At 35.6% G+C, this 40,733-nt stretch carries 30 protein-coding genes and 6 tRNA genes; 20 read left to right on the forward strand and 16 right to left on the reverse strand.

Annotation, left to right across the window (positions count from 1 at the left end):
* Positions 1-310: 310 nt before the first annotated feature.
* Positions 311-1,588 (reverse strand): NAD(P)-binding domain-containing protein, encoded by a 1,278-nt coding sequence (locus CF599_RS15735; protein WP_121966940.1) that lies wholly within the window; start codon positions 1,586-1,588, stop codon positions 311-313.
* A 94-nt stretch (positions 1,589-1,682) separates the two neighbouring features.
* Between CF599_RS15735 and CF599_RS15740 the strand changes: the two genes are divergently transcribed.
* Positions 1,683-2,642 carry a helix-turn-helix transcriptional regulator gene (locus tag CF599_RS15740; protein ID WP_121966941.1) on the forward strand — a complete coding sequence of 320 codons (960 nt, stop codon included), beginning with the start codon at positions 1,683-1,685 and terminating at the stop codon, positions 2,640-2,642.
* On the opposite strand, the gene CF599_RS15745 is transcribed toward CF599_RS15740, so the two are convergent.
* Both CF599_RS15745 and CF599_RS15750 read right to left on the reverse strand, forming a co-directional pair.
* Complete coding sequence (locus CF599_RS15745) at positions 2,628-3,305, reverse strand: response regulator transcription factor (RefSeq protein WP_121966942.1); 678 nt, start codon at positions 3,303-3,305, stop codon at positions 2,628-2,630. The two genes, CF599_RS15740 and CF599_RS15745, sit on opposite strands and share 15 nt — an antisense overlap.
* The gene (locus tag CF599_RS15750) at positions 3,298-4,617 is read right to left on the reverse strand and encodes an ATP-binding protein (protein ID WP_121966943.1); all 1,320 of its coding nucleotides are present in this window, start codon (positions 4,615-4,617) and stop codon (positions 3,298-3,300) included. The genes CF599_RS15745 and CF599_RS15750 overlap by 8 nt, the downstream gene beginning before the upstream one ends.
* Before the next feature lie 125 nt (positions 4,618-4,742).
* On the opposite strand from CF599_RS15750, the gene CF599_RS15755 reads away from it, so the two are divergent.
* The 3 genes from CF599_RS15755 (at position 4,743) to CF599_RS15765 (ending at position 12,170) form a co-directional block, all read left to right on the forward strand.
* Positions 4,743-7,103 (forward strand): TonB-dependent receptor, encoded by a 2,361-nt coding sequence (locus tag CF599_RS15755; RefSeq protein ID WP_121966944.1) that lies wholly within the window; start codon positions 4,743-4,745, stop codon positions 7,101-7,103.
* Positions 7,104-7,248: 145 nt separating this feature from the next.
* A complete protein-coding gene (locus tag CF599_RS15760) occupies positions 7,249-10,449 on the forward strand; it encodes a TonB-dependent receptor (protein ID WP_121966945.1) in 3,201 nt (1,066 codons plus the stop codon).
* A gap of 251 nt (positions 10,450-10,700) precedes the next feature.
* A complete protein-coding gene (locus CF599_RS15765; RefSeq protein ID WP_121966946.1) occupies positions 10,701-12,170 on the forward strand; it encodes a DASS family sodium-coupled anion symporter in 1,470 nt (489 codons plus the stop codon).
* Between the two features lie 73 nt (positions 12,171-12,243).
* Here the strand turns inward: CF599_RS15765 and CF599_RS15770 are convergent, their stop codons facing one another.
* From CF599_RS15770 to CF599_RS19955, 5 genes are all read right to left on the reverse strand, one after another.
* A complete protein-coding gene (locus tag CF599_RS15770) occupies positions 12,244-12,990 on the reverse strand; it encodes a glycerophosphodiester phosphodiesterase family protein (protein WP_121966947.1) in 747 nt (248 codons plus the stop codon).
* 198 nt (positions 12,991-13,188) lie between these two features.
* Positions 13,189-14,502, reverse strand: a complete 1,314-nt coding sequence (rimO, locus tag CF599_RS15775; protein WP_121966948.1) for a 30S ribosomal protein S12 methylthiotransferase RimO — start codon at positions 14,500-14,502, stop codon at positions 13,189-13,191.
* A 779-nt stretch (positions 14,503-15,281) separates the two neighbouring features.
* A complete protein-coding gene (locus CF599_RS15780) occupies positions 15,282-16,133 on the reverse strand; it encodes a hypothetical protein (protein ID WP_121966949.1) in 852 nt (283 codons plus the stop codon).
* Between the two features lie 110 nt (positions 16,134-16,243).
* On the reverse strand, positions 16,244-17,779 hold the full coding sequence (locus tag CF599_RS15785) for an OmpP1/FadL family transporter (protein WP_121966950.1): 1,536 nt from the start codon (positions 17,777-17,779) through the stop codon (positions 16,244-16,246).
* A 586-nt stretch (positions 17,780-18,365) separates the two neighbouring features.
* The gene (locus CF599_RS19955) at positions 18,366-18,842 is read right to left on the reverse strand and encodes a hypothetical protein (protein WP_254050334.1); all 477 of its coding nucleotides are present in this window, start codon (positions 18,840-18,842) and stop codon (positions 18,366-18,368) included.
* A 103-nt stretch (positions 18,843-18,945) separates the two neighbouring features.
* Here CF599_RS19955 and proS point away from each other — a divergent pair, with 103 nt between their 5' ends.
* From proS to CF599_RS15845, 11 genes are all read left to right on the forward strand, one after another.
* Complete coding sequence (proS, locus tag CF599_RS15795; RefSeq protein WP_121966951.1) at positions 18,946-20,421, forward strand: proline--tRNA ligase; 1,476 nt, start codon at positions 18,946-18,948, stop codon at positions 20,419-20,421.
* 75 nt (positions 20,422-20,496) lie between these two features.
* Positions 20,497-20,568: transfer RNA gene (locus CF599_RS15800), tRNA-Glu, on the forward strand.
* Between the two features lie 37 nt (positions 20,569-20,605).
* Positions 20,606-20,677 (forward strand) — tRNA-Glu (locus CF599_RS15805).
* A gap of 34 nt (positions 20,678-20,711) precedes the next feature.
* Positions 20,712-20,783, forward strand: a tRNA-Glu gene (locus tag CF599_RS15810).
* Between the two features lie 37 nt (positions 20,784-20,820).
* Positions 20,821-20,892: transfer RNA gene (locus CF599_RS15815), tRNA-Glu, on the forward strand.
* 39 nt (positions 20,893-20,931) lie between these two features.
* Positions 20,932-21,003 (forward strand) — tRNA-Glu (locus CF599_RS15820).
* A gap of 39 nt (positions 21,004-21,042) precedes the next feature.
* Positions 21,043-21,114 (forward strand) — tRNA-Glu (locus CF599_RS15825).
* 40 nt (positions 21,115-21,154) lie between these two features.
* Positions 21,155-21,406 carry a 30S ribosomal protein S20 gene (rpsT, locus tag CF599_RS15830; RefSeq protein ID WP_121966952.1) on the forward strand — a complete coding sequence of 84 codons (252 nt, stop codon included), beginning with the start codon at positions 21,155-21,157 and terminating at the stop codon, positions 21,404-21,406.
* Positions 21,407-21,547: 141 nt separating this feature from the next.
* Entirely contained in the window at positions 21,548-23,347 is a 1,800-nt protein-coding gene (gene typA, locus CF599_RS15835) for a translational GTPase TypA (RefSeq protein WP_121966953.1), read from the forward strand.
* 367 nt (positions 23,348-23,714) lie between these two features.
* On the forward strand, positions 23,715-25,022 hold the full coding sequence (locus CF599_RS15840) for a dihydrolipoamide acetyltransferase family protein (RefSeq protein ID WP_121966954.1): 1,308 nt from the start codon (positions 23,715-23,717) through the stop codon (positions 25,020-25,022).
* Positions 25,023-25,104: 82 nt separating this feature from the next.
* On the forward strand, positions 25,105-25,806 hold the full coding sequence (locus CF599_RS15845; protein ID WP_121966955.1) for a diphthine--ammonia ligase: 702 nt from the start codon (positions 25,105-25,107) through the stop codon (positions 25,804-25,806).
* Here the strand turns inward: CF599_RS15845 and CF599_RS15850 are convergent.
* From CF599_RS15850 to CF599_RS15875, 6 genes are all read right to left on the reverse strand, one after another.
* On the reverse strand, positions 25,801-26,220 hold the full coding sequence (locus CF599_RS15850) for a thioesterase family protein (protein ID WP_121966956.1): 420 nt from the start codon (positions 26,218-26,220) through the stop codon (positions 25,801-25,803). The two genes, CF599_RS15845 and CF599_RS15850, sit on opposite strands and share 6 nt — an antisense overlap.
* Positions 26,221-26,304: 84 nt before the next feature.
* Entirely contained in the window at positions 26,305-28,308 is a 2,004-nt protein-coding gene (locus CF599_RS15855; protein WP_121966957.1) for a TonB-dependent receptor, read from the reverse strand.
* Positions 28,309-28,350: 42 nt separating this feature from the next.
* Positions 28,351-29,298: a hypothetical protein gene (locus CF599_RS15860; RefSeq protein ID WP_121966958.1), complete on the reverse strand. Its 948-nt coding sequence runs from the start codon at positions 29,296-29,298 to the stop codon at positions 28,351-28,353.
* Between the two features lie 125 nt (positions 29,299-29,423).
* On the reverse strand, positions 29,424-29,786 hold the full coding sequence (locus CF599_RS15865) for a hypothetical protein (protein ID WP_121966959.1): 363 nt from the start codon (positions 29,784-29,786) through the stop codon (positions 29,424-29,426).
* A 126-nt stretch (positions 29,787-29,912) separates the two neighbouring features.
* On the reverse strand, positions 29,913-30,485 hold the full coding sequence (locus CF599_RS15870; protein ID WP_121966960.1) for a DUF2004 domain-containing protein: 573 nt from the start codon (positions 30,483-30,485) through the stop codon (positions 29,913-29,915).
* Positions 30,486-30,502: 17 nt separating this feature from the next.
* On the reverse strand, positions 30,503-31,024 hold the full coding sequence (locus CF599_RS15875; protein WP_121966961.1) for a DUF2004 domain-containing protein: 522 nt from the start codon (positions 31,022-31,024) through the stop codon (positions 30,503-30,505).
* Positions 31,025-31,118: 94 nt separating this feature from the next.
* On the opposite strand from CF599_RS15875, the gene CF599_RS15880 reads away from it, so the two are divergent.
* Positions 31,119-32,063, forward strand: a complete 945-nt coding sequence (locus CF599_RS15880; protein WP_121966962.1) for a hypothetical protein — start codon at positions 31,119-31,121, stop codon at positions 32,061-32,063.
* 271 nt (positions 32,064-32,334) lie between these two features.
* On the opposite strand, the gene CF599_RS15885 is transcribed toward CF599_RS15880, so the two are convergent.
* Together CF599_RS15885 and CF599_RS15890 are read right to left on the reverse strand one after the other, a co-directional pair.
* Positions 32,335-32,856, reverse strand: a complete 522-nt coding sequence (locus tag CF599_RS15885; RefSeq protein ID WP_121966963.1) for a hypothetical protein — start codon at positions 32,854-32,856, stop codon at positions 32,335-32,337.
* A gap of 58 nt (positions 32,857-32,914) precedes the next feature.
* Positions 32,915-33,943: a YafY family protein gene (locus CF599_RS15890; protein ID WP_121966964.1), complete on the reverse strand. Its 1,029-nt coding sequence runs from the start codon at positions 33,941-33,943 to the stop codon at positions 32,915-32,917.
* A 742-nt stretch (positions 33,944-34,685) separates the two neighbouring features.
* On the opposite strand from CF599_RS15890, the gene CF599_RS15895 reads away from it, so the two are divergent.
* From CF599_RS15895 to CF599_RS15910, 4 genes are all read left to right on the forward strand, one after another.
* Positions 34,686-35,780 (forward strand): slipin family protein, encoded by a 1,095-nt coding sequence (locus CF599_RS15895; RefSeq protein ID WP_121966965.1) that lies wholly within the window; start codon positions 34,686-34,688, stop codon positions 35,778-35,780.
* Positions 35,781-36,024: 244 nt separating this feature from the next.
* Complete coding sequence (locus CF599_RS15900) at positions 36,025-37,287, forward strand: PQQ-binding-like beta-propeller repeat protein (protein ID WP_121966966.1); 1,263 nt, start codon at positions 36,025-36,027, stop codon at positions 37,285-37,287.
* A 67-nt stretch (positions 37,288-37,354) separates the two neighbouring features.
* Positions 37,355-38,785 (forward strand): RtcB family protein, encoded by a 1,431-nt coding sequence (locus CF599_RS15905; protein WP_121966967.1) that lies wholly within the window; start codon positions 37,355-37,357, stop codon positions 38,783-38,785.
* Between the two features lie 629 nt (positions 38,786-39,414).
* Positions 39,415-40,733 (forward strand): MBG domain-containing protein (locus CF599_RS15910; RefSeq protein ID WP_143824824.1); only part of this gene is annotated, 1,319 nt, incomplete at its 3' end.

Raw genomic sequence — 40,733 nt, forward strand, 5'->3', positions numbered from 1 at the left:
TATACCAATAAAAACAAACAAGAAGTACTTGTATAGTTATCTTAGGATTATAAAAACAAGTGTACAGTTAAAAGTAGGATTATAAACAATAACTGTACAGCTATATTAGGACGAGACAAAGTGAGTCCATAGTGAGTCCATAATGAGTCCATAATGAGTCCATAGTGACTCCATTAAAACAAACTTTTTAATGGAGTCACTATGGATGCATAATGTTATTACTATAGATTAAATAGAATGAAGAGTGAAAGAGAATAAGATTTAAGGATATATATAAAGCTCAGTTAAGCTATAGTAATTACTTCGTTGATTATCTATTCTCTTTAATCAATTGACTAATCACCTCAGCATCTTCCGCAACCCCAAAGATTATTCCTGATTTGCGTTTGATCAACCAAGGGAAACCGAGGTAATACAGCCCCTTTTGAGGAGATACCCCATTGGTATGAATAGGAGTCCCTTTGTCTGATAATGCATTTGGGATCTGTAGATAATTAAACTTTGCTTGGTATCCAATAGCCCATAGTACCGTATCGATTTGAGAAAAGTCTAATGCTGTAATGTCACTTGCAGCAGTGAAGTTAAGATCAGCGATATCAGCTTCGTCTATTTCAATATTAGGGTACATATCTTCTTGATTAGTTTTGGCTAAATAAGTATCAACGATTGTTTTTAGTTTCTCAGAACCCTTATCTGCGAAGGCAATATGTTGCTTAATTTCATCGCTAAACTCAAAACCAACTTCTGAGGTAGTAAGCATTTTTCCTAAATGCGTTACGCCCATACGGTGTAGAGATTGTAGACTGACTGTATGCCCATAATGACCTACACCTGATACCTGAGGTTGCGTCTGTCTGCTGATCATTATATCTTCTAACTCATCTGTGCGGATATCCATTACCCTCATCATATTTAGCCATTCCATTACATCTTTACCTCTATATCTACGTGGCGAACGCGCTACATTACTTGTCGCCAGGTAGATGTGCCCTTTGTTGGTATAGTTGGTTTTGGCAAGCTCTTCTGCTATCTGTACACCCGATTGTCCGCTACCCACTATTAACACATTACCTGTTACTTGTGTAGGATTTTTATAATCTGCTATATTGATTTGTTTAATATGAGCAGGGATAGGATAATCAAATAAAGGATTTGTAGAATCACTCATTTGTCCTGAAGCAACTACTATTTGGTTAGCGGTTAGTTTAGTGTTTTTACTTTCTTGGCTAATAGTGATATCATACGTGTTGTTAGAGAAATGCACTGCTGTTACCTCCGTTTGTTCTATTATAGGCAATTCGTTTTCTTTCGCATAGTTTACTAAAGTAGCGATGTACTCTGCGTTGGTTTTAAACGCTTCTCTATCTTCATTAGGTGAGAGTGCCATACCAGGTAATAAATTCATCCAGTTTGGCGTGTTTAAAGTAAACGAATCCCAACGTTGGTTTACCCACGAGTTCGCTATTTGGTTTCTTTCTATGACGATATGATTGATGTTGCTTTGTTTTAATAAGTAGCTAATGGCTAATCCTGCTTGCCCTCCACCGATCACAATAACGTCATAATGTTGTTGATCTATCTGTCTCATTTGCTTTTGTTTTACTAATTTTGTGTAAAGGTATTCACAACAAGAAGCTTTGGATTAACGCAATCCATACTCTGTATAACGCAATGCAGACTTTATGAATAAACAACTGATAATAGAGAGAGATTTAATCGGACAACAATCCAATAGTATTCTTACTGAAGAAGTGAGAGAATTATCGGTGCCTGATAGTGAATCTAACTTTCTATTTGCCGAGAAGTCTTTCGATGGTGTGCAGGTTATCTCATGTGATTATGCTTTAGAGCGAAGTCAAGATTTATTAATCGATGTTCGCAACGATGCCTTGAAGATGCACTTCCGATTAGCAGGAGAGTCTAACTGCTACTGTGATGAACAGGGAGGTTTTGGGCTAAAGACAGGAGAGCACAGCCTGATGTTTCACAGTAACTGTGAGACTAAAGTTGTGATGAATCCTACTGTAGATAAAGGGAAGTTTATAGAAGTAATGATTACGAGAAGCTTATTTGAGCAGTTCTTCGAACAGGGAAATGACTTCCAAAAGCGTTTCTTAGACTTGGCTACTTCTAAGTCACACGTATGGACGGACCAAAGCTTAAAGATTACGCCTGAGATGTTCGCTATTCTTACTGATTTACAAAAAGATACTTATACAGGACATCTAAAGAAGTTGTATTTAGAAGCTAAGATGACGGAGCTAATGTTGCTACAAGTAGATGCTTTTGATAGGGTTAAAGCAAATGATACCTCTAAGTTTACTACCCAAGAGTTAGATAAAATACAATATGCCAAAGCCTTAATAGAACAACATATCCAAGAACCACTTACAGTACAACAGCTCAGTAGAGAAGTCGGTCTAAATATGAAAAAACTGACTACAGGGTTTAAAGCAGTGTTCCAAACAACTATCTTCGAATATGCTAAGAGCTACCGTATGCTTGAAGCAAAGAGATTATTACTTGACCACAAATGGTACGTAGGGGAAGTATCAGAGCACTTAGGATATAAGAATCCACAGCACTTTACGGTAGCGTTTAAGAAATACTACGGTGTGCTACCCAGCTTATTTAAGGGATAGATTAATCTCAAAGCCAATACCTCTAAGACTTGTGATACTGATAGCATCATCGTGTTGGAAGTACTTTCTAAGGCGAGTAACAAATACATCTAAGCTACGCCCATTAAAGTAATCTGCCGATGGCCATAACTTCTGTAGTATATCTTCACGTGAGATAATCATGCCATTAGAATCGATCAGTAGTAATAACAAATCTCTTTCTCGCTCTGTCAGTCTGATTGTCTCATTAGGATGAGTCAGTTTTAGTTGTACAGGATTAAAGGTATAACTACCTAATAGATATTGCTCTGTCTTTGGCTTTGCAGTTCGCTTGAGGATATTCTCTATGCGAAGCTTTAGTTCTTCAGGATCACACGTCTTAGAGATATAATCATCTGCTCCGAGCTTTAACCCCATTAGGCGATCTATATTTTGGTTCTTAGCCGTTAGGAATAAGAAAGGCAAAGTAGGCAATACCGTATTTATCTCTTTCGATAAGGTAAAGCCATCTTTAACAGGAAGCATAATATCTAATATTGCCAAGTCAAAGTGTTCTTCTATTACCGCATTAACTACCTTATCAGGGGTGCTAAACCACTTTACTTCAAAACCGCAGATACCTAAGTATTGCTGTATCACAGTGCCGTAGTCTATATCGTCTTCTACTAATAACAGTTTATACATAAGGGATCGTGATTTTAAAAGTAGTGCCTACTTGAGGAGTACTTATTATATTAATATTTCCGTTTAATGACTCTACGAGTTGCTGTACTTGGTATAGTCCGATGCCTAGCCCTGTCGTATTGTGTACATTACCTTCTCGGATTCTATAGAATTTCTTGAAGATATCTTTCTGTTTATCTTTCGCTATTCCCATTCCATTGTCTTTTATAGCGATATGGTATCTGTTGTTTGTAGATGTTATGGCGCATTCTACTTCAGTACCTCCATATTTAGCGCTATTCTCTATTATGTTTAGGAGTATGGTCTCTAACTTTGTTTTAGCGATAGATATCTCATCTGTAGTCTCCCACTTTAGAATAAATTGAACATCAGGATATAACGCACCTAAGTCTTCTATCATTTGTGTAGCATCTTCTTTTTTATAATTGCTTTCAGTACCTGATGGCACAGGGTTTAGGCTGTTCTGTAGTCGGTCTAATCGATCTACTTGACGAAGTAATAGCAGTACAGTAGGAGAGTCATATTCTTTTGATAGATTATTACATCCGTATTTAAGAGTTGCTATCGGCAGTTTAAATTCGTGAGATACGTTATCTACCATATTGTATAGATTAGTGACTTCTTTTTCTTTCTGTTTAATCGTGCGATAGGTGATGTAATACACTATAAGTAGCGATATGGCTACTACAGCAGTCAAAACAAGTAAAGGTAATAGTGATAGAAGAGCTATGCTTATGATATTTTTGATATCAATATATTGATTTTGATAGAGAGAGAAGTGATGTTTATACTCTTTTTGTTCCTCTCTTACATCAGTTCGTTCACTACTTTCTTGTACTTCCCAATTAGAAGTATTGGTTTTATATGATTTATCTACTTTACGAGAAGTTTGAAGTAAAGTTATTGGACTATCTAATAAATCTTTTTTTGGGTTATGTAACTTTAATTGAGACATATCGTACCTTACCGCTACCTCATATTTTTCATCAACAAATAAACTGTCAATCAAATGACTAAAATAAACTTCTCTAGATTTGAGTATTTCTTTGTTGAATTTCTTAAAACTATCTAACGTTCTATCCCCATGTACTACTTCAAGAAGCATTAAATATTGTTCGTTTTCTTTCTTGATGGTGAATTTATCTAATACACCTGACTCTTCGAGATTGTCTATTCGCGTATGTACTGTAGTTACTATCTCTTTACACTTTAATTGAAAAGCGTGATATATATAAGCTCCCATTATACCGATTAACAGTAGATAAGATACACAGAAGGCAAGTAGATAATATTTAAAGTTAAGCTTTTTCATATAAACAAAGATACTTTAAAACGGTTTTTATTCTATATTTAGGTTTGCTGTTAACCCTTCATTAACCGTTCGTTAACCACATTCGGAAGGCTGATGATACACCTTTGCTTAAAATTAAACAAATTATGGTACGTATACTTATTTTATGGAGCTTATTATTGTTGGGTGTTATCGCAAACGCTCAAACAATCGATACTACAATTAAAGGAAAAGTAGTGGATAGTAAGCAAGAACTCTTAGCTTTTGTAACAGTGGTAGCAAAGGATGCAGATGGCAAGGTGATTCAATCTGTTTATACTGATGAAGAGGGTAATTATGTAATAGAACCTAATGTATTGATTAGCCAAGTAGAGTTTAGTTATGTTGGTTTTCAATCCAAAGTAATAGGTATAGGTGGTGATTCATCTAAAGTAGAACTAACAGAAGATAATGCGGTATTAGATGAAGTGGTTATCACTGCTAAACGCCCAACGATAAAGAGAGAGATAGACCGATTAGTATTTAATGTACAAGATACACCACTGGCAACTACGAATGCTTGGGATATTCTAAAGCAGACACCCGGTGTGAATGCGATAGGAGATAATCTTAGTATAAGAGGTAGTCAGAGTATATTAGTTACCATTAATGACAAGAAAGTAATGCTTACAGGAGAACAGTTAAAAGAGATGCTTGAGGCAACCGATGGTACACAGGTAGAGGCAGTGGAGGTTATCACTAATCCACCAGCTAAGTATGAGGCTCAGGGAAATGCTGTACTAAATATTAAGCTTAAAAAGAATGTCAGTTTAGGGTACAAAGGGAGTATTACAGATCGCTTTAAACAAACTACTTATGCGTATAACACACTGAGTACACAACATATGTATTCAGGCGAGAAGATAAATCTATCGGGGAGTTATTCTTTTGGGAAGGGAGAGACAGTAAGATATAATGAGGACAATGTAATCTATGAGAATGGGGATAGATGGAGTAGTGTGATGACTCGTAAAAATAAAATGAGAGGTCGTCATAACTTTCAGGCAGAGATGGACGTGAAGGTCGATAGTACATTGACTTTAACAGTGGGTGGTAATGGGTATATCAATACAAAAACTAAAGGAGATTATGTTATCCCTACATTAATCTATACTAAAGACAATATAGTAGAGTCTAACTATACGACGTTTAATCAGAAGCGTGCTAATATGGATACATACACAGGGTATTTTATGTTAGACAAGAAGTTTAGTAAAGAGAAGAAGTTATTATGGTCATCTTACTTTACGTATGACAATCAAAAAGACAACCAAGATGTACTAACTGAGCTTAACTTTAAAGATCAAGTACCTACTGAACGCTTTTTTGCAACGAAAGACAAATCGCGTACACGATTAGCGGTGTCAGGTATAGACTATTCTATAGATAAAGAAACAACCAAATGGGAGTTAGGAGGGAAGTACAGCATCGTGAAAGCCTTGTATTCATTAGACTTCTTTGAAAACAAAGACGGAGGATATAACAAGGACAAGAGCAATAACTATGAATATCAAGAGATTAATTGGGCAGGGTACACGTCATTTACTAAACAGTGGGATAAATGGCAAGTAAAAGCAGGGCTGAGAGGCGAGTATACAGGTATACAGACTAATAGTAGTGGAGTAGGAAGTAATACACAGTCTTACTTTAAGTTGTTTCCTACAGCTTATTTGAAGTATGATCTAACAGAACAAGAACAATTGAGTTTTTCATATGGAAAGCGTATTGACAGACCATCATATTCATGGATGAACCCTGCGAAGAGCTACTATAATCTATTCTCATACTTCCAAGGAGACCCAGATTTAAAACCAACTATCAGTCATAATTTTAGTTTAAGTTATAATTGGAATCAGTTAAACATTGAACTGTTCTATAATCGTGAGAGCAATCCATCTATGGAAATCTCTTATCAAGAACCTGAAAATAATATGTTAATCTATCACTATACGAATATAGATAAACGACAGTTAGCAGGGATGATCGTAAACTATTCTCATCAGATTTTACCTATATGGTCAGTAAGTCCATTTCTTTATTTACAACAGCAGGAAGATTATTATTTCGGAGTAGATAAGAAGTTATATAAGAATGATGCTTTAATATTTGGAGGGCGACTAAGTACTTCTGTTGATATTGATAAGAAGAGTAATTGGAAAGCAATGTTAACTTATAACTTTTATACCCCTACTGTACAAGGAACTTTTAGAATAAGTGGCTATCAGCGTACGGACTTTATCATGAGTAGAGAGTTCTTAAAGAATAAACTATCTGCTAACCTATATGTATATAACATATTCGGTAGCGATAGACAGATTATCAGTACGAATTATGCAAATCAAAATAACTACTTTAAAGATTATAGCGATACACAAGGTTTTGCTGTTTCTCTGAAGTATAATTTAGGAAATCAAAAGGTGAAATACAGTAGCAAAGAGATAGATATGCAGGAAAAAAATAGGCTTTAGTATAAGATTACTATTAGTTAACGGTTTGTTAATAATCCTTTGAATTCTTAAATCTAATAATGACAATTTCTTTACGTGTTCAAAATCAACAGGTAATAATGAAGGAATAGTTTTGACTTCATCAATCAACCTAGTTAATAACGTAATGAAGAAAAAATTACACTTAGCAGGACTTGTATGCGCTACATTATTTAGCGCACAAGTTTTCGCTCAAACTACACAAGCTTCTATTCAAGGAATTGTATTACAAGATAATGCTATCCAACAAGGTAAAGAAGTCTTAATCAAGAACACATCGACGGGGTTTACTACTCGTACGAAAACAAATGCAAATGGAGAGTTTGTATTTAAAGAAATACCATTAGGTGGACCTTATATCGTTATCACACAAGATGAAGCAGGTGTAGAGTTTAAAAAAACCGGATACTATGTCAACCAAGGGGACAATGTATTTGTTGACCTTGTAATAGGGGTAGAAGATCAGCACTTAGAAGAAATTGTGATTGATGGTAAGAGCTTAATGAATAAAAGAGAGTCATTAGGAGCAGCGACTACATTCACAGCAAGTACAATTAAAAACTTACCGATTAATGGGCGTAACTTCTCTAATCTTACAGACTTATCACCGTTATCTAATGGTGGATCAGTAGGAGGGCAGTTAGGTTCTTCAGTTAACTTCACGATAGATGGTACTACAGCTAAGAACCCTACATCAGCTGGGGCGACTACAAGTAGAAGTGGTGCACCATATTCTGTATCGATGGAAGCGGTACGCGAGTTTCAAGTAGTGACTAATCAATATGATGTGACATTAGGACGTAGTGGAGGAGGTACAGTAAGTGCTGTGACTAAGTCTGGTACTAATGAGTTCACAGGTTCGATGTTCTCTTATATGCGTGCTGATTGGTTATCTAGTCCATATGATATCAATGGAAATAAAAAGGGAAATGCGGATTATTCTACTTATCAGTATGGTCTATCTTTAGGAGGGCCTATTATTAAGGATAAATTACACTACTTCGTAGCGTGGGATCATCAGTTAGATACACGATCTCTTATTATCGCTGATATTAAAGGACCTGAGGATGAAGATAGATATGGTATTACTAATCAGACTTTAGATAAGTTCGTTGGTATCGCACGTGATAAGTATGGGGTGTCTAATAACCCCCAATATGGAACGTTCAACAAACGTAGAAACTCTGATGCTGCATTCTTGCGTTTAGATTGGCAGATTAATGAGAACAACTTATTGACAGTGCGTAATAACCTTACGTATGACTATAACCCAATGGGGTTAGCTGATAATACTCAGATCAACTTATATGAGTCTTATGGTACAGATAAAAGTATTGATAACAGTGTGCTAGCAACTTTGAGAACGAATATCAGTCCTCAACTTACGAATGAACTAAAAGTACAATATCTATACACATTCCAAGATAGTCAGCAAGGTCCTGAATTAGGAGGAGAGTATATCCCACGTGCCATCGTAGAGAACGTGACTTCTAATGTAGGGGGGGGAGTACGCTCAGCGAATCTTCAGTTAGGAGGACACCGTTTTGCACAAGAGAAGTTTACAAATAACGTGTTTCAGATAGTTAATAACCTGTATTATACGACAGATAAGGTTAACTATACGTTCGGGGTAGACGTAATGCAGACGAATGCAAAATCAGTTTATGGAAGTGAAGTGAACGGACGTTTTCACTTTAATACAGATCCTACTCTAGGGTATTCTTCTATGGATAGCTTTGAGAATCTTAGACCTTATAGATACTATAGAGAAGTACCTCTAGTAGATGACTTGACAGTAGACGGTAATATCTTAAACGCAGGTCTTTATGGACAAATGAAGACTACGCTTGCTGCTGGATTTGATATGACACTAGGGCTTCGTTTAGATTATGCGAAGTATCCTACAGCTAAGTTTAACCAGTTAGTATATGATGAACTAGGGTTAAATACAAATAATAAACTTAACTCATTAATTGTTCAGCCGCGTATTCAGTTTGATTGGAATATCAACGAGAATAATACAGATTATATCCGTTTAGGTGGAGGTATCTTTGGATCGGATATTAATAATTATGCAATGATTAACAACCTAACATTTGACGGTAGTAAGTTAGCTACTGTTGATGTTATGGGAGCTGATGTACCTACGCCAGACTTTAATGCATATAGAAAAGATCAGAATGCTATACCTAGTTTAACTCAACATCAGTTAAGCACAATTAACTTTACAGGGAAAGATGCTAAAGTACCGATGGTGTATAAAGCGAATATCTCTTATACACACTTCTTTAGCAGTAAGTTTAAGGTGAGTGCTACGGGGTATATGAACTTAGCTCGTAATAACTACTTCTATAAAGATAGAAATATGGTAGATAATCCATTCTTTACTTTAGATAATGAAGGAGGAAGAGGTGTATTCGTTCCTGCTGAGACGATGTTAGCAAATGGAGCATCAGATTGGAAACAAGGTAGAAAGACAGATAAGTTAGGACGTGTACTAGAACTAGTGAGTGAAGGGAAAGTGAATAACTACGCTTTAGTATTTGATACGAATTATAACTATTATAAAGATGGACAGATAGCAGTAAGTTACACTTGGAACTCTACTAAGGACAATACTTCTTATAATGGTAACGTGGCTAACTCTGCTACATTAGGTCTACCTGTAGCAAGTGATCCGAGAGATTTGAGCAAGATGAGTTACTCAGATAATCACTTTAGACATAAGTTAGTGGTTTATGGTAATGCACCTAGTTTCTACGGAGTGAATGTAGGTGTTCGTTTTTCAGGAATAGGGGGTACTAGATATAGTTTATTATCAGGAGGTAATACTAATGGTGACTTCGTGAGCGGTAGTAATGACTTAGCGTATGTTTTTGATATCAATGACGCTAAGACACCACAACATATTAAGGATGGACTACAAGCTATCTTAGATAACCCAGAAGTAAGCAAGAGCTTAAAGAATTATATTGAAGATAGCTATGGTAAAGTAGCTGAGCGCAATGGTGGTAAGAATGGTTTCTTTGGAGTATTTGACTTACGTGTTGCGAAGACATTTACAGTGAAAGGGAAACATAGATTCGAAGTGTCGGCAGATATCTTTAACGTTGCAAACTTATTGAGTAAAGATTGGGGAGTGAATAAATCTATGAGAACGCAGTCACTTTATGCTTTAGGAGTTCCTAAGAAAGGTGATGTAGCAGCACTACCAGGTTTTGATAAGAATAAACAAGAGTTTAACTATAGAGTGAATACTAAAGGTACTCCTGTCAATAGAGGTACGCCATACCAAATACAGTTAGGAGTTAAGTATAGCTTTAATTAAGAACATTATTACAATTTTATAAGGTTAATTATTTTGTGTAGAAAGATAGCTCGAGAGGGCTATCTTTTTTTATGACTATTAATCTACCTCATTTTTAAACCAACTACAGTCTGCTTTAATGACTAATTTCATTCTGTTTAGGATATATTATTCTCGTTTAAATGTTTTCTGCTGATTTGAGGTATGATACTTTCCGTAATAGTGGCATAATGCGCTTAAATGTTGTAATTTTAACAGTTAAATGTTTGAATATGGAATTTGATTACTTTGACAAGATTAGGAAGATTAGAACTGGTATTCGTTTTTACAGTGAGCTATTAATAGAGGCTTCGTGGAATATGTGGAATATCAAGACTAGGGTTGGTATCTTTTTCTTTTCATTGCTTGCAGCTTTAGCAGGGACTTATTTTTTGTCCCCCGATGTTTTTACAGAGGCACAACGCTATACGATGTTTATTTTGATATTCTCTATATTGCTATGGGCGACAGAAGCTATACCTCCCTTTGCAGTAGGGATTATGATTATAGGATTTCTAGTCTATACGATGGGGAATATGCAAGGAGCAACTATTTCTCCACAGGAAATATCCGCCACTTGGTCAGATAGTGTTATCTGGATATTCTTAGGAGGATTCTTTTTAAGTGAGGGAATGCGAAAGACCAATCTCGACTTGTCGTTGTTTAAGAAGACAATCTCTATTTTTGGCTCTAATCCAAATACATTAGTGTTGGGAATTATTATCGTTACCTCTATATTATCCTTGATTATTTCTAATACCGCTACGGCAGCGATGGTATTAGCGTCTGTGATGCCACTTATAGATAGAGAGGGGAAAGACTCATTGATGTCAAAAGCTATACTGATAAGTATCCCTGCGGCAGCTACCTTTGCGGGTATGATGAGTATGGTATCAAGCCCACCTAACTTGATCGTGGTAAACGTGTTAAAGTCAAAAGGATTTGACGTAACCTTTACACAATGGTTATTACTAGGTTTTGTACCTGCAGTAGTATTGCTAGCAGCCTTTTGGTATGCAGTAGTACGCAAGTATACTTCTAAAGTAAAAGGATTAGATGTATCATTTGCTAATAAGGCATTAGATATGACTAATAATATGCGATTACAGCGTCTAGCTGTTATTGTGATTTTAACAGTGACAGTATTAATGTGGATGTTAGGTAGTAGATATCACATCCCTACAGCAGGGGCAGCGATGGTTCCTATCGTGTTCTTGCCGATGTTAGGAATTATTACAGCAGAAGATGTGCGTAGATTACCGTGGGATACGTTAATGTTAGTAGCAGGAGGTTTATCTCTAGGGATGGCTATTAAAGAATTATTAGCACCCTATTACTCACAGTTTTTAGCAGGGATGGAGTTTAATATGATAGTGATGATGATTATATTCGCAGTAGTTACTGTCTTGTTCTCTAATATTATGAGTAGTACCGCTACAGCCACTATTGTGATAAATATAGCAGCTATCGTATTGCCTTCTGAGCAGTTATTACCTGTTGGTCTAGTAGTAGGTTTATGTTCTTCTTGTGGATTATTCTTACCTGTTTCTACACCGCCTAATGCTATTGTGTTCGGTACGGGAATGCTGAAACAGAAAGACTTTACCCTCGGGGGGATGTTCGGTGCTGTATTAGGAACAACAATTATTATTCTATGGGTACTGTTCTTACAATACTTCACAGGATTCTTCGAAAGTATATAAACATTGATAAATAATAAAAGGCGTGTTCAATCAGAACACGCCTTTTTGCTTAAAATAATCTATTTGTATGAAATTAGATCCTCTCAGGAAAGTTGGTAATGATACCGTCTACTTTCAATTCTTTTAGCGCTTTGATGTCACTAGGCTCATTTACAGTCCAAGGGTAAATCTTTAGATTAGCTTGTTTGATTTTGCTAACGTTCTCTGTATTTAGCTTTTTGAAGTAAGGGTTGATAGCTACAGCTTTTACTTTATGTGCAAACTCGATAGCATCAGCAGGTTCTTTCTCTGTTAATACAGCGATGTCTATAGCCTTATTTGCTTTGCGCATTAATTCTAACTCATCCCATCTAAAACTAGAGATAATGAAGTTAGCATCTGTCCATCCTTTTTTCTTAAATGCTTCTATTACTTTAGCTGTAGGTTCTGCTGTCTTAGTACCTTTTAGCTCTATATTTAATACAGCCTTTTTATCTATTGCTTCGATGATTTCTTCTAATGTAGGGATAAGGTATTTCTCATCTACTAGTAGCTTCTTTAATTCAGCCTTAGTATAGTCTTCTATTTTACCTTTACCATTCGTTTTGCGTTCTAAGTTGTCATCGTGGAACACCATAAGAGCACCTTCTTTCACTGTGAATACATCTATCTCGATTACATCACATTTCATCTCTACAGCTTTCTTGATAGACTCTACTGTATTCTCAGTTATATGTCCCATAGCACCTCTGTGTCCTATGCGTAGAACGTTATTATCTTGTGCAAATGTTATTGAGCTCATTGCTAAACATAGTATTAAGAGCCTTTTTTGAAATTTCATAATCTTGTGTTTTAATATTGAAACAAATATGGTTGTTTTATATTATTTCATCTTTACCTTAAGATTATGGTAATGTAAAGATTAGTTGATCACATGATTACAGACCTCATTATAAAGGTGAAATTTCCAAAACTATTCGGCTAGTTATAAAAATAAAGATATAAAAAAAGCTGCTCATTTCTGAACAGCTTTATTCTATTATTTTACTGGTGTACCGAATAAGTCAAACTCATAAGCACTATCAATGTGAATATCTGCAAACTCACCTATCTTAAGGTAGTGTTGTGTAGCATCTATTCTCACTTCGTTATCTACATCCGGGCTATCAAACTCTGTACGTCCGATAAACTCAGTTCCTTCTTTTCTATCAATCACACAACGCAATGTTTGTCCAACTTTCTCTTGGTTTAAGTCAAAAGATATTTGCGCTTGGATCTCCATGATTTCGTTAGCACGTTGTTGTTTTACTTCTTCAGGAACATTGTCTTCTAAAGAATAAGCGTGTGTGTTCTCTTCGTGAGAGTAAGCAAAACATCCAAGACGTTCGAACTTCATCTCCTGCACCCAATCTTTCATGATTTGGAAATCCTCTTCAGTCTCTCCTGGGTAACCTACGATTAGTGTAGTACGGATAGTCATTCCTGGTACAGCTTCTCTAAATTCTTTTAATAACTTAGTAGTCTTCGCTTGTGTAGTACCACGACGCATAGACTTTAAGATATTATCAGAGATATGCTGTAGTGGAATATCTAAGTAATTACAGATCTTAGGTTCTTTCTTCATTAACTCTAATACATCCATAGGGAATCCTGTAGGGAATGCATAGTGAAGACGGATCCATTCGATACCTTCTACTTTAGCAAGGTTCTCTAGTAACTCTGCTAAGTTTCTTTTTTTGTATAAATCTAATCCGTAGTAAGTCAAATCTTGAGCAATCAAGATTAGTTCCTTCACTCCGTTTTTAGCTAATCCTTCTGCTTCTTTTACTAACTTCTCGATAGGTTGAGATACGTGAGCACCTCTCATTAATGGAATAGCACAGAAACTACAAGGACGGTCACATCCTTCAGCGATCTTAAGGTAAGCGTAGTTCTTAGGAGTAGTTGTCAGACGTTCTCCTAATAATTCGTGTTTATAGTCAGCACCTAATGCTTTTAATAATAAAGGCAAATCAGTAGTACCGAAATATTGGTCTACATTAGGGATTTCAGCTTCTAAATCAGGTCTATAACGTTCAGATAAACATCCAGTAACGAAGACTTTGTCAACAATACCTTCCTCTTTTTTCTCTACGTACTCAAGGATCGTGTTTACAGACTCTGCTTTTGCATTATTGATAAAACCACAAGTATTGATAACTACAATATTCGCTTCATCAGTAGCAGCTTCGTGTGTTACATCTTTTCCGCTCGCTTTTAATTGTCCCATTAACACTTCACTATCGTAAACGTTCTTAGAACAACCTAAAGTAATTACGTTGATTTTATTCTTTTTTAAAGTTTTGGTTCTCATTGATTTAAAAAAATTGGACTGCAAAATTACATCTTTTTTAGCTAGAAAGCATATGCTTTAGTATAATTATGTGAATCACAGCATTTAATTATAAGCATTCTGTTTTAACGAATACCTAAAAGAATCACCTGCAAGCAAAAAAGAAGGCCTCTTTTTTTATTTTAGGAATATAAAGGAGCCTCTTTGAGCTCAAAATAAGTATTTAGGATAGTCTTTTTTTTATAAAAACCTCCTTTTAAGGTGTATATAGAAAGATATTCGAAAAATGGAATACATTTTTTTTGATGTAATTAATGTGTAATGTGTTTGTAATTAATGTTTTAAGTGTTTTTTATTAAATCACCACTATTTCTATAACGTCTCTCAATCCCAGTGAGAGTCAGTACCCATACTAAGTTACTCGACAATTCCTCGAGTATTAGCCGTAAATGCTCGGTCTGAGAAAGATTATGCGAGCAAAGGTTCTCGTATTGATAGGTGACTTTCGAATAGGTGAACATCGTGATTAAATAGTAGATGAATTTTAGCTAGAAGAAGAGAGATGAACTATTATTTATGTGTAATGATTATGATCGTGTGAAATGTGGTATATTTATTTGTAATATGTTAAAGAGGTGGTGTTATGTTGAGGTAGGGGATGGTTGAATAATGACCATAGGGACTAAGGGGTAAGTGACTTTTATACTTAATAGAACAGTAAAAACACAAAAAAAGGTTGCCAAATAAATGACAACCTCTTGATATGGGTAGTATATATTGTTCTTAGAACAATACTCTTATTATAATCTAAAGATACCTCCGAATGCGATAACTGTCTGACCGAACCAGAAGTTGTGCATCGCTTTATCTGCTTTATCTGAAGTAGTACGTACATCATACATATCTATGTATCCACCTTTAAGTTCTGCTTGAACGAAGAAGTGCTTAAAGAATGTAACGTTAAGACCTGCTTTAGCAGAGAAACCTAATCCTGCTACGTGGAACTCATCATATCTTTCTTTACCTAATAACTTTGTATTCGTTTTTGGGAAAACTAAACCAAAACCTACACCTTCAGTAAGGTTAATTTGTACTTTATCTGTATTCCATAATCCGAATAATTTAGAGATATCGTCTACACGGTTGATCTCTGTGTTGATGTAGTTTAATCCATCTGTGTGCTCGAATGTAAGGAATTCTTCAGTTAAGTTAACTTTACCTGGTTCGCCTGGTATTGTCTCTCCATAGCTTCCTTGACCTGGGTAGTATCCTGAAATATTTACAGTTTTATTTTGGTCCATTACATATTTCATGTGATCTACTCCGATAGAGATATTATATTTATCACTGATGAAATAACCTACTCTCAAGTTAGTCTGAGGAATAGTCATACGTCCTGGATTAATATAATCTACGTGCCATCCTTTAGGTTTATCAGATGCCTGTACATCTTTTATAGTGAAGTCATAATCGTCTCCTCTAAATCTGATGTCAGAATTAGTAAAGTAACCACGGTTACCACCCCAGTAAATATAGAATTTACCTTTATTAGAATCTGTGTAACGCAAAGGCGTAGTAACAGCTTCTTGAGCAAAACTTGTAGCTGTCGCAAACAAGCACAATGCTGAGAATAGTTTAAAAATACTCTTCATTTATATCTGTTTTATTATGTATTGTTAATTGAACTGCAAATGTATAATAAAAAAATCTCTTTACTGGTTTATCCAATAAAGAGATTAAGTACTAAAACTTCTAATAAAACTTAGAAGTTGATATTGTATGTTAAACTGACAAAGTTGTCTGTTGTTTTGATATTAGCAGCTTGATAAGGATTAGGTCCAGTAGTGTCTACTAGATAAGTTTTATACGACTGATGTGCTCTGTTATAAGATAAATCTAAACGAGAACTACCAAATGTATATCCTATACCAGCAGAGAAACTGTTAAGATCCCCATACATTTTGAACTCATCTTTATAAGGACTCTGTTCGAAACGATATCCAGCTCTTAAACTCACTTGTTTGATTAAGTATTCTCCACCGATACGCACAGAACTTGAACCTTGCATCATTACATTTATGCCATCGTTCATTAAATTGTATGTACCATCACTTGTAGGTCTAAACTCATTATTACTATAGTCTTTATAAGTATAGTCCACACTGATCAATCCTTTGTCCTTAAATATGTAGGCTAAACTTCCGGTATATTTAGAAGGTGTTCTAAGTCTATAACTGTCAAATACATTCACTACTCTAGGGAATAGTACTGTATTAGTATCATCTACACGTGAAGTACTTATACCTTGTGTCGATTCATCTTTAAGTGAATACCATGTTGGTGATTCGTAAGAAAGACCAGCTCTTAATGATTCCGTTACTTTAGCAATAGCTCCTAGGTTAAATGAGAATCCAGTACCATAGGTATATACTTCATTAAAGTATCCCATGCTACTGATCGATCCTTTAGCACCTGGGTTAACTATACTTTCAGCAGCAGAACTAGTCTGTGTGTAATCGACTACATGCACATTAAGATTAGCTCCTACATAAAAACGATCTCCTAACTGAGCAGCGAAGTTACCAGAGAATTTACTAGTAAAACCACTATTGCTTAAATATCTAGCTTGTTGATATTGGCTATTTCTATTATAGTTAGCTTCATAAGTTCCTTCTTTAGCTCCCGTGTTTATCAAATAAGATTCATGTGCTAGATAAGCCTGTTGTCCTGCAAAGCCTGCATTATAACCTGCGTCTATATAATCTTGTTCTGCTGAAGGACCTTTAGGATATGCAACATTATGTGGTATAGCTGCACCATTTGCCATGTCTAGAAAGTAATCTCCTAAACTTTTGTCTCTATTTAATCCACCGAATTTGATGTCGTTTCTTAGGTTCTTAGTGCTTTCATAATTCAGTCCGATAGTGAACTTCTTCATTGTAGCACTTTCTTGATAATTATTAAACACAAAAACAGCTCCCATCTGACCTAAGTCAAGACCGTTATAGTTCTTAGAAGTTTCATTGCCATAATAGTTAGCTTTATTACTCTTGGCTAAATAAGATGCACTAAATGCTGCTGTATTATAGGTAAAGATAGCACCACCAGCAGGGTTAATACTCAATGCTGATAAGTCACCACCCACAGCCCCGAAGGCCCCGCTCATACCTCTAAATCTAGCCGTACCGTTTAGATCTGATTGATTATATCTCATCACATCTGTTGGTGTAGCTTCCTGAGCATAAGCTCCTGCAGATAGTAAGATAGCACTTACTAATGTATAAAAATGTCTATTCATCGTTTACTGTCTTGTTTACTTATATATATTATCTACTATAGCTACTGCGTGAACTTCCTCCTGATGAACTACTTCTAGATCCTCCACTGTAACTAGATCCACTACTACCACGTGAGTATGAAGAAGATGATGATGGAGTAGAGTAAGAACTTCTACTATACGAACTTCTAGAGCTGTTATTCGAACTATTGTTCGAAGAATTATTATAACGAGAACTATTGTTATAAGAATTGTTACTGCTATTGTTGTTATAAGAAGAACGTGAATAAGAACTTCTAGAGCTATTATTCGAAGAATTGTTACCAGAGTAATTATTATTACCAGAGTAACTACTTCTAGAGTATGCTGATCTACCTCCAGTAGAATAGTTATCTCCTCTACCAGAGTAGCTACTTCTAGAGTAAGAGTTACCTCTATATCCGTTGTTGTTATTATTATATGATGATCTAGAGTATCCAGATCTACCACCATTATGATATACTACATTATTATAGTGATTGTTTCGGTAAGGGTAGTATCCGCCATAATATGGATATCCGTATCCATATCCGTAGTAACCTCCCCAAGGGCGGCCATAGTATCCACCTCACCAGCCCCAGCCTACGCTGATGCCAAAGCCACCTCCCCAGTAGAATGGATCATAGTAACTACCATAATATCCTCCATAGTAAGGATAGCCATAACCGTAACCATAATAAGAAGAACCGTAGTATCCATTATTATAAAAGTTGACATTAATACTACTCGGTTCACTTCCCCAAGAGCCATATGAAACAGCTTGTTTAGGTTTGTGTTGTATAACGCTATCGTTGACAGGTGAAGTATACTGATTTACGTCTGTGAAGTATTCCATGTCATTACTTTTCGACTTGAAGTACTCCTCATAGTAATTTCTATCAGGATTTTGATCGTTGCGATTAGGTTGTGTGTTTCCACTTTGACTATACACACCGTCATTATAAGAGGTATTATAGTACGAACCACAAGAAACAGTTAGTCCTCCTATAAGTAAAAACATTCCGATTTTACTTAGTATTTTCGAAGTTTGGATAATTGTTTTCATTTCGTTGTTTTTTTAATTGTCGGTCAAAACAAATTTAGTTAGTTTTGTGGAATTATTATAGTTAATTAAGAGTTAAACAATTTTAACTGCTAATGTATTAAAAATGAGCAAGAATATTACTAAAAGAAGTGAGGATTACTCTAAATGGTACAATGAATTAGTTGTCAAAGCAGATTTGGCAGAGAATTCAGGTGTACGTGGATGTATGGTTATCAAACCTTACGGATATGCTATCTGGGAGAAGATGCAAGCAGAGTTAGACAAGAAATTTAAAGAAACTGGTCACCAAAATGCTTATTTCCCCTTGTTTATCCCCAAATCTTATTTTAGTAAGGAGGCAAGTCACGTAGATGGATTTGCTAAGGAGTGTGCAGTAGTGACTCATTACCGATTAAGAACAGCAGAGGATGGAAAGACTATCGAAGTAGATCCAGATGCAAGGTTAGAGGAGGAGTTAATCGTACGTCCTACATCAGAAACAATTATTTGGGATACATATAGAAAATGGATTGAGTCATACCGTGACTTACCTATCTTAGTGAATCAATGGGCGAACGTAGTTCGTTGGGAGATGAGGACTCGTTTGTTCTTAAGAACAGCTGAGTTTTTATGGCAAGAAGGACATACAGCACATGCTACTGAGAAAGAAGCTGTAGCTGAGGCAGAACAAATGTTAGACGTGTATGCAGATTTCGCTGAGAACTTTATGGCTATTCCGGTAGTTAAAGGATTCAAGACTGAGAATGAGCGTTTCGCTGGAGCGATAGAAACATACTGTATTGAAGCATTAATGCAGGATGGTAAAGCGTTACAAGCGGGTACATCACATTTCTTAGGACAGAACTTTGCTAAGGCATTTGACGTTAAGTTTACTTCTCAAGAAGGTAAACAAGAACATGTATGGGCTACTTCATGGGGAGTTAGTACACGATTAATGGGAGCATTAGTTATGACACACTCTGATGATAATGGATTGGTATTACCACCGAACTTAGCACCTATACAAGTAGTAATCGTTCCTATTCACAAAACTGACGAACAGTTAGAAGCTATTCGTGAAGAGGTGAAAAAGATTACAGATAGATTTAAGAAGTTAAATATATCGTTCAAATTTGATGATCGTACAACTTTTAAACCAGGTTGGAAATTCAATGAATATGAATTGAAGGGAGTACCTGTGCGTATAGCTGTAGGCCCTAAAGATTTAGAGAACGGTACATTTGAGGTAGCACGTCGTGATACATTTACAAAAGAAGTAGTCGCTAAAGAAGGAATCGTAGAATATGTTCAAGATTTATTAGAGACTATTCAGAAAGATCTTTTTGATAGAGCATACCAATATAGAGCTGATCATATGACAGAAGTAAATTCTTTTGAAGAATTTAAAGAAGTTTTAGATGGTAAAGGAGGATTTGTTTCTGCACATTGGGATGGTACTGTTGAGACAGAAGAAAAGATTAAAGAGCTTACTAAAGCTACAATTCGCTGTATTCCAATTGATAGAAAAGAGGAAGAGGGAATCTGTGTGTTTACAGGGAAGCCATCAAAGGGAAGAGTATTATTTGCTAAAGCATATTAATTTCGATTTTTTTTGTTTTTCTCTTGCGGGATAAAAAATTTATTGTAGTTTTGCATCCGCATTAGAGAAACAAATGGTCCGTTCGTCTAGGGGTTAGGACGCCAGGTTTTCATCCTGGTAACAGGGGTTCGATTCCCCTACGGACTACAAGGTTCTCTTTTAAGAGAATTTTCTAATGCAAGTTGGTCCGTTCGTCTAGGGGTTAGGACGCCAGGTTTTCATCCTGGTAACAGGGGTTCGATTCCCCTACGGACTACAGTTCTTTGAATAAAATATATAGATAATTTAATGGTCCGTTCGTCTAGGGGTTAGGACGCCAGGTTTTCATCCTGGTAACAGGGGTTCGATTCCCCTACGGACTACAGATTCTTTTATAGGAGTTTATACATTATAATTATTGGTCCGTTCGTCTAGGGGTTAGGACGCCAGGTTTTCATCCTGGTAACAGGGGTTCGATTCCCCTACGGACTACAGATTCTCTTTATGAGAGTTTATATATTTTAAAACAACGGTCCGTTCGTCTAGGGGTTAGGACGCCAGGTTTTCATCCTGGTAACAGGGGTTCGATTCCCCTACGGACTACAAATCTCTTTTTATTAGAGAAAAAATGATTATATTTACGGTCCGTTCGTCTAGGGGTTAGGACGCCAGGTTTTCATCCTGGTAACAGGGGTTCGATTCCCCTACGGACTACAAGAGAAAAATAGTATAGACTTAATAAAATATTTAAGAAATGGCAAATCATAAGTCAGCTTTAAAAAGAATTAGAAGTAACGAAAAGAAAAGAGTGTTAAACAGATATCAGCATAAAACAACTCGTAATGCTATCAAAGCTTTACGTTTGATCGAAGATCAAAAAGATGCTGCTGTTAAATTACCATTAGTAGTGTCAATGATTGATAAATTAGCTAAGAAAAATATCATTCATGACAACAAAGCTTCTAACTTGAAATCAAAATTAACAAAACACGTTGCTGCTTTATAGTATTATAGAGACAACGATTTGGTTTGTAAGTAAAAAAATATCAAGCTCTCAATATCTGAGAGCTTTTTTTGTTGATATTATTTGTTTTAAAATGAATATATTTGCAACGCGAAAAGAGAATTAATTTTTTAAAATCCCTATATGACACCAATTAGGAATATTGCTATTATAGCACACGTTGACCACGGTAAAACTACTATGGTTGATAAAATTTTACACCACTGTCAATTATTTCGTGAGAATGAAAGCACAGGAGAATTGATTTTAGACAACGAAGATATCGAAAGAGAAAGAGGAATTACTATTGTTTCTAAGAACGTTTCGGTAAGCTATAAAGGAACAAAAATTAATATTATCGATACCCCAGGTCACGCGGATTTTGGTGGTGAAGTAGAACGTGTATTGAACATGGCTGATGGTGTTCTTTTGATTGTAGATGCTTTCGAAGGACCTATGCCTCAAACTCGTTTCGTACTTCAAAAAGCGATTAGTTTAGGTTTAAAACCTTGTGTGGTAGTAAACAAAGTTGACAAAGAAAACTGTACTCCAGAAGAAGTACATGAGAAAGTGTTTGACTTAATGTTTGAACTTGGAGCAGAAGAATGGCAGATGGATTTCCCAGCTGTATACGGATCTGCTAAGAACAACTGGATGTCTAATGATTGGAAACAACCAACAGACTCTTTTGAACCATTATTAGATATGGTTTTAGAGCACATTCCAGCTGCTGAAATGAAAGAAGGAACTCCTCAAATGTTGATTACATCGTTAGATTTCTCTACATTCACAGGACGTATTGCTATTGGTCGTTTACATAGAGGTGTTTTAAAAGAAGGAATGAATATTTCTTTAGTTAAGAGAGACGGGAAAATCGTTAAATCTAAAATTAAAGAATTACAAACATTCGAAGGTTTAGGACGTATGAAAGTTAGTGAAGTACACGCAGGTGATATCTGTGCTGTAGTTGGTATCGAAGGATTTGAGATCGGTGACGTTATCGCTGACTTCGAAAACCCAGAAGCATTACCAACTATTACTATCGATGAGCCTACAATGAGTATGTTATTTACTATTAATGACTCTCCATTCTTCGGTAAAGAAGGTAAATACGTTACATCAAGACACATCAAGGATCGTTTAGCTAAAGAGTTAGAGAAAAACTTAGCTCTACGTGTAAACGAAACTGATAGTGCTGATAAATTTATGGTATTCGGACGTGGTGTATTGCACTTATCTGTATTGATTGAGACAATGCGTCGTGAAGGATACGAGTTACAAATCGGACAGCCACAAGTTATCATCAAAGAAATCGATGGTAAAAAATGTGAGCCTATCGAGGAGTTAACTATTGACATTCCTGAAAACTTATCTGGACGTGCTGTAGAGTATGTTTCTTTAAGAAAAGGAGAAATGTTAAGTATGGAACCTAAAGGTGAACGTATGATCATTAAATTCTTAATCCCTTCAAGAGGTATTATTGGTTTAAGAAATCAATTGTTAACAGCTACTGCTGGTGAGGCTATTATGTCACACCGTTTCTTAGAGTACCAACCGTACAAAGGTGAAATCGCTGGACGTAACAATGGTTCGTTAATCTCTATGGAGAATGGTAAAGCTATTCCTTACTCTATCGATAAATTACAAGATCGTGGTAAATTCTTCGTTAACGCGAATGATGAGATTTATGAAGGTCAAGTTATCGGTGAGAACTCTCGTAGTGATGATATGTGTATTAACGTAACTAAGGCTAAAAAACAGTCTAACGTTCGTTCTTCTGGAAATGATGAAAAAGCGAGAATCATCCCTCCAATCATTTTCTCATTAGAGGAAGCTTTAGAGTACATCCAAAAAGATGAGTACGTTGAGGTAACTCCAAAATCTTTACGTTTAAGAAAAATCTTCTTAAAAGAGACAGATCGTAAACGTAATACTATCAAATAATAATTGTATTATTTTATATATTAAAGAAAGCCGACCATTCGTGGTCGGCTTTTTTTGTTTGTGAAAGGACTTATAAGATTGTTGGTTTAGATACTATCTTTTTGTATATTTCAAGCAATTATCACATGTAGAAGTCTTTTTTTGACTTAAATAGGCAATTCTCTGTAAGTAGTAGAATTGTGTACTTTGGAATAAAATTCAAAAGAAAATAGGTAAAAAAACAGAAATTAAATAGATGTGATGAGAGTAATTAGGCAATAGAAGTATAGTTTTTGAGAGAATGATAATTTTATTTTTGTCTATTAAAAGTCTGAAATATTATTAAATTTGTAATTTGTATTAGAAAACACAACCTTAGGTTATAAATATGGCAAAGTTCGAATTGAAATTACCCAAAATGGGAGAGAGTGTTGCAGAGGCAACAATTACAAACTGGTTGAAGAATGTAGGGGATCATATTGACGCTGATGAAACAGTATTAGAAATCGCTACTGATAAAGTGGATAGTGAAGTTCCATCAGAGGTTGAAGGAACTTTGGTAGAAATATTATTTCAAGTAGATGATGTTGTTCAAGTAGGACAAACTATCGCTATTATAGAAACAGAAGGTGGTGCAGCTGCTCCAGCTCCAGCAAAGACTAGTGCTCCTGCGGAAGCTAAAGTTGTTGCAGAAGCAGTAACAGCAGCGCAAGATACAGTATCAACTCCAGTAGACTTCTCTGACTCTGAGAAATTCTTTTCTCCTTTAGTAAAGAATATCGCAAAAGAAGAAGGTGTTTCATTAGCTGAATTAGAAGCTATCGTTGGAACAGGAAAAGATGCAAGAGTTACTAAAAATGATATTTTAGAATACGTAAAAAATAGAGGTAACCAACCTCAAGCAGTTGCTGCAAAAGTAGAGGCTTCTAAAGCTGCTGCTCCTGCTGCACAGACTGCTACTAAAGTGGCACCAGTATCTGTGAACGGTGCTGACGAAATCGTAGAGATGGATCGTATGCGTAAGCTTATAGCTGGGTATATGGTTAAGTCTGTTCAGACTTCTGCTCACGTACAGTCATTCATCGAAGTAGACGTTACGAATATCGTTAACTGGAGAAATAAAGTAAAAAACTCATTCGAGAAGAGAGAAGGGGAGAAATTAACATTCACGCCTATCTTTATGGAAGCTGTTGCGAAAGCATTAAAAGACTTCCCAGGAATGAATATTTCTGTTGAAGGTGATTATATCATTAAGAAAAAGAATATTAACTTAGGTATGGCTGCTGCATTACCAAACGGAAACTTAATTGTACCAGTTATTAAAAATGCTGATCAATTAAACTTAGTAGGTATGGCTAAAGCTGTAAACGACCTAGGTAACCGTGCTAAAGCTGGTAAATTAAAACCGGACGATACACAAGGTAGTACATATACAGTAACTAACGTAGGTACATTCGGAAGTGTATTCGGTACGCCGATTATCAACCAACCAGAGGTAGGTATCCTTGCTTTAGGTGCTATTCGTAAAGTGCCTGCAGTTATCGAAACTCCTGAAGGAGACTTTATCGGTATCCGTCAGAAGATGTTCTTATCTCACAGTTATGACCACAGAGTAGTAGATGGAGCATTAGGAGGACAATTCGTTCAGAGAGTAGCTCAAATACTAGAAGCATTTGATCCAAATAGAGAAGTATAATTCTTTATTATCATAAATTAATTAAACGGTTTCACTTTAGTGAGACCGTTTTTTTTATATCTTGTTTATAAACTAAAATAGAATGAGAAAAGCTTTCTTAAATTGGAGTAGTGGTAAGGACGCCGCTTATTCATTGTATCAGATACAGCAAGCAGATGAATTAGAAGTAGTGCGTCTAATGACGACTGTCAATGAGCATTTCGGACGCGTATCTATGCACGGAATAAGAGAAGAAGTATTACAACGACAAGCAGAGTGTATAGGATTGCCTCTAGATATTGTGTATCTAACAGAGAAGCTAACGCTTGAGGAATACGAAAGTATAATCATGAGTAGATTAAATGAGTATGCTAATGATGGAATAGTGGATAGCATCTATGGAGATATTCTCTTAGAAGATTTAAAGGTATTTAGAGAAGCTCAATTAGCAAGATTAAATATCACAGGTGTATTTCCGCTGTGGAATAGAGATACTACAGAATTAGTACACGAAATGATAGACAGTGGATTAAAGACGATTGTGATTTGTGTGAATGAGCAATACTTAGATAGGAGTTTTATCGGACGTACGATAGATAGGCAGTTTATCGCAGACTTGCCTGAAGGAGTTGACCCATGTGGGGAGAATGGAGAGTTTCATACTTTTGTTTACGACGGCCCAATGTTTAAAAAGCCTGTTCCTTTTGAATTAGGCGACATTGTTTATAAAACGTATGATGCTCCTAAGCAGTGCCATCAAAAGGAGATATTACAGTATGGCTTTTGGTTCTTAGATATTTTATAAGGTGAATTTGTTTTGCATTATTTCAGGAACAGAGATTGTAGTCCTGTTTTGATAATCGAAAGTTACCATGCCTGTTTTTGCTTTAGCGATAAGTTTTGTATCTGTTTGAACAAGGTAATATAGATCAAAACTCACTCTACTAAAATCGCCAGCGACCACCTGAATAGATAAAGTATCACCATAGAAGGCTTCATTTTTATACTCAATAGCAACATCAGCCATAATAAGGCTTACACCAGCACAATCCATTTCTGTATATCCAAAATGTGATAAAAATAAAACTCGTGCTTCATGCAAGATAGATAATAGTTTATCATTGCCTAAGTGGTTGCCATAATTAAGGTCAGTTATTCGTACAGGTATTTTGGTTTCGAAGATAAATTCAGTCGGTAGGTTCAGTTTTACTCTTGCCATAATAATATTTAAAAGATAGTAATGTACAAAAAAACCAGCAACATCGTTACTGGTTTTTTCTTTATATTAATTATTGACTGTCTATTATAGTTTATACGTAAGATTGACAAAGAGGTTTCTACCTGGGTTTGGTATCTTATTCCAATCCGCATAGGTAGAATAGTAAGTGTCAAGTATATTTTCAACGCCTATACCCACATTCAATGCTTTAGACTTAATAGTAAAGTCATAATTCGCATTCCAATCTACTATAGCATAAGATGGTGTTCTAACTTCTCCATAAGCTTCAGCTGCATTGTTTTTTACAGCATTTCCTTTTAGGCTTAACTGCGTTTTAAACGCATTGTATTTATAGTCAATAGCTGTTCTATAAGCTAATGGAGCTATAAAAGGCAAGGTGTTTTTGTCACTATCTTTTCCGTAGCTATAAGTTAGTCCACCTGATACTTTCCAATTCGCATCTATGTTGTATGTGAAGTTCCAATCTAATGTACCTTGTATAGCATGATCTATATTAGCATATTTCTTTACTCCTAAACCACCATATGTCATAGCATTATACACAGGGTCTATCACACCGATAATATAATTATTCAAGTAGAATATAGAACCTGATACTTTAGTAGAGAATGCAGGTGTAGCATATTTAATAAAGAAGTTTCCTTCATACGACGACTCATTCTTTAAGTTAGGATTACCAATGTAGTCATAGCGATCCCCACTATTAAATAAATAGTATCCGTATCCCTCAGATACTGATGGAGCGCGGTTGCCATATCCAGTACCTATTCCATATAACCACTCACCATCAAAACGCTCATAGTTAACAGCGAAGTTTCCAACAGTACGTGTTTTATTTTGTTTGAAGGTGTTGTCATTTAAGAATATACTCAATTGATCAACTCCTTTTTGGCTAACGTGATTAAAGTTGATACCTAAGGTTCCAGAGACAAGTAGACTGTTCTTATCATCTATTTGCCAATGGTCTTTTACGGTTAAACCACCATAGTTAGTCTTGATATTCGGCCACGTATAAGCAAACATATTGGTTGCTCCTGGTATGGTCGATAGCATCGTCATTTCTGCCAATGACTTATTATAATAAGTATTTGCATTAACGCTTACATGATGCTTTTCTTTTATCGTAGTGGATAGCGTAGTATAAGCACCATATGTATCTGTCCATCCAGGCATAAGCATACGGATAGGAACTACAGGACGTTTGGTGTCATCCATTCGATGCGTGATAGTGTTGTAATATAACTTAGTTTCCCACTTGTCTATCCATGAGTCAGTAGGGGCGTAGGTATGTTTAAATGAAGTAATAATAGCTTCAGCCAATCCCACATCCATAGGAAGTGCAGGATATCCTACATCTATAGCCTTGTCATATATTATAGAGGCTTCTAAGCTGTTGCTTTCATTAATAGCATACCCAATAATTCCAGAAGCATTTAACTTTCTAAATTGGGAATACTGTATTTCTTTATTGCCTCCTGCTTTATAATTGTCAGCATCTCTAAACATAATAGAACCACTAGCATAAAACTTCTTAGAAGTAAAATCAAAGTTACCACCAGCTATCTTTTGTTTATTGATACTCTCAAAGCCTGTCTGTACTTGCCCTTTGAAGGTTTGTTGTTCTGTGAAAGATAATTTACGCGTACGTAAGTCTATACTTCCGCCAAGAGTAGCTCCAAACATAGATCCTTGAGATCCAGAGGTAATATCCATTCCATCTAGGTTGTTCACTTCCACATAGGATGTGATAGGATCCATCTTATCTGTGCATGCATGGAATATCTGCATACCATCGATGGTCTGTCTAGTGCGTTCGATAGCCATATTATTTATCATAGGCTCCCACGCATAGGCACCCCTACGTACTAGAGTGATGTTCTCTTGCGTAGCTAAGTAATCATCTACTGATGCTAACGGCTTTTTATCTTGTAGTTTTTTGTTTTGAGACTGATGAGTAACAACCACTTCTTGTAAAGCATTGTTACTTAGTGTATCTTTTACCTGACTAATAACTAATGTTGGCAAGGCAAGTAAGATACTAACGATATGTTTTCTTTTTAATATCATGTCAAATGGAGTAAGGTAATTGTAGATCTAAGAATGGTTTTGTTAAAAAACAATATCAAAGAATTTATCTCCATTGACAGTTTCTTTTCCGAAAGAGTCTTTCCCTACAAGTTGACCAGCTACTATTTCACCTGCTTGGTTTTTAATCACTAAGTTTAAGAACCAATATCCAGTCATACTAAAAGGAAGTTTGCCTTCATATTGTTTAGTACTAGCGTTATATTTAAGTGTTATAATTCCTTCTGCTACACCGTGATTACCCATATCAGGCATTCTTGGGTCTATCGTAACAACCAAGTTGTCTACTTCAGGAAACTCTGTAGCCATTTTCTCATTTCTATAGATAGATACAGCTATATTATTAAGACCTGTTTTTGGTTCGTACATTGGATGTAGAGCAGCATAGTGCTTTACAGCATTAATATTGAATGTCTCAAGTGTTTTTCTATCACTATTCACGATGGTATTAAGATCCTGACGATCGTAGAATTTACCACCTCTTACAGTAGTTATTAACGCAGTCTCTATCTTTTTGTCTTTATTGGTAGTAGTTACTTTTATTTCCCAGTAGTCAACCCCAAGTTCCATACCAGACATAGAGAACATAATCTCTCCTTCAAATTTGTTGGTAGTACCCGCTATAGGTTTAAGTTGACTGATAGGAGCAGAGTGAGACATTTTATGTCCATTAGACATCGTCATATACATCGTTAGAGTCATCGATGTATTCGTAAACGTCTTGTTTGTCGCATCATTTAGATCATTTATTTCTACAACTATTGGTGTTGTTGATGGAGCGTAGAACTCTTTTACGTTGCTATATACTGTGAATTGGAAGTTGTTTTCTTTTGCTTCAAGTGCTTTGATAGTTGGTTTTGTCACACCAGGATTTACACTCGGTCCTTTATCCATAGCATTATCATCAGAAGTACATGATGTAGTTAATCCTAGTGATAGTATAGTCAATGCGAAGTATATAATTTTTTTCATTTGTTTAATCTTAAAATATTTAAATAGGTGAGAGGGTACGCTTCTATTAATCAAAGGAATAATAGAGGTACACGAGTATGCCTATACTATGTTAATAGTACAGCTAATACGATAAATAAATAAGATTAAACGAGGGGTGGCTTAGTTAAGTCTAAGACAGGTAAGTAATAGTAATCAGTGTGATAACTATCGATTACCTCAGTAGAATAGTTATGCTCTACAAGTGGAGCTAGTGCCCAATCATATTGGTTAAAGAACAGAACTTCTAATTGTGTTTGAAAAGTTTTTTTAGCAGAGAATGGGTTCTCGTCCTGAGCAGTCTTCGCTAATTCGCTCTTAAGGTGACACGAACCATTACAAGTTAACTCAGGTCTGTCTTTATTAACACACAGCTCTTGTATAGCATCATAGTTTATTGCAAAGTCAAGTATAGGGAATACTGGCTTAGCAAAGAATAGTAGCACTATGAATAATATACATTGTTTCATAGTGCAAAGATACGTAAGCTAAAACTATTAATAAGATGACTTAAATCACTTTTGTAGAAATAATCAACTCTTTGGTTTAGATAATCACTCTTTTTAAAGCAGGATAAATTCAATAGTCAATTACTATTAGGTTTCCCAGCCTATATCTATATTGCTACCGTTCTCATCTGTTGTCACAGATAGATGTATATCACCCATATCAATCCCATTTATATTATAAAAGTAATTGATATAGTACTTTCCAGGGTATCCCTCTTGAGCTTGTACATCAATTAAAATAAGCTTTAGGTTACTGATAACTTTATCTATATTTTCTGAAGCCGGTTTACCTAAACCTACTTTTTTTAGTTGTTCTGCATCAGTATTGTTGATGAAGAAGTCAATATTCTCTTTTACAATGCTTGTAGGGCTTGCATAATCCTTGCGAATAGCTTCTATGTTTTGTTTATTATAGATAGCGATATTCTTACTAAAGGTCTTCTCATCAATGTTAAATCTTCCTGTATTTACTACAGCGAATATAGTATCTGTGCCTATGATTAGCTTTTTCATATCATCGATAGTTGGCTCGTCGGTATATTCTTCTCCTTGTTCATTGACAGGAATTAAGTCAATTCTAGCAGGAGAGGGCTTGCGCAGGATGAATATACCTATCAAAGCAATAAGAATTAAGGCAACGTAGATAATAGATTTTTTCATAATATTTGATACATTAATTAACTCTCCCAGTTGATGTCTATAAAGTTACCTTGTAGATCTGTTTTTATTACAATAACTGCATCGGCATATTTTTTTCCAATACTATAATCAAAAACTAAATAGTATTGATCATTTGGCCCCTTAATTGGATATAACCATATATTTATAAGTTTAAGCTTTTGATATAGTAAAACGTTATTTTCTTGAGATACGTTATCCATTCCTAAAGAGACGAATTCTTTTTCAGTAAATTCATTTAAATGGAAGCTTAGGTAGTCCTTTATTAGGCTGTTGTCCTCAGCATAATTATGATCCATATATTCTTTGTTTTTGATATCATAAGAAGGTATGTTTTTGAGGAAATCTTCTTTTGTACTATTAATTTTACTGAAGTCAATATTTAGATATATAGTATCATTCTGTATGATTTCTTTTTGAGTCAGATCAGTGCTAATTGGTATATCGTTATGTTGAATCAAAAAGAATATGCCTATTAGCACAGCAACTATTACAACTGTAAATGCAATCTTTTCTTTCATTGTATTGTGGATTCTTTTAGCAGTATAAAAGTACAGATATATTTTATAAGTTGTTTATAATCAATTATATTTATTGTTTAATAAATAAGTATAGATGAGTAAGTTCGGTTTTTTAGTATTGTTATTAACGATATTTTCTATACAAGAAAGTAATGCAACATCATATTCCCATGCATCGTTAAGTGATTTATATAAAAAGGCAGATGCAGTAGTGTATGGTAAGGTAGTTAGATTTGAAGAAATAGCAGAGAGAAATACTATTAATGATAAAGATGAATTAGCTCTACCACCGCCAATATTCTATAAAGGAAGAATCGCTATTATCATTACTGAAGTGATTAAAGGAAATATCATAGAGACAGAGATATGTATAGGTAATATGAATGATATTAATGGACTTGGCTTACCTGAAGTTGAGATTGGACAGAATTTACTATTGTTTTTGTTTAAAGGCATTAAAGAGGAGAAGTATATATGTTTTTCTATGGGGAGACAATTTACAGGTAGAGATATTCCTTCTGAAGAATATAAAATTTACAAACAAAAACTCACTTCACTTCAATCTGTCTTAAATATCAAAGATCCAAAAGTACGAGAACAACATTATATCAATTGGATGATTAGCTGTGTGAAAGAACCATTGACAAAATGGGATGGGATATTTGACTTAAAAAATAAGAAGCATGTAGGTAGAAAAGATGTAGAACTAGTTGCAAATCCTTATCAATTAAACACAACACAATATAATGAGTTGTGCGATATTGTTTATCAGGCTAAAGAACTTAGTTATGATAATATTCAGCTTATAGCTTATCTTTATGAAAGTAGGGAGAATAAGGAACTGTTAGCATTCTTAAGTCAGGAGTTTAACGAAATAAAGGTAAATAAAGACAACTTTTCTAAGCTGCGTGAATGCACTTTATTAATCGCTAAATTATCCAAGAGAAGCGATTTGACTGAATTGAGTGCATATATCAATTCGAGTGAACCAATGTCAACACGATTAAAAAAGATAAAAGAGTTTAAAAAGAAGATTTAAGCTCAGTAATAACATTTAATAAGGCATCTGTAATTCATCTCAGATGTCTTTTTTTGGCTATTATGGAAGGGGTGGTCGGCATGTGGTCGGCTGTTGATGGGCATGTGGTCGGCTTAAAAGTGCTAAAAACAGCCTATCACCTGCCTAGCACTATCCTATCAACAAGGAATCATTATGGAGATAGATGGGGTATGTAAAGACATTATATAAACAAAAAAGCCTAGATAATCGATGTTATCTAGGCTCTTCGCATATTTTAGTATATGGATTATTACATAAAGAATTCTCCTGTATCGCTCATACCGATAGGTAGAGCAGTTCGGTCTATCCACTCTTGAGCTTGTAAGCTAAGGATAGGAGCTGTGTGCACTTTAGCAGCAAACCCTTCTCGGGCTTTAGATACTATCTGTTCTTCGATATTCGAAGAGTTGGCCGTAAAGAACTCGATTGTTTCTTCAGCGATGTGAAGTAAGGTGATTTGGGTTTTGTTATCTACTTCATAGCTATCGATTACCTTAAAGTACGCACCAGACTGTAGCATCACATGGCCATATTCTTCCATCTGTGGCACTAAGGCAGAGATGTCCTTTACATGTGCAGATGCGATTAGATAACGCAAATTAGTAGTTAGACCTCCGCCTTTATATGATGCATCAGCGAAAGTACGCTCTTGTATGATCTGTCCTATTTGGTATTTATTGATAAAATCTTGACTTAGTTCGCAGTCACGGTAGAATAGTGATAATCCTGCGAATGTCTGATTAAATATTTCTTCTATTTGATGTTTATCCATTTGGTATGGGTTGTACTCCTTGTATTAATAAAAAGCAAAGGTAAGAGTTTTGCGTGTTTTACTCTGTTACCTCTTCACTAAAATAATTCTCATTCATCTTCATTACTCGTTTCATTATCTTCTTTTGGAGAAGTTTAGGAGCGATAACTTTCATCGATTCACCGAAGCCAAGTATTTCTCTTTCGAGTTCGAAGTTAAGGACTACATCTATGCGTATCTTCATACCTGTCTCATCTTCTTCTAACACCTGCTGAGAGTGGTGTATCGGTTTGGTCTTTACATAGGGAATGTTATATTTATTCACCCATAAGATAACTTTTTGAGCACGGTCTTGTGCTGTTTTGGTTACCCCAAGCGCATCTTCATAATATCGGTCGAAGTCTACTCCCTCATAATCTTTATAAGGTTCGTTCGCTAAGGCATATACATTGAGAATACGGTCAAGTGCTAAAGTCAATAAATGCTTATGGGTACTGCTACGCACGACTACGAACCACCTGTTACGATACTCTTTTAATAAGTAAGGATAGTAGATATTCTTAGTAGCTTCTTTAGATTTGAACGACTTGTATTCTATCAGTAAGGTCTGTTTATTCTTAATCGCTTCGTATAGCGGGCTGATAAACTGGATTCCTTTAAGGAGGTGATTGCCCTCCATCTGTATATAATTAGGCGCCTTCGTACTTCGGGTAAGTAGACTGTTATCTAACTTGGCGATTACTTCACTCATCTCATCTATTTGACTAAATCCGTTGAGGTGTTTTAGGATAGCCACTACTTCTTTTAGCTTCTCCATATCGGCATCGTTGATAGGAGAGTTTTTTATACTGTAGTTGGCATCTTCATATGTATAGTACTTTCTATCCACTACTACTATCGGCGCGTTATATCCTAATCCCTCACTGCGCATAGCCTGAATGTCGAGCTGTATCGTACGTTTGCTAATTCCGGTGTCGATACCCTCGTACTCATATAGCCCATCTGCTACCTTCTCGATTAGGTCGTTAAGTGTCCATTTTCTAAATCTGTTTTGCAGACATTCGTCGATAATACGGTAGCGCAGTAGTGCTAATTTATTCGTTGCCATAGCTTTTTAGTTATTTTGAGTAATCAAATATACGCATTCTCTCCTTTATGTGCGCATTGTATTTGCGTAGTCGTTTTTTGTTTTAACTTTTTTTGGTTGTAATGAATTGGTATTTAGTGTTTAATAAAATATTTTACAAATATTTATTAGTGCGCAATTTGGTTGCGTAGGTAGGCGTGCATCTTTGTACTGTTCGAAAGATACAAACCTTGGAAGCGTTTCGGTATAGCGCAGAAGTGAGGGGCAGTAGTTTACCTTATCCTGTTTGTAACCTGTAGAATAAAGAGGTTCGACTCCTCAAGCTCACGAGAGTGAGTGACTAGTGGTTTAGTAAAGAATGTTCGGGTCGTAGGTTCGACTCCTACTATTATCTCAGGATAATATAGCTCAGTTTGGTTAGAGCAGAACAATTGCCTTTTAAGCAATTTTAGGAGAAGTCGGGGAACTTCTATAAATATCCCCTCCATTAAAAAGGTTCAGTCAAATAGTGTTTCTGTTTTTCATACTTCTAAGTCTTAGGCTTGCGGTGTGAAAGACAACTTATCAAAGCCTGTAAAAACAAGCTAATCTGTGGAAGAGGAATAGGGGATGATATAGAGTGGATGACTTGCTCAGTGAGTCATTCAGGGCTATACACAAACTATTCTATTGTGCAGTTTACTTCTTTTTCCGCCTGAGGTAAGCGAGACCTATTTAGACTGTTCTTTATGATAAAGACGTAAAATATTAAAAATATACAACTATGAAAAAGTTACAAGTAAAAACAAACCACGTTGCCTTAGTGTTTAAACAAGGAGAATTACAGAGAGTATATACTGCAGGTCAATATTGGTTATGGGGTGAGAAAGACGTAGCGGAGTATAATATGTCTGAGAACTTCGGGATGCGTAGAGATATAGAAGCGTTGTTACAGAATGCAGAGTTAAGCGCGATGTTAGAAGTGATCGATGTGATGGATAACGAGGTTGTGTTAGTTTATAAAAACAAGATATTTAATACAGTCTTAGGGGCTGGAAGACATATCTATTGGAAATCAGCTAAAGAGTATTTGTTCGAAAGATTTAATACTGAAGCATTAGCTGTGGATAGCACTATCGCAAGAAATATAATGGGGAAAGGCAATATGTCAAACTTCATGAGAATGTACACTGTGGGATCTAATGAGAAAGGATTGTTATTCGTAGATGGGCAGTTCGAAGAGATATTAAAAGCAGGGGAGTACAGATATTGGAAAAACGATATCAAGGTACAAATCATTTTAGTAGATGTACGTCAGCAAGCAATAGATATGAATGGTCAGGAGATCTTGACAAAAGACAAAGTACAGTTGCGTATCAACTTTAACTTGGTGTACCAAGTGCAAGATTTGTTAAAGGCATATGTGGATAATAAAGAGGTAGAGAAGCAGATGTATAACGTAGTGCAGTTGATGTTGAGAGAGAAAGTGGGGAGAATGTCATTTGACGAATTGATGGAGAACAAGGAGAATTTGTCTTTAGAAATCTTAAATGGGGTGAAAGAGGAGATTGCATTATTAGGTATCGAAGTAAAGAACTGTGGTATCAAAGACATTATCTTACCTGGAGATATCAGAGAGATTATGAATCAGGTGTTGATCGCTGAGAAAAAAGCACAAGCCAATATGATTACTCGTAGAGAAGAAACTGCTGCTACACGTAGCTTGCTTAACACTGCCAAGTTAATGGAAGAGAACGAAATGCTAATGCGATTAAAAGAGATGGAGTACATCGAGAAGATCGCTGATAAAGTAGGTGAAATTAGCTTGTCTGGAGGAGGGAACGTGTTAAAGCAGTTGAGAGAAGTGTTCTCAAGGTAATTAGGAATTTAGAATTAGGAATTTGTGGTTTGGGTTAATATTAAATGGTTTAGTAGAGACGTCAATACTTTGCGTCTAATATTTCAGTTGTCAAGTAATCCTTGACAACTGAATTTAAAGGGATAGTTACTTGTTTCTAACTGAAAACGAGAATGTGTTAATATAGAGAAATGACTGTAATTCACTACTTAGTGAATTGTGAAAAAGAATATCTTTGTGATCAGTTTAAAAACAATAAAACACAATGAAAAAACTCTTAGTATCACTTACAGCTCTATTTGCCTTTTTTGGGTGTCAGAATAAGCAAGCACAAGGTGCGGAAGTTAAAGTGCCTAATCAGACTATTGTATTCAGTACAAATTGCAAGGTCATCAACTTTGACTTAGATAATAAAAAAGTAGTGTGGGAATACACTTCTGCTCAAGATGAAGCTGGAAACAGAAATAAGTTCGACTTTGATGAGACTACGTTATATATGCCTTTTGAGAGCGGTAAGTTTGTCGCTTTAGATATCCTAACAGGTAAAGAAAAGTGGGTGTATGAAGCAGGTCAAATAGGGATGATGGATGTGGCAGTAGATGCATCAGGTGGCTTTGAAACAGAAGCTGGTAGTGAGCCGTACTTTCTGGGGCAACCTTTGCAATATCAAGATAAGGTGTATACTGTGACAACAGGAGGAGGAAGTTATCCATACTTCGTTATATTAAATAAAGCGGATGGTACTGAATTTCAAACGGAAGGAATAGAGACAAAGTTTAATATGTATCAACCTGTACTGTGTCAAGAGAACGTGTTCGTTAACTCTGCTATTTATTTAAACAAATATTCACTTCGTGGTACACCTACGAGTTATGGAATGTATGATGAGAATACTTTTGATAGTCCATTGTACACACAGATGCGCAGTAATGGAGAGACATTATACTTTGGAGAAGAAGACGGTAAGTTCTATGCTATTCCATTTAATAAAGACGGAAATGTAAAAGGAGATAATGATGATATTATGGATCCGAAGAACAACTTTAAGGATAACCTATCTATTTATACTTGGAGATATCAGTCTAAAGAGTATCCAAGGTTAGCGACTAGTTTTGAGAGTAATACTGTATTATATGGTAAGACGTATGTGGTCAATGTGCGTAAGGCGGATAGTGATGCTCAAGCTTTAATAGGGTTAAATGCTAAAACAGGAGAAGAGCAATGGAAGTATGTTTTGGCAGAGGAGATAGTGAACTGGCATCAATCAGGAGAAAAACTTATAGGCTATACAGCGAAGAAGATCTTCGTGTTAGACTTTGATGGAAAGGAGTTAGCGACTTATCCTATTGCGGAGGAGTTTAAACCACTGACGAATATAGAGGAAACAAAAGAGGGGCAGCTAGTATTCTTAACTATTAATGGAGTAACAGCAATAGATAAAACAAGTAAACAAGCTAAGGTACTTATTCCTTATGAGGTAAGAGAAGAGTATCATAATACAGCTTATATAAAATATTTTAAGAATTAGTTAATTGGTTTAACAGTGGATGGTTTACAGTTCACAGTGTAAACCGTTGACTGTAAATTGAGAAACGATGAAAGAGAATACACCTATTAATGGGAACGATTTATTGGATTTAGGGTACCCACATACAGAATTGTTAGGGATCGCTTTAAAGGTAAATAAGAAAAGAACAGGTTTTACGAAGACTGAGATGTTGGCACATTATAAAGCGGTGTTAGCTAATGCAGAGGATTATATTAACCATAATGTTTTTGGAAAGTTGGCTACCGCTATTATTGAAGGAGTGGGACAACGCGAAGAAGAGGAAGTTATTCCGTTAAGAGAGGAAGCTGTTGAGTATAGTATCTATGGCGCACAGCATATCGAAGATGGAGCTATCGCACAGATGAGAACTGCGGTAAAGCTACCTGTCGCTGTAGCAGGTGCGTTAATGCCTGATGCACATCAAGGATATGGACTGCCTATCGGAGGGGTATTAGCGACAGATAATGCTGTTATTCCTTATGGAGTAGGTGTGGATATTGGGTGTAGAATGGCGTTGTCTATCTTTGATATTAAAGGCCTGGAGTTCTATGGAATGGAAGACTTGCTAAAAGAACAATTGGTTAAGCATACTAAGTTCGGTGCAGGACACGGATTTCAAGGACAGTATAAAGCACAACACGAGGTCTTAGATAGAGGAGAGTTTAATCTGAATCCGTTTATTAAGAACTTGCAAGATAAAGCGTGGGAGCAATTGGGATCTTCAGGAGGGGGTAACCACTTCGTGGAATGGGGACTAATGGAGTTTACAGAGCGTGATGAGGTGTTGAAGATAGAGAAGGGAACTTATTTAGCCTTATTAACACACTCAGGATCTCGTGGAATGGGAGCGACTATAGCAGGTAGATATACGCAGATCGCTAAGGATATCTGTAAGTTGCCTTATGAAGCCAAGAACTTAGCTTACTTAGATCTAAATTCGGAAGCAGGACAAGAGTACTGGATGATGATGAATTTAGCAGGTGATTATGCTTCTGCTTGTCATCAAGTGATCCACGATAAGTTGACTAAAGCCATAGGTGCGGAGGTATTAGCGAAGATAGAGAATCACCATAACTTTGCGTGGAAAGAGATGTACCAAGGGAAAGAGGTTATTGTTCACCGTAAGGGGGCTACTCCTGCGAGTAAAGGTGTTATGGGGATTATACCTGGATCTATGACCGCGCCAGGATTCTTAGTGAGAGGAAAAGGAGAAGAGGAAGCATTGAACTCTGCTTCACACGGTGCAGGACGACAAATGAGTAGAACACAGGCGATCAAAAAACTGAAGTCTGAGGATATTAAGGCGGCCTTAGCAGATTGTGGAGTACAGTTGATTGGGGCAGGTAAAGATGAAGCACCGATGGCGTATAAAGATATTCATCAGGTGATGGCTGCTCAGGGGGAGTTAGTAGATGTCGTAGCGATGTTCACTCCTAAGATAGTTCGTATGTCAGATGACGGAAGTAAGGAGGATTAAGTCTTTAAAATTATAAATTATAGAAGGTTACTAACGAGAGTTAGTGGCCTTTTTTTGTTATAGCTAATTAGGATCGTTATTGCGAGTTATTCTTGTTGAATGTGATGTTATTTTATTAATAATGTAAAGTATAGGATTATTGATTATAATCTGATTAACTAGATGTAGTATAACGTAAAAATAAATTTGCTTCTATTATAAAGAAGTTGCTCTTAGAATACTATAATGATAGAAAGAGATAGCTAGTCAATGGATTATATAAAATGTTATGAGTTTGAGGACTTGCTTTTTTAAGTAAAAAAAGTTCCCTTAAGCAGGTGGTGGAGTATGTGCTTTTGTATAGTCATAAAGGTAAATAATACAATTATGGGTTATACAAGTTTAACTTAGTATTGTGTTTGTTTATCAGGTAGTTGTGTTAGTAAATGTCAATAAATTATTTTTCTTGTTTTTTTAATAATTGCACAGCTATTTAATTTTATTTAATGATACTCTGTGTAATAATTGGATAATATAGTTATTGATTGTTTTTATTTTAAATTTGATATATCATTTTTTGTGTTTTGTTAAATATATTTTAATTAATTATATTAATTTTTGTATAATTTCGTATAAAATTAAATGTAATTATGAAAAGAAAGTTGATTAGTGTGTCGTTGTTGTCTATGGGGGCATTAACGACATCTTTGGCCTATACTTATAAAGATAGTTTAGGCGTAGAGAATCTTAGCCTATTTAATAAACAGGAGGAATATATAGACTTAAGTTTAGAGGATATTGAAGATTTATATGATAATGATGCTAAACAAGCGTATGATGGTACACCAAAATGGCCTGTTTTAAAACCAGGGAATACATTACCAGATGATATCTATTTAGAACCATTAGATCAGCTGCCTCTTAATGCTGGAAATAATACGATGCCTTATGCTGTCTATCAAAAATCTCCTGTGCCAGGTGAAGAACCTACTTTAATAGGAGAGATAGATTTGACGGTTAATATTATACGCGCTATTATTACTACAGTTTCTTTTAATGCTAAAATTGTAACGACTAATCAGCTACCATATATTTATACAATAGAAGGTGAGCTACCAGATGAAGTTATTCAAAAAACTGCCAATAATGCCAATGGAATACTTTATAAGCATAATGGGAAGAGTCAGAAAGCACCGTTTTCTTTCTCTGCTGGAGGTAAATATAATGTTACTTATAATGTAGTTAGGACAACTAACTATGAGAAGTTAGATTTGAATGGTGTACTATATGTTATTCCAGGTTTAGAATCAGGTACAACACTTTATGATAAGAAGGATCATAGGGAGGATGCTAAAATAGATGAATCTCTACTTCCTCAAGGTGTAAAAGTATCTTATGAATTTAAAGATGAAAGTAAAAATAAAGTCAGTGAATTGATTAATGCAGGAGTGTATACAGTGATTATGTATATGAGCCTAGATGATGTAGTAATAAGTAATGAGGAAAGTACTTATACAATTACAAAAGCACCTTTATCAGCATTTACTTTAGAGGAAAAATCGTTTGTTTATGATGGTGAAATCAAGGGATTACTAATAAAAGAGAATGTACCAGAAGGAGTTAAAGTAGGGTATGTTTATAAGAAAGACGGAATAAAAGTTGATAAACCAACGGAAGCAGGTGAGTATGATGTTACGATAACAGTAGATGGCGGAAACAACTACGAGTATAAAGAAATTATACCTACGGCTAAGTTGACTATTGAGAGGGCAGAGATAACAGGGGTAAGCTTCCCAGCCGACTCAACTACTTATGATTCTAATCCACATCGTATAGCAGTATTAGGAGCACCAGCAGGCTCAACAGTTGTTTACACTTATGAGAAAGATGGTATATCTAGTACAGATGCGCCAACAGAAGCAGGTGATTATACTGTAACAGCCATAGTAACAAATGGCGATAATTATAA

Source organism: Myroides sp. N17-2, assembly GCF_002286775.1.
In the GTDB taxonomy this organism is placed as follows: domain Bacteria; phylum Bacteroidota; class Bacteroidia; order Flavobacteriales; family Flavobacteriaceae; genus Flavobacterium.

Coding starts and splice junctions, on each gene's coding strand:
- proS (WP_121966951.1), top strand. CDS start 18,946: ATGAGCAAGAATATTACTAAAAGAAGTGAGGATTACTCTAAATGGTAC.
- CF599_RS15735 (WP_121966940.1), bottom strand. CDS start 1,588: ATGAGACAGATAGATCAACAACATTATGACGTTATTGTGATCGGTGGA.
- CF599_RS15840 (WP_121966954.1), top strand. CDS start 23,715: ATGGCAAAGTTCGAATTGAAATTACCCAAAATGGGAGAGAGTGTTGCA.
- CF599_RS15780 (WP_121966949.1), bottom strand. CDS start 16,133: ATGAAGAGTATTTTTAAACTATTCTCAGCATTGTGCTTGTTTGCGACA.
- CF599_RS15875 (WP_121966961.1), bottom strand. CDS start 31,024: ATGAAAGAAAAGATTGCATTTACAGTTGTAATAGTTGCTGTGCTAATA.
- CF599_RS15770 (WP_121966947.1), bottom strand. CDS start 12,990: ATGAAATTTCAAAAAAGGCTCTTAATACTATGTTTAGCAATGAGCTCA.
- CF599_RS15755 (WP_121966944.1), top strand. CDS start 4,743: ATGGTACGTATACTTATTTTATGGAGCTTATTATTGTTGGGTGTTATC.
- CF599_RS15880 (WP_121966962.1), top strand. CDS start 31,119: ATGAGTAAGTTCGGTTTTTTAGTATTGTTATTAACGATATTTTCTATA.
- CF599_RS15865 (WP_121966959.1), bottom strand. CDS start 29,786: ATGAAACAATGTATATTATTCATAGTGCTACTATTCTTTGCTAAGCCA.
- CF599_RS19955 (WP_254050334.1), bottom strand. CDS start 18,842: ATGAAAACAATTATCCAAACTTCGAAAATACTAAGTAAAATCGGAATG.
- CF599_RS15850 (WP_121966956.1), bottom strand. CDS start 26,220: ATGGCAAGAGTAAAACTGAACCTACCGACTGAATTTATCTTCGAAACC.
- CF599_RS15750 (WP_121966943.1), bottom strand. CDS start 4,617: ATGAAAAAGCTTAACTTTAAATATTATCTACTTGCCTTCTGTGTATCT.
- CF599_RS15900 (WP_121966966.1), top strand. CDS start 36,025: ATGAAAAAACTCTTAGTATCACTTACAGCTCTATTTGCCTTTTTTGGG.
- CF599_RS15860 (WP_121966958.1), bottom strand. CDS start 29,298: ATGAAAAAAATTATATACTTCGCATTGACTATACTATCACTAGGATTA.
- typA (WP_121966953.1), top strand. CDS start 21,548: ATGACACCAATTAGGAATATTGCTATTATAGCACACGTTGACCACGGT.
- CF599_RS15765 (WP_121966946.1), top strand. CDS start 10,701: ATGGAATTTGATTACTTTGACAAGATTAGGAAGATTAGAACTGGTATT.
- CF599_RS15905 (WP_121966967.1), top strand. CDS start 37,355: ATGAAAGAGAATACACCTATTAATGGGAACGATTTATTGGATTTAGGG.
- rimO (WP_121966948.1), bottom strand. CDS start 14,502: ATGAGAACCAAAACTTTAAAAAAGAATAAAATCAACGTAATTACTTTA.
- CF599_RS15890 (WP_121966964.1), bottom strand. CDS start 33,943: ATGGCAACGAATAAATTAGCACTACTGCGCTACCGTATTATCGACGAA.
- CF599_RS15785 (WP_121966950.1), bottom strand. CDS start 17,779: ATGAATAGACATTTTTATACATTAGTAAGTGCTATCTTACTATCTGCA.
- rpsT (WP_121966952.1), top strand. CDS start 21,155: ATGGCAAATCATAAGTCAGCTTTAAAAAGAATTAGAAGTAACGAAAAG.
- CF599_RS15740 (WP_121966941.1), top strand. CDS start 1,683: ATGAATAAACAACTGATAATAGAGAGAGATTTAATCGGACAACAATCC.
- CF599_RS15870 (WP_121966960.1), bottom strand. CDS start 30,485: ATGAAAAAATCTATTATCTACGTTGCCTTAATTCTTATTGCTTTGATA.
- CF599_RS15745 (WP_121966942.1), bottom strand. CDS start 3,305: ATGTATAAACTGTTATTAGTAGAAGACGATATAGACTACGGCACTGTG.
- CF599_RS15855 (WP_121966957.1), bottom strand. CDS start 28,308: ATGATATTAAAAAGAAAACATATCGTTAGTATCTTACTTGCCTTGCCA.
- CF599_RS15760 (WP_121966945.1), top strand. CDS start 7,249: ATGAAGAAAAAATTACACTTAGCAGGACTTGTATGCGCTACATTATTT.
- CF599_RS15885 (WP_121966963.1), bottom strand. CDS start 32,856: ATGGATAAACATCAAATAGAAGAAATATTTAATCAGACATTCGCAGGA.
- CF599_RS15845 (WP_121966955.1), top strand. CDS start 25,105: ATGAGAAAAGCTTTCTTAAATTGGAGTAGTGGTAAGGACGCCGCTTAT.
- CF599_RS15895 (WP_121966965.1), top strand. CDS start 34,686: ATGAAAAAGTTACAAGTAAAAACAAACCACGTTGCCTTAGTGTTTAAA.